The 55,650-nt window shown below is 51.3% G+C and carries 63 protein-coding genes and 1 pseudogene (2 of these 64 running past the window's edge); 32 read left to right on the top strand and 32 right to left on the bottom strand.

Going from position 1 to position 55,650, the window contains the following annotated elements; genetic code table 11:
* The 4 genes from R6H26_RS20930 to R6H26_RS20945 form a co-directional block, all read right to left on the bottom strand.
* A protein-coding gene (locus R6H26_RS20930) for a carbohydrate ABC transporter permease (protein WP_404785235.1) crosses the window boundary here: on the bottom strand, window positions 1-644 show its 5' portion. The gene continues 241 nt to the left of window position 1, outside the view; the window shows 644 of its 885 coding nt (coding positions 1-644); it begins with the start codon at window positions 642-644; the stop codon falls past the left edge of the window.
* An 11-nt stretch (window positions 645-655) separates the two neighbouring features.
* Window positions 656-1,567, bottom strand: a complete 912-nt coding sequence (locus R6H26_RS20935; RefSeq protein WP_404785237.1) for a carbohydrate ABC transporter permease — start codon at window positions 1,565-1,567, stop codon at window positions 656-658.
* Window positions 1,568-1,628: 61 nt separating this feature from the next.
* Window positions 1,629-2,933: an ABC transporter substrate-binding protein gene (locus R6H26_RS20940; RefSeq protein ID WP_404785239.1), complete on the bottom strand. Its 1,305-nt coding sequence runs from the start codon at window positions 2,931-2,933 to the stop codon at window positions 1,629-1,631.
* Between the two features lie 382 nt (window positions 2,934-3,315).
* A complete protein-coding gene (locus R6H26_RS20945; protein ID WP_404785240.1) occupies window positions 3,316-3,864 on the bottom strand; it encodes a TetR/AcrR family transcriptional regulator in 549 nt (182 codons plus the stop codon).
* A 105-nt stretch (window positions 3,865-3,969) separates the two neighbouring features.
* Between R6H26_RS20945 and R6H26_RS20950 the strand changes: the two genes are divergently transcribed.
* The 6 genes from R6H26_RS20950 to R6H26_RS20975 all read left to right on the top strand — a co-directional run bounded on the left by R6H26_RS20950 (window position 3,970) and on the right by R6H26_RS20975 (window position 10,744).
* Window positions 3,970-4,569 carry a glutathione S-transferase family protein gene (locus tag R6H26_RS20950; RefSeq protein ID WP_404785241.1) on the top strand — a complete coding sequence of 200 codons (600 nt, stop codon included), beginning with the start codon at window positions 3,970-3,972 and terminating at the stop codon, window positions 4,567-4,569.
* Window positions 4,570-4,612: 43 nt separating this feature from the next.
* Window positions 4,613-5,575 carry a pyridoxamine 5'-phosphate oxidase family protein gene (locus R6H26_RS20955; protein ID WP_404785243.1) on the top strand — a complete coding sequence of 321 codons (963 nt, stop codon included), beginning with the start codon at window positions 4,613-4,615 and terminating at the stop codon, window positions 5,573-5,575.
* 85 nt (window positions 5,576-5,660) lie between these two features.
* Window positions 5,661-6,095: a DUF1348 family protein gene (locus R6H26_RS20960; protein WP_404785245.1), complete on the top strand. Its 435-nt coding sequence runs from the start codon at window positions 5,661-5,663 to the stop codon at window positions 6,093-6,095.
* 218 nt (window positions 6,096-6,313) lie between these two features.
* Window positions 6,314-7,195 carry an RMD1 family protein gene (locus R6H26_RS20965; protein ID WP_404785246.1) on the top strand — a complete coding sequence of 294 codons (882 nt, stop codon included), beginning with the start codon at window positions 6,314-6,316 and terminating at the stop codon, window positions 7,193-7,195.
* A 508-nt stretch (window positions 7,196-7,703) separates the two neighbouring features.
* A complete protein-coding gene (locus R6H26_RS20970) occupies window positions 7,704-9,092 on the top strand; it encodes a tetratricopeptide repeat protein (RefSeq protein WP_404785248.1) in 1,389 nt (462 codons plus the stop codon).
* A gap of 194 nt (window positions 9,093-9,286) precedes the next feature.
* Complete coding sequence (locus tag R6H26_RS20975; RefSeq protein WP_404785250.1) at window positions 9,287-10,744, top strand: ammonium transporter; 1,458 nt, start codon at window positions 9,287-9,289, stop codon at window positions 10,742-10,744.
* A gap of 36 nt (window positions 10,745-10,780) precedes the next feature.
* Here the strand turns inward: R6H26_RS20975 and R6H26_RS20980 are convergent, their stop codons facing one another.
* On the bottom strand, window positions 10,781-12,025 hold the full coding sequence (locus tag R6H26_RS20980) for a roadblock/LC7 domain-containing protein (RefSeq protein WP_404785252.1): 1,245 nt from the start codon (window positions 12,023-12,025) through the stop codon (window positions 10,781-10,783).
* A 271-nt stretch (window positions 12,026-12,296) separates the two neighbouring features.
* Here R6H26_RS20980 and R6H26_RS20985 point away from each other — a divergent pair, with 271 nt between their 5' ends.
* Window positions 12,297-13,331 (top strand): WD40 repeat domain-containing protein, encoded by a 1,035-nt coding sequence (locus R6H26_RS20985; RefSeq protein WP_404785253.1) that lies wholly within the window; start codon window positions 12,297-12,299, stop codon window positions 13,329-13,331.
* A gap of 168 nt (window positions 13,332-13,499) precedes the next feature.
* On the opposite strand, the gene R6H26_RS20990 is transcribed toward R6H26_RS20985, so the two are convergent.
* From R6H26_RS20990 to R6H26_RS21005, 4 genes are all read right to left on the bottom strand, one after another.
* On the bottom strand, window positions 13,500-13,724 hold the full coding sequence (locus R6H26_RS20990) for a hypothetical protein (RefSeq protein ID WP_404785255.1): 225 nt from the start codon (window positions 13,722-13,724) through the stop codon (window positions 13,500-13,502).
* Window positions 13,717-14,043, bottom strand: coding sequence for a DUF4258 domain-containing protein (locus R6H26_RS20995; protein ID WP_404785256.1), 327 nt, complete (start codon window positions 14,041-14,043; stop codon window positions 13,717-13,719). The genes R6H26_RS20990 and R6H26_RS20995 overlap by 8 nt, the downstream gene beginning before the upstream one ends.
* A gap of 135 nt (window positions 14,044-14,178) precedes the next feature.
* Window positions 14,179-15,012, bottom strand: a complete 834-nt coding sequence (locus R6H26_RS21000) for a trypsin-like peptidase domain-containing protein (protein WP_404785258.1) — start codon at window positions 15,010-15,012, stop codon at window positions 14,179-14,181.
* A 19-nt stretch (window positions 15,013-15,031) separates the two neighbouring features.
* On the bottom strand, window positions 15,032-16,360 hold the full coding sequence (locus R6H26_RS21005) for a homoserine dehydrogenase (RefSeq protein ID WP_404785259.1): 1,329 nt from the start codon (window positions 16,358-16,360) through the stop codon (window positions 15,032-15,034).
* 220 nt (window positions 16,361-16,580) lie between these two features.
* Between R6H26_RS21005 and R6H26_RS21010 the strand changes: the two genes are divergently transcribed.
* The 8 genes and pseudogenes from R6H26_RS21010 to R6H26_RS21045 all read left to right on the top strand — a co-directional run bounded on the left by R6H26_RS21010 (window position 16,581) and on the right by R6H26_RS21045 (window position 18,840).
* Window positions 16,581-16,709: a hypothetical protein gene (locus R6H26_RS21010; protein ID WP_404785260.1), complete on the top strand. Its 129-nt coding sequence runs from the start codon at window positions 16,581-16,583 to the stop codon at window positions 16,707-16,709.
* Window positions 16,699-16,893 (top strand): hypothetical protein, encoded by a 195-nt coding sequence (locus R6H26_RS21015; protein WP_404785261.1) that lies wholly within the window; start codon window positions 16,699-16,701, stop codon window positions 16,891-16,893. The genes R6H26_RS21010 and R6H26_RS21015 overlap by 11 nt, the downstream gene beginning before the upstream one ends.
* Window positions 16,894-17,003: 110 nt before the next feature.
* The gene (locus R6H26_RS21020) at window positions 17,004-17,345 is read left to right on the top strand and encodes a hypothetical protein (protein ID WP_404785262.1); all 342 of its coding nucleotides are present in this window, start codon (window positions 17,004-17,006) and stop codon (window positions 17,343-17,345) included.
* Window positions 17,346-17,352: 7 nt separating this feature from the next.
* A complete protein-coding gene (locus R6H26_RS21025) occupies window positions 17,353-17,913 on the top strand; it encodes a PIN domain-containing protein (protein WP_404785264.1) in 561 nt (186 codons plus the stop codon).
* A 24-nt stretch (window positions 17,914-17,937) separates the two neighbouring features.
* Window positions 17,938-18,129 (top strand): annotated as a pseudogene (locus R6H26_RS21030) (type II toxin-antitoxin system RelE/ParE family toxin); the annotation flags it as partial.
* Window positions 18,116-18,442 carry an addiction module antidote protein gene (locus R6H26_RS21035; protein WP_404785266.1) on the top strand — a complete coding sequence of 109 codons (327 nt, stop codon included), beginning with the start codon at window positions 18,116-18,118 and terminating at the stop codon, window positions 18,440-18,442. The pseudogene R6H26_RS21030 and the gene R6H26_RS21035, both read left to right, overlap by 14 nt.
* A gap of 125 nt (window positions 18,443-18,567) precedes the next feature.
* A complete protein-coding gene (locus R6H26_RS21040) occupies window positions 18,568-18,708 on the top strand; it encodes a hypothetical protein (protein WP_404785267.1) in 141 nt (46 codons plus the stop codon).
* Window positions 18,709-18,753: 45 nt separating this feature from the next.
* The gene (locus R6H26_RS21045) at window positions 18,754-18,840 is read left to right on the top strand and encodes a BrnA antitoxin family protein (protein ID WP_404791395.1); all 87 of its coding nucleotides are present in this window, start codon (window positions 18,754-18,756) and stop codon (window positions 18,838-18,840) included.
* A 170-nt stretch (window positions 18,841-19,010) separates the two neighbouring features.
* Here the strand turns inward: R6H26_RS21045 and R6H26_RS21050 are convergent, their stop codons facing one another.
* From R6H26_RS21050 to R6H26_RS21060, 3 genes are all read right to left on the bottom strand, one after another.
* Window positions 19,011-19,724, bottom strand: a complete 714-nt coding sequence (locus tag R6H26_RS21050) for a hypothetical protein (protein WP_404785269.1) — start codon at window positions 19,722-19,724, stop codon at window positions 19,011-19,013.
* Window positions 19,725-19,727: 3 nt separating this feature from the next.
* Window positions 19,728-20,234, bottom strand: coding sequence for a hypothetical protein (locus R6H26_RS21055; RefSeq protein ID WP_404785270.1), 507 nt, complete (start codon window positions 20,232-20,234; stop codon window positions 19,728-19,730).
* A gap of 269 nt (window positions 20,235-20,503) precedes the next feature.
* Window positions 20,504-20,689: a hypothetical protein gene (locus tag R6H26_RS21060; protein WP_404785272.1), complete on the bottom strand. Its 186-nt coding sequence runs from the start codon at window positions 20,687-20,689 to the stop codon at window positions 20,504-20,506.
* Window positions 20,690-20,848: 159 nt separating this feature from the next.
* Here R6H26_RS21060 and scpB point away from each other — a divergent pair, with 159 nt between their 5' ends.
* The 4 genes from scpB to R6H26_RS21080 all read left to right on the top strand — a co-directional run bounded on the left by scpB (window position 20,849) and on the right by R6H26_RS21080 (window position 23,764).
* Window positions 20,849-21,478, top strand: a complete 630-nt coding sequence (scpB, locus tag R6H26_RS21065; protein WP_404785274.1) for an SMC-Scp complex subunit ScpB — start codon at window positions 20,849-20,851, stop codon at window positions 21,476-21,478.
* 45 nt (window positions 21,479-21,523) lie between these two features.
* Window positions 21,524-23,029, top strand: a complete 1,506-nt coding sequence (locus tag R6H26_RS21070; protein ID WP_404785275.1) for a DUF697 domain-containing protein — start codon at window positions 21,524-21,526, stop codon at window positions 23,027-23,029.
* 154 nt (window positions 23,030-23,183) lie between these two features.
* Entirely contained in the window at window positions 23,184-23,429 is a 246-nt protein-coding gene (gene psaC / locus R6H26_RS21075; protein ID WP_006515950.1) for a photosystem I iron-sulfur center protein PsaC, read from the top strand.
* A gap of 113 nt (window positions 23,430-23,542) precedes the next feature.
* A complete protein-coding gene (locus tag R6H26_RS21080) occupies window positions 23,543-23,764 on the top strand; it encodes a glycogen debranching protein (protein ID WP_404785278.1) in 222 nt (73 codons plus the stop codon).
* 55 nt (window positions 23,765-23,819) lie between these two features.
* Here R6H26_RS21080 and R6H26_RS21085 read toward each other — a convergent pair whose 3' ends face one another.
* Complete coding sequence (locus R6H26_RS21085) at window positions 23,820-24,782, bottom strand: hypothetical protein (protein ID WP_404785279.1); 963 nt, start codon at window positions 24,780-24,782, stop codon at window positions 23,820-23,822.
* A 91-nt stretch (window positions 24,783-24,873) separates the two neighbouring features.
* Here R6H26_RS21085 and R6H26_RS21090 point away from each other — a divergent pair, with 91 nt between their 5' ends.
* Window positions 24,874-25,461, top strand: a complete 588-nt coding sequence (locus R6H26_RS21090; RefSeq protein ID WP_404785281.1) for a dual specificity protein phosphatase family protein — start codon at window positions 24,874-24,876, stop codon at window positions 25,459-25,461.
* 20 nt (window positions 25,462-25,481) lie between these two features.
* Here R6H26_RS21090 and R6H26_RS21095 read toward each other — a convergent pair whose 3' ends face one another.
* The gene (locus R6H26_RS21095) at window positions 25,482-26,822 is read right to left on the bottom strand and encodes a TldD/PmbA family protein (protein WP_404785283.1); all 1,341 of its coding nucleotides are present in this window, start codon (window positions 26,820-26,822) and stop codon (window positions 25,482-25,484) included.
* Between the two features lie 181 nt (window positions 26,823-27,003).
* Here R6H26_RS21095 and R6H26_RS21100 point away from each other — a divergent pair, with 181 nt between their 5' ends.
* The 3 genes from R6H26_RS21100 to R6H26_RS21110 all read left to right on the top strand — a co-directional run bounded on the left by R6H26_RS21100 (window position 27,004) and on the right by R6H26_RS21110 (window position 30,116).
* Entirely contained in the window at window positions 27,004-27,450 is a 447-nt protein-coding gene (locus R6H26_RS21100) for a hypothetical protein (protein WP_404785284.1), read from the top strand.
* Window positions 27,451-27,628: 178 nt separating this feature from the next.
* Complete coding sequence (locus R6H26_RS21105) at window positions 27,629-28,684, top strand: peptidoglycan recognition family protein (RefSeq protein ID WP_404785285.1); 1,056 nt, start codon at window positions 27,629-27,631, stop codon at window positions 28,682-28,684.
* A 130-nt stretch (window positions 28,685-28,814) separates the two neighbouring features.
* Window positions 28,815-30,116, top strand: a complete 1,302-nt coding sequence (locus R6H26_RS21110; RefSeq protein WP_404785287.1) for a hypothetical protein — start codon at window positions 28,815-28,817, stop codon at window positions 30,114-30,116.
* A gap of 59 nt (window positions 30,117-30,175) precedes the next feature.
* Here the strand turns inward: R6H26_RS21110 and R6H26_RS21115 are convergent, their stop codons facing one another.
* Genes R6H26_RS21115 through R6H26_RS21125 form a run of 3 tightly spaced genes read right to left on the bottom strand, consistent with a single transcriptional unit; the run spans window position 30,176 to window position 32,691 of the window.
* Window positions 30,176-31,471 carry a HEAT repeat domain-containing protein gene (locus R6H26_RS21115; RefSeq protein WP_404785289.1) on the bottom strand — a complete coding sequence of 432 codons (1,296 nt, stop codon included), beginning with the start codon at window positions 31,469-31,471 and terminating at the stop codon, window positions 30,176-30,178.
* A gap of 38 nt (window positions 31,472-31,509) precedes the next feature.
* Entirely contained in the window at window positions 31,510-32,403 is an 894-nt protein-coding gene (locus R6H26_RS21120; RefSeq protein WP_404785290.1) for a HEAT repeat domain-containing protein, read from the bottom strand.
* A gap of 30 nt (window positions 32,404-32,433) precedes the next feature.
* Window positions 32,434-32,691, bottom strand: coding sequence for a hypothetical protein (locus R6H26_RS21125; RefSeq protein ID WP_404785292.1), 258 nt, complete (start codon window positions 32,689-32,691; stop codon window positions 32,434-32,436).
* Between the two features lie 113 nt (window positions 32,692-32,804).
* Here R6H26_RS21125 and R6H26_RS21130 point away from each other — a divergent pair, with 113 nt between their 5' ends.
* Window positions 32,805-33,674 carry a phycoerythrobilin:ferredoxin oxidoreductase gene (locus tag R6H26_RS21130; protein ID WP_404785294.1) on the top strand — a complete coding sequence of 290 codons (870 nt, stop codon included), beginning with the start codon at window positions 32,805-32,807 and terminating at the stop codon, window positions 33,672-33,674.
* An 85-nt stretch (window positions 33,675-33,759) separates the two neighbouring features.
* On the opposite strand, the gene R6H26_RS21135 is transcribed toward R6H26_RS21130, so the two are convergent.
* Window positions 33,760-34,182: a photosystem I reaction center subunit II PsaD gene (locus R6H26_RS21135; RefSeq protein ID WP_404785296.1), complete on the bottom strand. Its 423-nt coding sequence runs from the start codon at window positions 34,180-34,182 to the stop codon at window positions 33,760-33,762.
* Between the two features lie 285 nt (window positions 34,183-34,467).
* Entirely contained in the window at window positions 34,468-36,435 is a 1,968-nt protein-coding gene (locus tag R6H26_RS21140; RefSeq protein WP_404785298.1) for a DICT sensory domain-containing protein, read from the bottom strand.
* A 149-nt stretch (window positions 36,436-36,584) separates the two neighbouring features.
* On the opposite strand from R6H26_RS21140, the gene R6H26_RS21145 reads away from it, so the two are divergent.
* The 3 genes from R6H26_RS21145 (at window position 36,585) to R6H26_RS21155 (ending at window position 37,752) form a co-directional block, all read left to right on the top strand.
* On the top strand, window positions 36,585-37,055 hold the full coding sequence (locus R6H26_RS21145; protein ID WP_404785299.1) for an MEKHLA domain-containing protein: 471 nt from the start codon (window positions 36,585-36,587) through the stop codon (window positions 37,053-37,055).
* A 125-nt stretch (window positions 37,056-37,180) separates the two neighbouring features.
* On the top strand, window positions 37,181-37,405 hold the full coding sequence (locus R6H26_RS21150) for a DNA-binding protein (RefSeq protein ID WP_404785301.1): 225 nt from the start codon (window positions 37,181-37,183) through the stop codon (window positions 37,403-37,405).
* 11 nt (window positions 37,406-37,416) lie between these two features.
* Window positions 37,417-37,752, top strand: coding sequence for a hypothetical protein (locus tag R6H26_RS21155; protein ID WP_404785303.1), 336 nt, complete (start codon window positions 37,417-37,419; stop codon window positions 37,750-37,752).
* Between the two features lie 46 nt (window positions 37,753-37,798).
* On the opposite strand, the gene R6H26_RS21160 is transcribed toward R6H26_RS21155, so the two are convergent.
* Entirely contained in the window at window positions 37,799-38,929 is a 1,131-nt protein-coding gene (locus tag R6H26_RS21160; protein WP_404785305.1) for a glycosyltransferase, read from the bottom strand.
* A complete protein-coding gene (locus tag R6H26_RS21165) occupies window positions 38,910-39,578 on the bottom strand; it encodes an MBL fold metallo-hydrolase (protein WP_404785306.1) in 669 nt (222 codons plus the stop codon). The genes R6H26_RS21160 and R6H26_RS21165 overlap by 20 nt, the downstream gene beginning before the upstream one ends.
* A 93-nt stretch (window positions 39,579-39,671) precedes the next feature.
* On the opposite strand from R6H26_RS21165, the gene R6H26_RS21170 reads away from it, so the two are divergent.
* Window positions 39,672-41,147 carry a site-2 protease family protein gene (locus R6H26_RS21170; RefSeq protein WP_404785308.1) on the top strand — a complete coding sequence of 492 codons (1,476 nt, stop codon included), beginning with the start codon at window positions 39,672-39,674 and terminating at the stop codon, window positions 41,145-41,147.
* Here R6H26_RS21170 and R6H26_RS21175 read toward each other — a convergent pair.
* The 5 genes from R6H26_RS21175 to R6H26_RS21195 form a co-directional block, all read right to left on the bottom strand.
* On the bottom strand, window positions 41,109-41,642 hold the full coding sequence (locus R6H26_RS21175; protein WP_404785310.1) for a hypothetical protein: 534 nt from the start codon (window positions 41,640-41,642) through the stop codon (window positions 41,109-41,111). The two genes, R6H26_RS21170 and R6H26_RS21175, sit on opposite strands and share 39 nt — an antisense overlap.
* Window positions 41,639-42,640, bottom strand: coding sequence for a protein translocase subunit SecF (gene secF / locus R6H26_RS21180; RefSeq protein ID WP_404785311.1), 1,002 nt, complete (start codon window positions 42,638-42,640; stop codon window positions 41,639-41,641). The genes R6H26_RS21175 and secF overlap by 4 nt, the downstream gene beginning before the upstream one ends.
* Complete coding sequence (secD, locus tag R6H26_RS21185) at window positions 42,637-44,040, bottom strand: protein translocase subunit SecD (protein WP_404791397.1); 1,404 nt, start codon at window positions 44,038-44,040, stop codon at window positions 42,637-42,639. Before secD ends, secF begins: the two co-directional genes overlap by 4 nt.
* 122 nt (window positions 44,041-44,162) lie before the next feature.
* Entirely contained in the window at window positions 44,163-45,146 is a 984-nt protein-coding gene (locus tag R6H26_RS21190) for an alpha-ketoacid dehydrogenase subunit beta (protein WP_404785313.1), read from the bottom strand.
* 79 nt (window positions 45,147-45,225) lie between these two features.
* A complete protein-coding gene (locus tag R6H26_RS21195) occupies window positions 45,226-46,170 on the bottom strand; it encodes a peptidoglycan DD-metalloendopeptidase family protein (RefSeq protein ID WP_404785315.1) in 945 nt (314 codons plus the stop codon).
* 692 nt (window positions 46,171-46,862) lie between these two features.
* On the opposite strand from R6H26_RS21195, the gene R6H26_RS21200 reads away from it, so the two are divergent.
* Window positions 46,863-47,300, top strand: coding sequence for a hypothetical protein (locus R6H26_RS21200; RefSeq protein ID WP_404785317.1), 438 nt, complete (start codon window positions 46,863-46,865; stop codon window positions 47,298-47,300).
* Between the two features lie 128 nt (window positions 47,301-47,428).
* On the opposite strand, the gene R6H26_RS21205 is transcribed toward R6H26_RS21200, so the two are convergent.
* The gene (locus R6H26_RS21205) at window positions 47,429-48,112 is read right to left on the bottom strand and encodes a PEP-CTERM sorting domain-containing protein (protein WP_404785319.1); all 684 of its coding nucleotides are present in this window, start codon (window positions 48,110-48,112) and stop codon (window positions 47,429-47,431) included.
* Between the two features lie 106 nt (window positions 48,113-48,218).
* Window positions 48,219-48,959: a hypothetical protein gene (locus R6H26_RS21210; protein WP_404785320.1), complete on the bottom strand. Its 741-nt coding sequence runs from the start codon at window positions 48,957-48,959 to the stop codon at window positions 48,219-48,221.
* A 533-nt stretch (window positions 48,960-49,492) separates the two neighbouring features.
* Between R6H26_RS21210 and R6H26_RS21215 the strand changes: the two genes are divergently transcribed.
* The 3 genes from R6H26_RS21215 (at window position 49,493) to R6H26_RS21225 (ending at window position 53,648) form a co-directional block, all read left to right on the top strand.
* The gene (locus tag R6H26_RS21215) at window positions 49,493-51,775 is read left to right on the top strand and encodes a GumC family protein (RefSeq protein ID WP_404785322.1); all 2,283 of its coding nucleotides are present in this window, start codon (window positions 49,493-49,495) and stop codon (window positions 51,773-51,775) included.
* Between the two features lie 64 nt (window positions 51,776-51,839).
* Window positions 51,840-53,063, top strand: coding sequence for a glycosyltransferase family 2 protein (locus R6H26_RS21220; RefSeq protein ID WP_404785323.1), 1,224 nt, complete (start codon window positions 51,840-51,842; stop codon window positions 53,061-53,063).
* Window positions 53,064-53,084: 21 nt separating this feature from the next.
* Complete coding sequence (locus tag R6H26_RS21225; protein WP_404785325.1) at window positions 53,085-53,648, top strand: GNAT family N-acetyltransferase; 564 nt, start codon at window positions 53,085-53,087, stop codon at window positions 53,646-53,648.
* Here the strand turns inward: R6H26_RS21225 and R6H26_RS21230 are convergent.
* The 4 genes from R6H26_RS21230 to R6H26_RS21245 all read right to left on the bottom strand — a co-directional run.
* Entirely contained in the window at window positions 53,548-54,063 is a 516-nt protein-coding gene (locus R6H26_RS21230) for a glutathione S-transferase C-terminal domain-containing protein (RefSeq protein ID WP_404791399.1), read from the bottom strand. The two genes, R6H26_RS21225 and R6H26_RS21230, sit on opposite strands and share 101 nt — an antisense overlap.
* Window positions 54,064-54,088: 25 nt before the next feature.
* A complete protein-coding gene (locus R6H26_RS21235) occupies window positions 54,089-54,688 on the bottom strand; it encodes a hypothetical protein (protein WP_404785327.1) in 600 nt (199 codons plus the stop codon).
* Between the two features lie 65 nt (window positions 54,689-54,753).
* A complete protein-coding gene (locus tag R6H26_RS21240) occupies window positions 54,754-55,230 on the bottom strand; it encodes a hypothetical protein (protein WP_404785329.1) in 477 nt (158 codons plus the stop codon).
* 63 nt (window positions 55,231-55,293) lie between these two features.
* Window positions 55,294-55,650 carry the 3' portion of a hypothetical protein gene (locus R6H26_RS21245; protein WP_404785330.1) on the bottom strand. It continues 126 nt past the right edge of the window, so the window shows 357 of its 483 coding nt (coding positions 127-483); its start codon lies off the right edge, out of view — the gene reads right to left on this strand; its stop codon occupies window positions 55,294-55,296.

The following is a 55,650-nucleotide window of genomic DNA, read 5'->3' on the forward strand; positions in this document are numbered from 1 at the left end:
CTGGCAAAGACTGGTAGCGAGACCGGAACGATGATTTCAAAGAAGGTACGAATCGTGCCAGCGCCATCCACGCGCGCCGCTTCTTCGAGTTCTTTGGGCAGACCGATGAAGAAGGTATAAAACAGATAAATGGAAAAGGCATTGGCAATAAAGGGCAGAATCTGTGCCGCGTAAGTATTGCGCCAGCCGAACAGCGTGACTTGGAAAAACAGAGGAACGGCGATCGCCTCTAGGGGAATAATCATCAGGGCCAGCACTAGGGCAAAGAGTAGCCTACGTCCCCGCCAGCGCAAGCGCGCAAAAGCATAGGCTGCCAGTGAATTGACCGGCAACCCCGCAAGGACGATCGCGCCCGTGATGAAGAGAGAGTTAAAGAAGAAGCGAGCAAAATCGACCCGTTCGAAAACATCCCAATAGTTTTGGAAGGAGGCTCGATCGGGTAAAAATGCTTTGAATGTCCCTGCTTCTAACAGCACGAGATCGTCGGGCTTGAGACTGCCAACGATCGTAAAAGCAATCGGCGCAACAAAAAGTAGGGCCAGAACCGCGAGCAACAAGTAGCTACCAAGGCTGCTCGACAACTTCCGAATTTGCTGCTGCGCTCCTCGCGCTCCTTTGATATTGTTTTGAGTTGTGTCTTCCATCGATTGACGTCCTATTCATCAATGACTTGCTCTTCCCTAACCAAGATCCTTTGCGCGATCGTAATCGCCAGCACAATGATGAAGAATATCACCGTCATTGCAGCCCCCTTTGCCATCTTTTGCTGTTCGAAGGCTGCTTTGACCGTCTCATACATCACTGTGGTGGTGGCATCGTTGGGACCGCCTTGGGTCATGATTTGCACCTGATCGAAGAGACGAAAGGACAAAATAGTGGTGACTAACATGACAAAGATGAGGGTGTTGCGCAGTTGGGGTAAGGTGACAAATCGGAATTGATTCCACGCATTGCCCCCATCAATGGCGGCTGCTTCATACAAGGAAGATGGAATCGCCTGTAATCCTGCCAACACGATTACCATCTGGAATCCCACTCCCTGCCACAGGGACAACAGCATGATAGACGGTAACGCGAAGACTGGATCGCGCAAGAAGTCTCGGGGCACCCAAACGCCAAAAGTAACAAAGTCCAAAAATGCATTCATCATGCCGTTGGCGCCTGGCGCGTAAATCACAGTCCAGATGACGGCAACCAGGGACATCGGAAAGACGACGGGCATGAAGAAGAGGGTGCGAAACAGGGCCATCCCTTTGAGGGGGCGGTTCAGCAGCAACGCCAGGCCGAGCGCTAATGTCGTTTGGACGGGGACGACGACTAAGGCAAAAAGGCCATTGTTGAGTAGGGCTTGGCGAAAACTGGGGTCGAGCCAAATTCTGCGATACTGCTCCAGTCCCAGAAATTGAAGGGGCAAGGGAGATCCTAGGCGCAGGTTTGTGAAGGATAGGGCGATCGCCAGCAGGAAGGGTAGGGCGATGAAGAGAAATAATCCTCCCAGTGCGGGGGCAGCCATGATGAGGGCCGCACGCGTATCGTCTTTGACCGTTGGAATTTTAGGATGGGTCATGCGTTGAAGTCCCAAATGACGGCAGGGGGTAAGGATTCCCGAGGGGGAATCTACGTAACGCTCAAGGGTTTCGGGCGACGGGGCTAACGTCTGGATAGCCTTGGTTGTCTTGAATGTCCAGATCGATGGTCGTTGCTGCTTTATCTAACGCTGTTTTGACTTCAAGGCCGTTGCGAATATCCGCAAAGGCTTCTTGAAAGGCCGATGTGATGACGGGATAGGCGGGGGTTTGGGGACGCGGGACGGTCTGGCCTGCTAGGAGTTGAGCGGCAAAGAGATGGAGCGGCCCGCTGGGGGAATAGAGGCTGGACTGCGCGATCGCCGTTTTCGTTCCCGGTACGGCACCGTTCGCGCTTGCGATCGCGAGGACTTCCTGGGGTTGCAATAAAAATTCGAGAAAGCGCATGGCGGCTTTTGGGTTTTGACAATTTGCCGTAATGCCCCAGTTCCAGGAACCCTGGCCCGTTCTGGACCCGTTGCCAAAATTAGGGAGCGGCAAAACCACGAGATCGGCTCCGACCGCTTTGGCATAGTCTCGATAAACCCAATGTCCCGCCCAAGAAAGGGCAACTCTCCCGTTTGTGAAGGCTGCATCGTCGATGTTGGGGTCTACATAACCGCGCTGAATCCACACCTGCACTTGCCTCATGGCTGAAACTGAGGCTGGATTGTTCAGGCTCCCACTTGCAGATAAGCCATTACTGCGCCGAATGAGATCGCCGCCAGCGGACTGAAGAATGGGCGAAAATCCATAGGTGAACCACTCGCCTCGATAGTTGAGCTTGAGGTCGAGGACTTGGCGATCGCTATCTTTTTGAGCCAGTGCAGCTAGAGCCCGATCGAATTCCGGGATAGTCCAGGCATCTTTGTTTCCTGCTGGAATTCGGATGCCTGCAGCATTTAATTGCTTGCGGCGAGCATACAAGCCGAGACCCGAATCAAAGGTGGCGACAGAATAGAGACGGCCTTTGTAAGTTCCCTGTTGAATAATGGAAGGCAGTAAATCCTGTCGAACGGCTTTAGAAATGAGATTGTCGATAGGGATGAGGTTTTGCTGCCAGACGTAGTTGTAGACGAACGGCCCGTCAAATTCCAAGATATCTGGCAAGTCTTTGGATAGCGATGCAGCTTGAACTTGAGCGTTGTAGGCGCCTTCGGGGATGAAGGTTACTTGGATAACAGGTGCTTTTTGGGATGCGTTGAACCGTTTGACCTGTTGAGCGATGACCTGACGTTCCGATGCTTGGCCAGCGTGAACCCAGAGTTGTAATGTCCCTTCTTTGGCAGCGGGTTTGCTGCAACTGCTCAGGGTTAGCAGGAAAGGGACCAGTAAACTGAGAGACGGTTTGAAAAATTTCACAGGCATTACACTCGCTCAATATTCGCCCGCGTAATGGGGTTGCACCCACAAAAACTCGCGGCGTTTGTTTTGAGGTCAAGTTTTGGAACTCCCTCGCGTCGCGCCTCTTCAATACACCGCTCTGCTTCCCGATACGCTTTATCTCGTGCCATATTCAGCGCTCTCGCTTACCGCTCTACAGCTTTAGCCACAGTATAACCATCGGCTGTTTTCGTTCGGGGATTTGGCAGAAAAGGTAATCCCGTCTAGACTCCTTCCCCAACACCGCTCACCCCCAGCCGAGTTAAAGTAACAAATATTTTCAATTCGCCAAACAATCATGGTTACTCTGGATCGATTGCAACGAGCGTCATCCACCTCCTTTGACATTCGCAAATGCCCTCCCCTCCTATATCCCTCGGCACAACTGAGTCGGTAACTGCTGCACCGATCGCAGAAAGGGAGATGGATCTTCCAACGCCTGGGACAAAACGAGCGCGCCTTGAACGGCGATCGCCGCATCTTCACCCCGCTGTCGAGCGAGCTCTCGATCCATCCCAGCTTCGACCAATACGGCGGCGATCGCATCGATCCACCCGCGAAACAGCGCCTTCACCTTTGCGTGAAACACATCGCGGGCCGAACCCAACAACAAAATTGCGAACACGCAGGGCTGCGTTCCCCCCTCATAGAGTTCGGTGAGGCGATCGCACATGCACCGGAACCGAGCGATAGCATCTCCAGGGCTGGCGAGGGGTTGCAGAATGTTGCGACTCAACCAGTCCTCTAGATGCTCCAAGACCGCCTCCACCATTTCATCCTTCCCCCCTGGAAAGTGGTGGTAAAGACTGGCCTTTCCCAAACCAGTGGCTTCAGAAATCCTTGCAAGGGTCGCGCCATCGTAACCGTACTGCCGGAATAGCTGCAATAGACACGGAACATACGTTGCTTTAGGCATGTTGGAAATTTAGAACGGTACTGATTGACAGTATACCGAACGAACGGTACAGTTAATCTATACCGAACGAACGGTACAGTTTGAAGAATTAGAAGAGGATTAAACATGATTGCGCTCTACGGTCACGAAATGTCTGGGAATAGCTACAAAGCGAGACTCCTGCTGGAACTCTTAAACATCGAGTACGAGTGGGTCAAAGTGGACTTGATGCAGGGCGAACACAAGTCGCCGGACTATTTGGCACTCAACCCTTTCGGACAAGTTCCTTTGCTGGTGGATGGGGAAATAAACATCGCAGATGCCCAGGCCATTTTGGTCTATCTGGCACGGCAGTACGGCGGGGAACAGTGGCTCCCGCTGGAAGCGCTTCCCCTCGCTCGAGTTGCGCGCTGGCTGTCGACCGCAGCAGGAGAGGTGCGTCAAGGGCCGGAAAACGCTCGACTTTACTACGTGTTTGGGACCACCAATATCAATATCGAACGGGCGCATCAGAAGGCAGCGTACATCCTCACCCAACTGAACCAGCATTTGAGTACCCGCACTTGGTTAGAGTTCGAGCGTCCCACCATCGCCGATGTTGCGATCTTTCCCTATGTCGCGCTGGCGAGAGATGGCAAAATCGACCTGGATGGTTATCCCCACGTACTGGCATGGATCGATCGGGTCAAACAACTCCCTGGATATATCCCCATGGCAGGACTGTAGGCGGCTTCTCCCAATTTCCCAACCAGAACGGAGCAAACACACCATGGCAATTCCAGGCTGGACGCACTCAGAATCCCCCTTTCACGCTGGAGAGCTAGCCATCCAATCTCGTCTGGGGGTGCGAGAGCGGATGGATAATCAAGGCCGACGCGTAATTCGAGACTATCTGCCCGAGCAGTTTCGGCAGTTTTTCGCCCAACTCCCCTACGTCATTGTCGGTACGGTGGATCGAGTCGGTAATCCTTGGGCTTCTATCCTGGTCGGGGAACCCGGCTTTCTCGCCTCCCCGGACGATCGGACGTTAAGCATTGCGGCCAAACCTCTGTTTGGCGATCCCTTGAGCGACAGTCTTGCAGATGGTATAGACATCGGTATTCTGGGCATCGAACTACACAGCCGCCGCCGCAATCGCCTGAACGGGACAGTCACCGCCACCCATGCCGATGGCTTTGAAGTGCGGGTGGGGCAAAGCTTTGGCAACTGTCCTCAATACATTCAGGCGCGGATGTTTGAACTCGGCCCCAGCGATTCGACCGCCCCCAAGCCCGTCCGTCCGCTCGAAACATTGGGCGAAGCGGAACGAGCCGCGATCGCGGCGGCTGACACCTTTTTCATTGCGACGGCCTATCAAGACGAATCTGCGGGTTCTGCAAGGGGCGTAGATGCATCCCATCGGGGTGGCAAACCCGGCTTTGCGCGCGTTGACGACGATCGAACGTTGACCGTGCCCGATTTCTCCGGCAATTATCATTTCAATACATTCGGCAACCTAGCGCTGAATCCCCGAGCGGGGTTGCTGTTTGTGGATTTTGACCGAGGCGATCTCCTCTATCTCACGGGCACTGCCGAGGTCATTTGGGAAGGCGCCGAAATTAGCATCTATGAAGGTGCTGAGCGATTGTTACGCTTCCATCTCGAGCGGGGATATTGGGTGGAAGGGGGCCTTCCCTTGCGTTGGTCTGCTCCAGAATTTTCACCTTTCCTCGATCGCACGGGTTCGTGGTAAATACGGCTATTGGCCTTGCCAACCTGCGTATTGTCGGTCAATCTCGATCTCAAACATCCTAATTCTCAAAATATTACTCTGACCTATGGAAACCAAGCCGCCTCTTCCTCCGTTTACCCTAGAAACTGCCAAAGCCAAAGTACAGGCGGCAGAAGATGCCTGGAATACCCGCGATCCAGAGCGGGTAGCCTTGGCCTATACCGAAGATTCCGAATGGCGCAATCGGGCAGAATTTTTCAGCGGGCGAGCTGCCATCAAGGCATTTCTCCAACGCAAATGGGCAAAAGAATTAGATTATCGCTTGCGCAAAGAACTCTGGTGTTTTGCGGACAACCAGATTGCAGTGCGATTTGAGTACGAGTGGCACGATGATTCTGGCTCTTGGTATCGCGCCTACGGCAACGAAAACTGGGAATTTGCCGAAAATGGCTTGATGAGGCGCCGATTTGCCAGCATCAACGACCTGCCCATTCAAGAGTCCGATCGCAAATTCCGCTGGGAGCGTACCCTACCGCTTTAGTGCGACAGGACTGAAAGGGACGAACAGGCGATCGATCCGGCGGTGCTAGCACCTTTTGCAGCAAGTCGCCCGTCAGGTCAGTACAATAAAGGCAAACGAGTGGAGGCAAAAGCGATCGACCTAGGTTCAACCGATCGACAAGACTACCCCATGATTTAACTCGTCAGCTCCTTTGCGAGGGCGTTCGGTTTCTCCCTTTAGAGATTTTAACGGTATCTATGCTCTCTCCTATTGAGTCCTCTCTAAATCCTGAAAGTCATTTAAGTTTAAATTCACTCAGTCAAGAACTATCCACCCCCCTGTTTTCAGGGGTAGCCAATGGAACCCCAATTTCAATCCGCTCCCGATTCGTAGGAGAACGCCTGAACCTCAAAACGTTAGAAACGACTGCTCCGCTCTCCTCCAACCCCTTGCTCATTCGTGCGGGAAGCGACGGTTGCGCGGTACTGTTTCGCTATGGGGTAGTGGTTTTATTTAACCTTAGCGCCATAGAAGAAGTTAGCTTTTTAGAGAATCTGAAGCCATTGATCTCAGAACCCGCCCAAACAGTGGTTTCCGAGCAAATTGAAGCGATCTTCGACGCAGAGGCGAAAGAACGGATCGGCAGCACCGCGATTTGGCTGCAAGACCGCAGCGTCGAACGCCTTCAGGTGGTTGCAGATATCTTTGCAAAAAGCGTCATCCTTGAATATTACGAAAATCAAATTGCTCGGCTATTCGAGCGCATTCGACCCTTTGCAGATGCCATTCAAAACCAAGGCGTGCGGCGCCCCAAAGACCGAGAGCTCCTGCGCCAAATTGGCGGTACTCTCCTCATTCAGCACAAGATGGTGGGCATCGTTGAAGTCGGCGAAAAGCCAGACCCGCTATGGGAGCGACCCGATTTAGAGCGCCTCTATTTGCGACTCGAGGACGAGTACGAACTGAGAGAGCGATTGCTGGCACTAGAGCGCAAGCTAGCGCTGGTTTCGCGCACAGCCGAAACGGCTCTAGAGTTGATGCAGCACGACAGCAGCCATCGAGTGGAGTGGTATATCGTCGCGCTCATTGTGGTGGAAATTTTACTTTCAGTTTACGAGTTATGGCTTAAGAAGGCTTAGGGAGCGTATCTCTCAGCATAGCGCTCGCACATCCAAAACATCTCAGCTAAACGTTCGTTAGGGCTTTTCCCGCTAACACCAGGGTTGGCGATCGCGCTTGGATGTCCCTCGCTCAGCGGGGGCTGCTTTTTCCGTCGAGCTAAACATCAGCACTTCTGTCACAAGCGTTTCCCCATCCTGTCGTTCCCGCCTTGATGCATTGCAGTCCTCATCAAGCCCCTGTTTCTCGCCAAAAGACGTCTGTTTTTGTCTTCTAGCCTGAGTTTCCCCTGCGATCGTGTTTTTCCCTCAAGGAATTTTATTCTTTACACCTTTGAAGCGCCAGAGAATTGACGCCTGCGCGCTCCATATCCTATTTATTAACTAAAGACCGATTTACTCGTCAATCTAACTCGTCAAAACGTTACGATTAATTACAGCATTAATCCATCCCATCATTTTCACGTTTTCACAATTTCTACGATCGAGCACTTAAGCTTATCTAAATTAATAGTTCTGGGGTAAAAACATGTCGACGACATTTACAATTATTAGCTTGGGAGCTAGGGGCGTAGGTAAAACAATGTTTCTAGCATATAATTGTGCAGAAATTTTACGTTCTAGCCCAAAAAAAGGAAGTACAGAAAATCTATGGTTTGAATGTGCAGACAAAGAAGCCCAAGAAAAGATTGAAAAATTAGTTGAATATATTATTAGAACTGGCAACTATCCGCCGCCAACCTTTAAAATTGAAGATTTTGTTTTCAGCTTAAAGGGGAAAGGACTGAAAGCCGATAAAACGCTGTGTCAGTTTCGCTGGTCAGATTTGCCGGGGGAGTGGTGCAATAGTCAAAACCCAGAGTTTCAATCTGTTTTATTAAAGTCCCACGGATGCTGCGTCTTTGTGGATGTTCATGCAATCCTAAATGATGAATCTTACCAGAAGACCGTTGAAACCATGATGAATCAGGTTGAGGCGATCGCCTCTCTCGCCAACAAAAATAATCTCAAGTATCCTTTTTCACTCATCTGTACGAAGTGCGATTTGGTGGACTTAAGTCCGGTCGGTCTAATTCAGATAGAAGAAAAGCTATTACCTATCCTTAGCCGACTAGAAGCAGTCAAAGCAAATTTTAGGCGGTTTTATTCTCCCATTCACACCCTTGATTCGCCTAAAAATGGAATTCTAGATTTCAAGAATGCAAAAGTTCCCTTATTGTGGTTAATTACCGAACTGCAAAAACTACACGGCTCAGATGTTCAACTCGATCTAGGCAACAGCCTAAATCGAGCAATATCGAGTTCGTTGAATGATTCAACAAATGATTCAACAAAAATCCCAAGCGGTAATAATCTCCCTGTCTATTCGTCAAAATCCTTTCTCAACTGGAAAACCCTGAGATCTCAAAAGACTGTATTAGCAATATTGTTAGGTTGCGGAGTCTTGAGCGCGATCTTAGCTCTATTCTTAAATTTAGATATCTTTCGCCCTAAGACGGCAGAGGCCACTGCAAAACAAAAGATTCAGCAATATGAAGATGTACTTCAAATAGATGCATCTAACCGGGATGCCATTACTCAAATCGTAGATGCATACTTAGAGCTAGGACAACCCGATCGAGCGATTACTCGCCTAGAAAAATTAATTGAAACCTCTCCCAAAGATATTAATACTTTATTTGAGCTTGCAGGTCTATACACTTTGACCGGACAAGATGACAAAGAAGAAAATACCTACGATAAAATTTTAAGTCAGGATGGCAACAACGTCATGGCGTTAGTAGGAAAAGCGAGCATTCGAAAGAAAAAAAATGACCTCAAAACAGCCAAGGCATTGTTTGAAAAAGCCGAAAAAATTGCCCCAACAAAAAAATCAAAAGAAACAATAAATTCAATTTCAAACTTAGGAAATAAATAGTTACTAGGTCAACTCTTCGATCGCTCAATAATATCAGCCAAAATCTGATAATGTAATAATTCAATCAAAATTCCTTTAAAAACCTCAAAGCTATCTATGGCAAGGAGTTTGGTTCTGTGGTTTCATTGCGCCGCAATCGTCCCCGTTCTCGATTTTTGTACCTCAGGCAAGCTTCCCCGATCTTTATAGCTTTAATGTTGTTCGGAACCGCGTGCGCGGCGATCGCGACTCCTACTGAAACAGATCTCTTAGCGGCAACCCAGAAAATGCAGCAAGATCTCAAGGTTATGGTAGACACCCTTTGGGTTGTCTTTGCCAGCAGTCTTGTATTCTTTATGAATGCAGGGTTTGCAATGCTGGAGGCCGGATTTTGCAGATCCAAAAATGCTGCGAACCTGCTGACCAAAAATTTAATTGTATTTGCGCTGACCACCGTCGCATTTTGGAGCATTGGATTTGGATTGATGTTTGGATTTGGTGGGGACTGGAGTAATCCCGCTGCCTCAGATAATGGCGTTCTCGGACTTCATGGTTTTTTCTTAAATGGAGCGGATAATAGCCCGCTCGCAGGTCAAGACTATCGAGGTGTGTATCGGGCGATCGGTTGGGCAGGAATCCCGCTTCAAGCCAAGTTTTTTTTCCAGCTCGTGTTCGCAGGAACCGCTGCAACCATCGTTTCTGGAGCAGTTGCCGAACGCATCAAATTTCTTGCTTTTGTCCTGTTTAGCATTTTCTTGACGGGCATTGCGTACCCGATTGTAGGCCATTGGATTTGGGGTGGCGGATGGCTCTTTAAACAAGGCTTTTGGGACTTTGCCGGATCTACCGTCGTCCATTCCGTCGGCGGATGGTCTGCCCTTATTGGTGCCATCTTATTAGGCCCTCGGATCGGTAAATATAAAGATGGAGAATCTCTAGCACTCCCCGGTCATAACCTTTCTCTGTCCACCCTCGGTTGCTTTATTCTCTGGTTGGGTTGGTTTGGATTCAATGCTGGTTCAACGTTGAGTCTAGAGCCGAGTACCATTACTCACATTCTTGTGGTGACGAATTTTGCCGCAGCGATGGGCGGCATTACATCAATGGCAACGGCTTGGCTGTATTTCGGCAAGCCCGATCTTTCCGTCATGATTAACGGAATCCTAGGCGGATTGGTGAGCGTTACTGCAGCCTGTCGATTTGTGAATATTGGTTCTGCTGCCTTTATCGGCTCGATCGCAGGCATTTTAATCATTATTGCGGTCGATATGCTAGACCGTTGGAATATTGACGACCCGGTTGGCGCTGTTTCAGTTCATCTAGTTTGCGGAATTTGGGGTACAGCTGCCGTGGGGTTATTTGCCGTGGGCGCTCGCAAAGAAAGTTCGTTTCATTTTGTGCCCTACTTGGAGGGACCCCGTCAAGGATTGTTTGTCGGCGGCGGACTCGAAGGGATCAATCAACTGCTCGTTCAGCTTCTGGGGATTGCGACTGTAGGACTGTTTACCGTATTAACCAGTTGGGCCATCTGGTCTTTGCTCAAGACCCTTGTGGGGTTGAGGGTGACGAAAGAATCGGAACTGAGAGGATTGGACCTGAGCGAACACGGGTTGCAAGCCTACAGTGGTTTTATGCTCAAAAGCGACATTACTGCAGAACCCTATGAGGAATAACCCGATGTGGATTAAAGCGACGGGCGTCAGATATCCTCATTCTGAGCTAACGCGTCTTCCTCTATAGGTCACCGCTGGGTTCAACGGCAATGACGAAGACGAAGGTGATTCTGGCGTATTGTTTGGACTAGGTTCCAGTCGTAACGGTTCAGCCTGCAAATCTGCGAGGACTAACTCATCGTCAACATTAGAGATGACTTCTATTTCTGTCCGCAGTTTTTTGACTGCACGGCTGACCTCGCCCTCTAACAATCCCATGGGCACTTTTTCCGACTTGATGAGGAGATATAGATCGGTACCGCAACTTCTAAGAATGATGTATCCTTCCTGACTGCAAACAGAGACGGCTTCAATGTCCTGCCAAAGCAATTCGTCCTGGGTATTTCTGAGTAGGTTCAGCATATTACCCGATAGAATGCCAGCCGTATTTTCATCAATTCCAATAGGAGAAACGATCGACTGCCCCTCGCCAGAAACTAGAGCTGTTCCTTGAATTCCAGGTTTAGTAAAAAGCTGCGTGAGAATAGTTGTCAGGTTATCGAGATTCATAGTCGTTTCTCCAAAGAACTGTCTAGGGCTGACAAGCGATTTGGACGGAAGCGGACGATCGAGGCTAGGATGCATCTCTTCAAGGGATGGTGAATACTCTATCGATGTTGTTTCTGGTATTGCGATAGAACGCGACTCTGGAAGCGAAGGGGATTGCTCGATCGATTCTGGTTCTGCATAAAACCAGTTTTGTAGGGTCTGCGACTCAAGCGCGCGATAATTTTCTACGCGCTGGCTCGGGGGCAATTCAACGCCCTGACGGGCGGCGCTGTAGTCTTGGATATTGTCCACGCTAATGGATAAAAGCCTGTCGGGAGGCTTCTCGAGTCGCTCGATCCATTCTACCGGACCTTTTTGCAGGCAGGTCAAGATTTGGCTTAGCTGTTTTGCTTCCAGCGGGGTTGGCAAATAATAAGCCATGAAGTAAGGCACATCGGCACGCTTCAATTCATCTTTTCCATCATGATAAAGCCAGCCAAATAATGCTCCTAATCCTGTAGAAAACAGATTGCAGAGATAAACGGCTCGGTAGCCCGGTTTTGGAGGAAAATAAGTATCCCAAGAGGCTTGCACGACCTGACTGACGAAAACGCGTTCGACGGTTTCTGGAACATCTGTACTTTTGAGTAAGACAAAACCGCTTTGATAAAAGCTCGTGTAGATTAGCTGCCCCATCTGTAACCCTTGATGAGCGATCGCCGATTCAACCGTCCTTGCATCCCACTTAGCCACGGAAAACCTCTGACTCCAAAATGCTCGAAATAGCTTTTTCCGATTGCGGATTTAATATAAAACCTACTTGGATGATAGCTGCTTTTATCAAACGATTCATCAGACCCTCAAGGATCCGGCAGTGCCTCAAGCCGAGAAGAAGAAAGGAATTGAACTGAAGGTGCAAGCAATCTTGCATCAGCAAATAGAGGATCCCCGCATCTTTGCGACAGGATTCGATTCCGCTATTGTTATAGATCGGAATCTATGTTGCACGAGAGGCTCTAAACAATTGCCTGCTAAATTACGGTGGATTATCGGAATATTGATTTTGATTTCAGGGCTATCAGCCGCTGGCAGTTGGCTCTTCAGTCAAATCTTCATTCGCGAAAATGCTGCTTCCGAACAGACCCATCAGCAACTTTTTTCAACTTCATCCATTAAGACGCTTACCAGCCAGAAAGGTGCCATCTATTCGCTCGCAATTAGCCCTGACGGCAATACGTTTGTCAGCGGTAGCGGCGATAATACCGTCGCACAGTGGGACCTTAAGACAGGGATGCTATTACGGACTTTTTTGCTGCACAGCCAGCCAGTCGTCGCCGTTGCGATCGCTCCTGACGGACGGACGTTAGTGAGCGGGAGCCGCGATCGAACGATTGGAGTATGGGATCTAAAAACGGGTCAGCGCTTGACAACCCTTCCAGGCGGGAAGGGATGGGTCAAGGCCGTCGCTTTTGGTCAAAATAGCGATCGCATTGCAGCGGGAAATGATGATGGAAGCATTGCATTTTGGGCGTTAAATCCAGAGAAATTTTTGCGGAACCTTCCGGCAAATCAGGACGGCATTGAAGCCATCGCTTTTTCGCCGGACAGTTCGCTCTTGGCAAGCAGCGGAGAAGACAATACGATCAAGCTTTGGGATCCAGCAGGACAACTGGTTCGCACGCTGACGGGTCATAAAACCCACCCAGAGGCGATCGTCTTTACGCCCGATGGCGAAAGTTTGATCGGCGGCGATACCAAAGATCTGCGGCAGTGGAATGTCCGCACTGGGACTGTAAAGCAGTTCTTTAAATCTGGGTCGCTGTCCGGCTTGGTTCGCAGTTTGGCCGTCAGCCCAGATGGGAAGTGGTTAGCGAGCGGCCATACGGACAATACGATAAGGCTGTGGGCAATTCAAACCGGAGAACTGTTAAGTACTTTCGCCGAGCATAAGGATTGGGTTTTGTCTGTGGCGCTCAGTCCCGATGGGAAGACATTGATTAGTGGCGGTCGCGACAAAACCATTAAACTCTGGAAGTTAAAACCAGAAGAGACTCAATAGCTGCTTGAGGAAGGGGAAAATAAGCTTAAAAAAATATATTGTTCTGTTCTGCTGCATAGGGTATTTGTTAAATGATTTCTAGAAAAGAGGATGGCGAATTATAGGAGTGTAAGGCTTTGCACCCTCTAGGTTAGGGCGGGTAGTTTTTGTTTCTGGAATGGCCTGACTCTATGAAGCAAAATTATAAACTGGTGTTTCAATAACACGAACTGGCTTCTTTTTGCTTAGAATGATTTGCTGCAAACTCTCAACAGTTGATGGAGAGAAAAACTGCTCACCCGTTTCTACATTGACGCGTGCAGGCACATTTTCAATTAGAAATAGTTTGCCATCCATCTCCAGTGAGTAAGTCACAGTCTGTTCCACGAGCGTTTCATCCCAGTCACTAGTCATTGTTGTCTCTCCTTTGGGTAAAATCATCGTTCCATTGTGTCAAATCAGGCTCGTATAGAGTAATTATTTTAATAACTGTACGAGAGGGATAGCTACATTGGACATGGATATTTCGGTTGGCCTGAGTTAGCCCAGAAATTAAACAGCTAGCTCCATATTTATCATCAGGATAATCTTCGATGACTTGTCCATTAGCAATTGCTTCTATGACCTCTTTTACTCGAATGCCTCGCAAAATTGACCGATCAACTGCATGTTTGGAAAACTCAAATTGACCGCAAACGATTTTTTGACGAATTTCTTCAATAAGCTTTGACATGCCACCATTATATCTGCTCGTAATATTTTAAATTCAGGTTTTGAGATCTAACGACTAAAGCCTCACTGAACGAACTTGCACTTTGCGAGATAACTGTAACAGATCGATATATTACGCAGTACAAGAGCTTGCGAACTATTTTTGGATAAGTTCAAAAGATGAAATTCCAACTCTTTGAGATAATATTATATCTTGAATTGCTTTTTCTTTCCATACAATGCCGAGTTGAGCAAGGAATGGATCATTTCCTACTCGACCTGAATAAATTCCAAGAAAACGATAGCCTTTTCCAAAAAATGTATGTTTTAGATCGAGCAATTCTATACCTTCTGGCACCCAAAAACCAGATTCTTTTGCATACACAGGGGAACCAGACATCCCTTCTCTAGTTGCAGTATCTATATACATTTTTGGCAAATCGTCAATATTAACATCTGGCTCTGAAGCAATACTTCCACGTTTCCAAATGGGAAAAAGACCACCTCCATTTATTCCTCGTGGAAATCCTAAAATAAAAACATCCATTCCAGGAAGCAACTTAAGCTTTTCCAAATTGAGTAAGTTAGAATTTGCTGTTATAGTAGCCGTTGGACTTGGCTCTTTAAGCTCAATTGCAATGATATCTACGGCAGAAGAATGATGGGGATGCTCCCACCATACTGGGTTTAATCGCTCATCATCTTCATACAGCTTCAAAACTCTTGGAATCCATTGAATTATCGATCTATCTTCGAATATTTCGTGATAAGGGAAATGGATAATAAGATTGTCTGGTATTGCAGCCTGTTTTGATATTAGAGAATAATCCCAAGGATGACGTCCTGTTACATTATGCCAATTTGTTATGAGATAATCTTTATTTTCATAGTTATAGAAGAATGAGGTGCCAATGCCTAAGTCTACCTCTTCGTATCTCGAAGTAAGGTGAATTGGAACGTAAGATAGTTGTGATTGGATCTTAGGACGCATTTAGCTAACTTATCACTGCCTATAAAACCCGTAGGAGACTTGCAATGCTATCCACGGCATCTAGGGTGCGAATCTCATCTAGGGCCGTATGAAAATCTCCCTCGCGCACGGCGTGGGTGACAACGACAATTTCCGCAAGCGAATCCCGCACGCCAGTCTGCACGAGAGACTCTAAACTGACCTGATGATTCCCAAAACAGGTACCCAGCTTGCCAATGACGCCGGGGTGGTCCTTCGTGAGAAACCGAACGTAGAATCGGGTAACAAGCTCAGAAATAGGCTCAACCTGACTGTAGGAATGATGAGAACAGGCCAGCAGCGGATGGACGGAGGGCGTATTGGGATTGGTTGCGGCCAAGCCAGCCTTGAGCAGCGCCGCAACGTTGATAATATCCGAGACCACCGCGCTAGCGGTCGGCCCCGCACCCGCGCCGGGGCCGAAGAACATCACCTGTCCCAGGGGTTCGCCCTCGATCAGGATGGCGTTGTAAACATCATTCACGCTGGCGAGGGGATGGGCTTTGGGCACGAGGGTTGCGTGAACGCGCACTTGAAGGCGATCGGGGATGCCCGCATCTGAAGGAGCGGTGTCGGGCCGTTTGGCGATCGCCAGTAACTTAATCGCAAACCCCAGCTTATCCGCATAGGCAATATCCGAAGCGCTCACAGCCCGGATCCCCTCGCGATGAACGTCGTCTAGCTTGATGCGCCCCCCAAACGCCAGGGAAGCCAAAATTGCAATCTTATCCCCCGCATCTAACCCATCCACATCGGCAGTCGGGTCGGCTTCGGCATAGCCGAGGCGCTGGGCGTCGGCCAAGATATCGTCAAAGCTTCGGCCCGACTGCTGCATCTGGGTCAGGATGTAATTGGTCGTCCCATTCAGGATCCCCATTACAGAAGCAATCCGATTGGCCCCCAGGGACTGCTTCATGGGTTGAATGACTGGGATGCCGCCTGCCACGGCTGCTTCGATCGTGACATAAACGCCCGCTTTGTTGGCTGCCGTAAAAATCTCGTCTCCGTGGCGAGAAATGACGGCTTTATTAGCCGTTACGACGTGTTTGCCGCGATCGATCGCCTTTAAAATCAAGCTCCGCGCGGGTTCGATGCCACCGATGACCTCAACGACAATATCAATCTCGGGATCCGTCACAATGGACTCTAGATCGGTGGTGATGCACTCGGCAGGGAGATCGACGGAGCGAGGCTTGGAGGGCGATCGCAGTCCCACGCGATGCAGCTCTAGCATTTGGAGGAGAGGATGCCGCCCATCGGGATTTTGCAAAATCGCCGCTACCCCAGTTCCCACTGTACCCAATCCCAGCAAACCGACTTTGAAACCCACAGCGTTTCCCCGCCTAATCTGTCTTTCCCATTGTGACATTTCCCGCGCTCTAGTAAGGAGTAGGAACTGGAGGATTTTCGTTACCATCCACAATACGATGCAACACATGCAATCGATGCGACACTGAAATCTATCAGCATCGTTGCAATCGGCTGTTATGCGAGTTCTGTTTGTCCATCAAAACTTCCCCGGGCAGTTCGTATATCTTGCGGCAACATTGGTGGCAAGGAATCACGAGGTTGTCGCGTTGGAGATCGAGCGGCGATCGCCTCTCCCAGGCATCAAAACGGTCTACTACAAGCCGCAGCGCAGTAGTAGTGTAAATCCATCCGTTTGCGGTGGACTTTGAAACAAAGCTGATTCGCGCGGAGGCTTGTGCGGCGGCGGCAGCTCAATTGAAGCAGGATGGCTTTGATCCCGATCGGATGCTGGAGATTCGGCGGCAAGCGCGGCGAACAATTGTAGAACAGTTTGATTTGCAAACGATTAGCTTGCAGGGGCAGGTAAAGTTGATTGAGGAATTGGGGTGTTGACAGTTACTAAGTACCCAGCGACAGCCTCAGACCGGAGCTGAAGCAGGTTTCAGGTTGTTTTCAAATTCTATAGAAACTATAATTCCTATAGAATCTATCGTAGGAATATTATGACTGGTAAAACCATCTCTGCCTACACCGATATAAAAACAGCCCATCGCATTGAATTGATTGCCCAGCAAGAGCATCGTAAAAAAGCGCAGATTGCTGGAACCGCTGTGAAGTTTTTTGTAGGCTTACCCGAAGAAGCACGCGCGGCTTGGCGGCAGATTGAAGCCCTTGGTACACCCGACGAGATCGAGCAGATCTCTCAAGAGATTGCCAAAACCTTACTTCACGCTCAATATGCGATCGCACACAAACAGGTTGTGCAAGAACTCCAAACTCAACAGCTTGGCGCGCTTGAAACAGAAGATGAGCTTTTAGACGCTGCGGTTTCTCTGACCCGCTAGACACACTATGTCTAATATCCTGCGGGTTTGCCTAGACCTTAATATTTGGTGTGCGGCTCTGTTGGCAGATGGTAAAGATAGAGAAAATACCGCATCCCAGAGTCTTGTAGCTATGATTCGCCAAGGCACTTGTTTATCTCGACCTGTCCAGCTTGTGATTTCCTGGGGAATGCTCAATCGTCTTCGCAAGGTGTTGACTCAAGATCTCAAGGTTTCGGAGCAAACGGCTGACTTTTACCTCAGTACGATCGCAGCCTATGCTCATCTGGGCGCTTTAGGAACCAGTCCTCAATTGACCTTAGGTGGTATGGGTGTGATTCCGCTGCGAGATACGGAGGATGCCCATGTGCTAGAAACGGCGATCGCCGGACGGGCAGATTTCCTCGTTACTGCTAATTTCAAAGATTTCATTATGGAAAAGACGGCGATCGTCAATCCAAATCGATATGCTCTGCATCAGGATCCAGAGGGTACCATTCATATTGTCCATCCCTACCTCATGATGGAATGGGCCCGCACTGGCAATATGCCTGACCCAATAAGGCGTCTTCAAAATCATCATGAATAATGCAGGTAGCATGGCAATTATGGAGATTGTAAGTCAGTCGGTGAAGGGGTGAGCGAGTTGCGGATGTTCTTCGGTTCTGGTTACAGGGTTTATTTCGGAGAATGCGGCAACGATCTAGTTGTTTTGCTCTGTGGCGGGGATAAAGGCAGTCAGGACACCGATATTCAACAGGCAAAAGTTTACTGGCAGAGGTATCTAAACGATGACCCACTATAGAACGCTTAGCGAGGTGACAGAAGATTATCTTCGCAAACGCCCTGATGAAATTGATGATTACATTACGGTGCTGTTTGATGAATATGCCGAAAGCGGTGATGCTGCTGCGCTACTGTCATCGCTTCGGATTGTTAGTCGCGTGAAGGGGGTTAGCCAGATAGCTGAAGTTGCTGGGCTGAGCCGCAAGGGACTACAAAAGGCTCTTTCAGAAAATGGCAACCCACAATTTAGCAGTGTGAATGCGATTCTGCACGCGATGGGCTACCACTTAACTCCACAAAAATTAGCCTCAACCAGCGCTGGATTGGAATAGCCTCGCGATCGCCTCCTTCCTCCCAGTTCCCCTTGACGGGGATTGCCCTTTATTGTGTCGTAACTGCCTGTAGTCGCAAAATAAAAATGACTTCTTGACGAAAAATGCATAGAGGGCAGAAATCCATGAACGACGTGCCTACTGGCGAAGCATTGACCCATGAATCTGCAACGGATTGGGAGCGTTTACGTAATAAGAGCGAGGAAGATATTCATGCCTCTATAGCGTCTGATCTAGACATCATCACTACTAATGAGGGTTTTTGAAAAACTGCTCAAGTGGTTTTACCGGAATGAACGCCTACAATCACAATCCGGCTTGATGCCAATGTGTTAACGTGGCAGAAGGATCAAGCCAAAGGCTACCAGATCCGCATTAATGCGATCTTACATGCTTAATAAATGCCCAGAACAACGAAGCAAGGTTATTGGGCTGCTAAAGTACAAGCAATTATTAATTAATAAAGATTTGAGACATGACATTGTACCGCACTTGATTGATGACCGCTATATCGAACAATCCAAAGACTTAATGAAGAGGCTCATCCAAAAACATGATTTTGAAATTTTTATGCACAATCATCAATTGCAGATATAGAATAATTTTTCTCTTTCGCATAAAGTTTTAAACTTCCCTTGTTAATAGGATATCCTTTTTTAGACAACCATCCATGATAATCATTATGTATTGTTCCTTTAATTACAATTAAGTTTTTTTCATCATTTACAAGAGACGGATCTTCAGATTTCCCTTCAATATGATGAACATGTTTTTCATCATTAGTAAAATCTTTTTGAGACAACTGACAAATCGCATGCTTTTTTTTGAGTCTGGAAAAGATTGAATCATTTTTTATTTTTTGACTCTTTCCTTCTTTCTGTGCAGAAAGTGCTAGTTGAGGGTGATTTGCAATTATAGTTGATAATAGTGCAAGGCTCGCTCTGTACTCAGTAGCTCTCGCAGGATTTTCTTTCGCAAGCTCTTCAAGCAAATTATATAAACCTACAGGATTTATTGCAGAAGAAACTTTATGTTTCGCAAATAAAATTGGTTCTCTAACTAAATATGCTTTTACTACGTCTGCATGATTATTAACGATTGTTTGGGCTTTTGCCTTGCTACTTGTAAGTAACACGCCATGAAGCTGATCAATCGGGACGTAAGCAGTCCCCTTTTCAATAATTAGATTGTCTACCAAGCCATTAAACTTAGAAACTTGTCCCGGAGTGAGAGAAGTTTCTAGTAAAAATTTTCCATCACCAAGGATTTCAATTCCTTTCATTCTTTATTTTCCTAGTCCATCATTCATTTCAACAAGTGTCATCATTTGATCGTAAAGATGCTTCAGGTTAGACATTTGCATATCTGTACCACCTTGGTCAGGATGATATTTTTGGGCTAGTGATTTATAAAACGACTTAGCAAAAGACTCAATTCTAGTTGCCTGCTCTGGGACATTAAAATCTGTGAATTTTGAACGTTCAAAATTTCCATCAATTAGCCAGAATCCAACTTCATCAAATTCTGTATTTTTAGATACAGATTTTTTTAGGGAATCATTCTCTCTGCGGAGAATTTCATTTTCTTTTTTTATTTCCGTTAATTGATCTTTTATTTGTTCGTAGGTAGGCAAATTAAGCTTTTCAATTAGAGTCTTCCAGCTATTTGCCTTTATTTTTAGATCTTCTTTTGCTATTTTTAAGGTTTTATATTTAGATTTGATTTCGTCAATATTATATTTTTTTTCGTTCATTTGATGTGCTCTTTTTGGCTTAGGATCTTTGTGGGTCAAGAATTACAATAAAAAATTAAATTTAACTAGGGATCTTAAAATCAAAATGTTTTTAACTATCCATAAAAGATTATAGACTTCCCCTATTACATAGTATTCCCAAATATTTCAAGTTATAGATCAGGCTGCAAGCTGATTTTTTTGATTTATACAAGGCAGGCTTTGTTCTTGCGGACGGGATTGCACTCACCGACTTTTATGTATAAAACCAAAAACAAAGGAGCGTCAATGTATTTGACGCTCCTTTATGATTTCAGATAATGAGACTGCTACTCTGCTGCGCCAGTCCCAATATCCTGCTTCTCTTGATCTTGGTCATCACCGCCTTCAGCGCGGTTGTCATTATTATAGAACCGACGACCATAGCGTCCGCCCGTCGAACGCTTGCGGAACTTCCGGGCATAGGCTTGATTTCGGAGTGCTTTTTCTTTCTTCAGGTTGCGGCGCTTCGCCATGTTGACCTCAACGTTTACTACAGCTCATACTGCCCAGGGCAGTATCGAATTTTTTTTCAAAGTGACCCGAACCTGATAGAGCTAGATCTACAGGCCCAAAGAAACATAGTAACATGGCTAGCATCCTGTTCCGGTAAAATTATTGCGGTGCCCATTGCCATGAGTTCTGCTTTAGAAATGGATGCTCTTACCCCTCGACTAGCGGCCAAGCTAGAGGCCATTTTGTACGTTAAAGCGCAGCCGCTATCGCTGAATGTGCTGGCGGAAGCGGCAGGGTGCGATCGCGAGGATGCCGAAGAAGCCCTCATCGAGCTGATGCAAGACTACGTCCAACGCGACAGCGCCCTAGAAATTGCCGAAACCGATGCGGGCTATAGCCTCCAGCTCAAGGAATCCTTTCAGCCATTAGTGGCCGCTCTGATTCCGACCGACCTCGGCGTCGGGATCCTGAGGACATTAGCTGCGATCGCCCTGAAAGGTCCCATTGCCCAGCCGGATTTGATCGAGCTGCGGGGTTCCGGCGTTTACCAGCACGTCCCGGAACTCGTCGAGCGCGGCTTCATTCAAAAGCGACGGTCCTCCAATGGGCGCACCTATACCCTCCAAGTCACCGAACAGTTTTATCAATACTTTGAGGTCGATCGGCTTCCTCAGGTTATAAAACGCGAGCCAGAACTCGATGCGCCAGAGCTTGGCGAGCCAGAACTCGATGTCCCAGAACTCGACGAACCAGAACTCGATGCGCCAGAACTCGATGCACCAGAACTTGGCGTGCCAGAACTCGAATAGAACCGCTACGCTAGTCAGTAAGCCAAGCACGAGGATCCGCTGCCCATGACGGCTGATGGACGCCAAGCACGAGACATCGACGAGTGGGAAGAATGGGATAACTGGGTTGAAGGCATCTCGCCCGTCGCCGATCCGGATGCATTCGAAACCGAACTAGACCAAACCATTCAAGGGTTTGACAGCATTCAGTCGGAGTTAAGCTATCGAAACGCCCAAGCTGCCCTAGATCGATTGGTTCGGCAAATCGACCTCACCGAACGAGAGCGATCGGGCTTAGAAAGCGAAATCCATCAGCTCCAGGGGATGCTGGAAAAGCTAGAGCATCAGGTCGTGCATATTGCAGTGTTCGGGATGGTCAGTCGCGGCAAGTCGTCGTTACTGAACGCCCTCTTGGGTCAATCCGCCTTTGAAACCGGACCCGTCCACGGCGTCACGCGCAGCAAACAGCAGGCAAGTTGGAGGATCGAACCCACCTCTGCCGATCTGACCGACGTCGTGCGAATTTCCTTAGCCGGAGCGGGCCAGTCGCGAATCGAACTCATCGACACCCCCGGCATTGACGAAGTGGAAGGGCAGGCGCGGGAGGCGATCGCCCGCGAAGTGGCGAAGCAGGCCGACCTGATTTTGTTTGTCGTGGCAGGCGACATCACCCGCGTCGAGTACGATGCGCTGACCGAGCTGCGTCAAGCCAGCAAGCCGATGCTGCTGGTGTTCAACAAAATCGACCAGTATCCCGAAGCAGATCGGCTAGAGATCTATCAAAAAATTCGAGACGAGCGGGTGCGGGAACTGCTTTCACCTGACGAAATTGTGATGGCTGCCGCCGCACCGCTGGTAGCTCAGCCCGTCCAGCGCCAAGATGGGACTTGGGGAGCTGAATTGGTAACAGGCCCGCCGCAAATTGATGACCTGAAACTCAAAATTCTAGAAATCCTAGACCGCGAAGGCAAAGCGCTGGTAGCCCTCAATACGATGCTCTACGCCGGTGACATCAACGAACAGCTCCTCGCCCGCAAGCTCGAAATCCGCGATCGCCAAGCCAACCGCATCATTTGGCAGAGCGTGACGGCGAAATCCCTCGCAATCGCCCTCAATCCCATCGCCGTTCTAGATGCGATCGGCAGCGCTGCCATCGATATTGCCATGATTCTTTCCCTCTCCAAACTGTACGGCATCCCCATGAATCGACGGGACGCCTTCGGGCTGCTGCGAAACATCGCGATCGCCATGGGCGGTGTCAGCATCACGGAACTCTTGACCAATCTAGGGCTGGGCTCCCTCAAAAGCATCATGGGCTTCGCGGCTCCCCTCACCGGTGGAGCCACCCTGTTGCCTTACCTGTCCGTCGCCGCGTCGCAAGCGGCAGTCGCGGGGATTTCTTCCTACGCGATCGGCCAGATTGCCAAACATTACGTCGCCCATGGCGCGTCCTGGGGACCCAATAGCCCCAAAACCATCGTGCAAGAGATCTTAGCTTCGATGGATCGGACCTACATTTTGAATCGGATTAAAACAGAGTTAAGTGCAAAATTGGGACCCACAGCCCTATAAAGTTACGTTGTTTGAAGTTTCATCGCAATTTTGTCAAAGCGGTAAAACCGCTGCTGTAAACTAAAACTCGTTATAGCATTCTTGACCACTGGGGTCACCTTTGAAAAGCATCCAACGGTGAGCCGTTAGATTATATAACTGGAGCTTTTATTCGATGTCACACTCTGTCAAAATCTATGACACCTGCATTGGTTGCACGCAGTGCGTGCGAGCCTGCCCGACGGACGTTCTTGAAATGGTCCCTTGGGATGGCTGCAAGGCAGGTCAAATTGCTTCCTCTCCCCGAACGGAAGATTGCGTTGGATGCAAACGTTGCGAAACGGCTTGCCCGACCGACTTCCTCAGCATTCGAGTTTATCTGGGCGCTGAAACGACGCGAAGCATGGGTCTAGCTTACTAGAAACGACTTCGACGCATTTTGGCACCGATTAATCCTATGTGTTGGGATCCTCAGAGGAAGCGCAAGCTTCCTCTTTTTACGTTGTATCGTCCGTTAATTTTAGGGAGGTTACGATGAATGGAATGAGCAAGATTTGGGTGAACGAGCAGATCGATCCGTCTGGTTTGCTCTACGCCTGTATTGCCTGTAAAAGCGAGCAACACGCGATCGCCTGTCACGACTCGTTTGAGAGCAATTTAACCGCGACCCAAAGGCAAGATGGATGGGTTGCGCGCCTGCGTACGGTCGAGTCCTGGGATGACGTGCCTGCAAGCGCGCTGAAGCTGAGCTACTAGCTCGCGCTGGAAGGACCGCCGAGTGCGACTTGGAATGCGCCTAGGATCTGGGAAGTCAGCCATCGTGAAAAACTTCGGGAGAAAACATGTCCCGAAGCATGTACAGGTAGGGAGAAAAGAGGTCTAACTGCTCCTTACCCAATCGAGTTTGAACTTCCTGCCCGATATACAGCAGCATTTGTCGAACCAGCTCCCAATGAACGTTTAATTTGGGATACAGCATGATACACAGCGGAAATAACTCATCTTGAATGATGGAAGGATTTCTTTCCAACAGACAAACGATGAGATATATCTGAAACATTGCCACGTCCCGCTGGCTGGAATTTCTGACAATGGGATCGCCGAGCAAGCCAGAATAGGTTTTGTGACCGGGGTAAAAGTCAATCACTTTCTGAACGACAACTTCAGACACTTCGGTACTGAAATCCAAGACCTGTCGCGCTGTGACCAATTGGGGGTCGTCCATTTTATACTTCCCCGCCGCGCTGTAGGCTCGATGCAAGGGCATGTAAAGGTGATCGTCGATCACCTTAAAGCAGTTTTCTAGCAGGGTTTTCTCTAAAGGGGACAGATGTCCCTGCAACATAGAACCCGTGTAATGAAACTGCAGGCTGACAAAGGCAATGACCCGTGGATCTGTTGCGGTATATTTTTTGCGAATGCGGGCAATGTCAGGCCCAATTAGGGCGGGTAGGCGGGTGTAGGTTGAGTTTTGAGTGTGAAACTCTAGGGCTTTTTCATAAATCTGAAAGGTATCTTGCGAGATTTCCCAAGGGTTGACGAGGCGTCGGTCGATTCCGTGGCGATGAAACTCATCTGCTAGCATCCCTTCGGTTTGAGACCAGGCTCGAAGGCTCACTTGCCGGAGCAAGTTTAACAATCGATCGGCTGCGCCCGCTCTCAGCCCTCGCTTGCTCGCCGCGGACTGAAGCGATTTATGGGTGACCGACGATAAATTTTCGACGTATTTCCGCGCCCACTGCTGTGCTAGGGGAGAAGGTTCTTGTAAAGACATGATTGGCACAGCCCCGTTCTTTGTCTGTTCTGTCAATAATAGCTTTAGACGGGAGAAGAGGGAAAAATCTAAAAAGTTCCCCTGACGGAAGATGTTAAGACGTTTCGATCGAGGCAACACGGACAAATTCGCTGCGGCTTCGGAGCGCGAATCGATCGTGTTTGGCGCGGCTAGACCGGGATACGGCGACGAACGGGTGGGCCAGTGGATCGAGCGGATGAAGCAGCACAATATTCAGCGCGTCTGCTGTTTGCTGACATCGGCTCAGCTCGATCGCTATTTGGATTTGCTGGGCGCTTATCGCCGAAGTTTCGGCACGGATCGAGTTTGCTGGGCACCAATTCAGGATTTTCAATGGGTCGAACGAGAATCCTTAACTCATTGTATCTTACCGTTTCTTACAAGTGCCGCTCGGCTTCAAGAGAAGGTCGTGGTTCATTGCTCTGGGGGAGTGGGAAGGACAGGACAGGTCTTAACGGCTTGGTTGGTTTACGGGAGAGGATTTTCTAACCAAACGGCGATCGCCGCCGTCAAACGCTCTGGCAGAAACCCCTACGAAGCCGCGATCGCCGCTGCGTTAAAAGGCCAAAACCCTTGGAAAAGTATTGCGAAATTCAACGCGCTGCTTGAAGATGCCCGTCAAGCGGGAGAAAGCTGTCAAACGCAATCGAGCATCTAAAAGCGCGTCAAACCACAGCATCACTCACCCGTCACCGAAAGCCCCTCCACCCAAATATAAGGACATACGCCCGACGGGGTGAGATGCACCTCTGGTTCCACATAAAGGATGGATTTCAACACTTCGCGAAAATCACCCGCAACAGTTGCGGATTCGACGCTGATGCGATCGCCCCCGTTTACCACCCAGCCATCGAAGGGCAGCGAAAACGAACCTTGCAAAGACTTTACGCCTGCATGGAGCGCCTGGAGATCGTCGACGAGCACTACATTTTCGGCCTCGGCAAGGCTGTAGGACTGCTGTCCGGGTTCTCCTTGAGAGACATGGTAAAAGTGGGGGCCAACCGTAATCTTAGAACCCATATTGGCGTGACCCGTAGGCTGCGCGTTCATCCGCTTTGCCGTTCCCGCGCTGTGCAGGAAATTTTTGAGAATGCCGTTCTCAATGAGAGAAACGCGACGGGTGGGGGTTCCTTCTCCGTCAAATAACGACTGGCCGACATTGGCAGGATGCAGCATGTCATCCGCCACCGAAAGCAAGGGGGATGCAATCTGGGTGCCCAGGGAGTCAGGAGTGGACAGGCTCTGCTTGTCTAAAATACTTTGGGCGTTGAATAGATTGGAAAACGCGCCCAGCAAACTCAAGAATGCCTCCGGCGAAAATACCACCGTATATTTGCCCGTAGGAATTTTTTGGTAATCGAGGTGGCTGATGGTTTTGTCGATCGTTTCTTGGAGGCACCCTTCTACGTCCAGCGTCTCGAGTTGGCGGCTCATCCGAAACGCACCCGCACTGCGAGGTTTCTTGCCCTCCTGTTCGGTTTTGCTATAGAGATAAATGGTGCTGATGGACTGGGCTTCGTGACGCAAGGCCCCTTCGCTGTGGACGTAGAACCGCTCCACATCCCGCTGGGACAGACTGTTGTAGGGAACGCCCACGATGGCTGGATGGGCTTCTAAAACCCTATGCTCTGCCTGGCAAAGACGCTCTAAGAGGTCGGAAATTGGCGCTTGGGGGACGATTTCGTTGGGGCTATCCGGCAGCGCTACTTTTGCTTCGGGGCTGAAATCTGGAGCGTGTTCCGTAATGCCAAAGGCACTGGCTTCCTGAGCCGTTTTGAGCGCCACTTCCAAACCTAGGGCGTCTACATCCGTGGTGCTGGCAATGCCCACCTGGTGCGCTTCATTCCAGACTCGGACGGTTACGCTAGAGCGGTTGGAAGCTTTGACCTGCTTGGGCGCGCCCTGGTCCACCTGCACGCTAGCGTCATCTACGGTGGAGCCGGAGAGGTCAAATTTATGGATGCCGAGTTGCTGGGCTTTGTCTTGGGCGATCGCCGCCAGTTCGCTGATGTTCAGCACGCGTAAAACTCCCTGAAACTGGATGTAGGTCTGTCTCTACTGTACCGATTCTGCGGGGAATGCTGCACGCTTTGGAGGGAGATAGCGCGGGTGCGGGTTGGCAAAGATTGGGTCGAGGGGGAAGGTTAGGGCGTGAGGATGGCGGTAAAATGCGGAGGTGACATTCCCCGCGTGGTGCCCTATGAAATTCAAAGCAGCTGATGTGCGAACTGGATGGGTTGTTTTAGCGCTGTGCTGCTTGATGCTAACCAGTTGGCTGTTTAGCCCCTCTGCGCTGGCAGCAGTAGACGTGCGCCTCTTCGATCTGTCCTACAAAGACTGCCCGCCGGAACTGGCTGCGGGAGCCGTAACGAGCGGCGGCGTTACCGCAGCGGCAAACTGCTTTTTGATTACGGGTAAGGCCGAGAATAAATCTGGCAAAGCCTTGCTGGATGCTGACGTGTTTGGCCGCATTTACGACGCCAACGGGAATTCCATTATGGAAAACAGAACGCGGCTCGGGTCCATTGAGACAGTACCTCCCGGCATCAGCGATTTTGAAATGCGGATGTCAATCCCAAAGGAGCTTCCGCCGCCCTTGACCCTCGAGCAGTTTAAGGCTAGCGGATTTAGTACCAAGGTTCGCTGACCCCTTGCTCAGCGGCTCAACGGGAATGCGGGCTACCGCACGCGCGGTCAAAGCCAACATTCGCGAGCTGCTCCACAATCCTCCAGGGAAGCAGTCTTGGTGTTGCAAACAATTCCCCCGTCGCAAAGGCTGAGTTTGGGGTTGCCTATGCTAGAGTCAGTAGCAGTTTAGGGACGTTTTGACGATCGCAATTGCGGGTGCTGGATGTCCGGCGATCGCTTTTCAGGTCGGAAGGGAAGCCATGAAACGCAAAATCTCGATTGTCTTAGGGACACTTGCCCTTGTTGCGGCGCTTCTGATGGGGAGCATCAAAGCAAGCTGGGCAGTACGGTCTGTGGCTGACTATGCAATTAGCAGTCCGCCAGGGGTTCTTTTAGCGCAGATGGTTAACAGAAATAGGATGCAGTCCTACGCGCGAGCTGGCGTGCCAGTCGTGGGATGTCAGCTCAGACCTAAGCTGTATCCGCCCCAGCCCAATATCGAAACGGCCTTTGTTCCGGGGTTCCTCACTGTCGATCGGTTTCGCGCGAGCACCCCTCAGGCATCCCTGACAACGCTCCCTTCCAGCCCGCAACGGTATCCTGTCGATCCTCAAAGGGATTCCGTCCGCCCCTTCATGCCGATCCAGCCGAGAGAAGAAGTTGCCCTAGCTCACCCGACCAACTTCGGCGAACGATATCTTCAAGATATTAACGGTCAGCCCGTCTCGAACAGTCCCATTATCGTGCTCCACGAAACGGTCAGTGCGGGCTGGCAAACCGTTAGGTTTTTTCAGACTCCCCATCCCCGCGATGAAGACCAGGTGAGCTACCATACGCTGATCAAGCGAGACGGTACGGTTTTCTATTTGGTCCCGCCCGACAAGCGAGCTTTTGGGGCAGGGAATTCTATCTTTGCAGGAGAGTCGGTTAAAACCAATCGGCTCTACTCCTCGTCGGTCAATAATTTTGCCTATCACATCTCTTTTGAAACCCCACCCGACGGGCGACATAATGGAAATACCCACAGCGGTTATACGGACGCTCAGTACAGGGCGGCTGCGTGGTTGGTTTCTAAGACGGGCGTTCCTGCCGATCGCATCACCACCCATAAAGCCGTGGATCGATCGGGAACCCGTCGCGACCCTAGAAGTTTCGAACCCGAAAAGTTTGCCCAACTGCTCGCCAGTCTTCCGAAGAGCCAAGAGATTAACATAGGCTGCCCTGTCGCCCAATCCGTCACAAATCCGTTCTAATGGGATGCCGCACTTTGGCCTAGCGAATCGGGCAAGAAAGGATCTATCCTGCAACCCAGGCCAACGGACGACGTTCTGGTCGCACCTTTTATAATGGGGAGTAGAGCGGTTCGTCTTTTCGCAAAAAATTATGTCTCTAAACCCTAAGGTTATTGCGGCTATCGAGCAGCTCAATTATCGGGTAACTGTAGGTGATGTTGCGGTTAAGTCGGGGCTAGAGCTACAGGTGGCTCGGGAAGGGCTCATGACTTTAGCTGCCGAAGCGAACGGGCATCTCCAAGTGACGGAAACGGGAGAGGTTGCCTATCTATTTGCCGAGAATTTCCGGTCTGCGCTTCAAGCTAAATTCTTGAAGCTCCGTTTGCTCGCTTGGTGGCAGCAAATTTGGAAGGTACTGTTTTACCTCATTCGCATTTCCTTCGGCATTCTACTGGTTGTCTCCATTTGCATCATTGCGATCGCCATTGTTGCGATCGCGTTCGCGTTGAGCAGTAAAGATTCGGAAAATGGCGATTCGGGACATGACGGAGGCTTTGGAGGGTTTCCCATCGGCTGGATCTTTACGGACTGGTACTACTTTTTTACCCCCAATCCCTACGGCAGTTCCCAAGGCACCCTCGCACCGACAGCAAAGAAAGAGTCGATGAACTTTCTAGAAGCGATATTTTCGTTTCTATTTGGAGATGGCAACCCCAACGCCAATCTAGAAGAGCGGCGCTGGCAGGAAATTGGCAAAGTCTTGAGGCAGCGCGGCGGAGCGGTTGCGGCAGAACAGGTCATTCCTTATCTGGAGCCGCCCGCCGCAGGACAATCCATCGACGATGCCATGCTGCCTGTGTTACTGCGCTTTAACGGACAGCCTGAAGTCAGCCCAGAGGGTGAAATCGTCTATCATTTTCCAGACTTGCAAACCTCCGTAGAATCCGATCGCAGCGCACCTGCGGCTCCTTTTCTCCAGGAATCCCCCTGGAAATTCAGCCGCGCTTCCTCGGGGCAAATTTTAGGAGCGCTCGGGCTGGGAAGCGTTAATTTTATCGGCGCGCTCGTCCTGGGCAAACTCCTCGGCGAGATCGGTCCCGCAGCCGGATTCTTAGGCTTGGTTCAGGCCATTTATGGAGCTTTACTCGCCTATGGCATTGGCTTTTTAGCCATTCCACTGGGGCGCTATTTTTGGATTCAGTCGCAAAATCAGCGCATCGCCGCCCGCAATCAAGCCCGCGCGCGCCAAGCCGAGTTACTCTACGAACCCTCTCAGGGCCTGACGCAAAAGCTAGCCTTTGCCCGTCAGTTTGCCCGCTCGACTTTGGTGGACGATCTCGATTTAGCCTACACCACCGAACAAGACTTGCTGGAGCAAGAGTTTGAAAATCAAGCCAAGATCGATGCCGATTGGGAAAAGCGATTGGGTCAGTCTGCTCGCAAGAATCCATAAACTCGGTGTAAAGACGATCTGAGGTGGGTCTCTACCGACCCTCCACCGCTGCATGGGGTTTAGGCCGTATTGGCTGAATCTTTGAGGGGAGCGCGCGATCGCCCCTTTGCCTGAAGCAGGCTATCCTCGTCATGGGCGAGAAGCTCGCGAGCGCTGTAATGGCCTAGTTTTTCTAAAGCAAGTAGGGCTGCGTATTTCAAATCCCAGATTTGAGTCCCCAAACAGGCAATCAACTCGGGAATAGCGTTTGGGTTGCCCAGCTCGCCTAAGGCGATCGCGGCGGCTGCCCTCGATTTTTGAAACTGCGGTTGGCGGTCGTGCAAGACCTCGACCAGCAAGTCATAGGCTGGAGAATGTTGGAGCCACCCAAATAACTTCACGACGTGAAAGTGGGCGCCGTAATCGCTCCGGGCTTCTTCTGCATAGGTTGAAAACAATGCAGCGGGTGCTTCTTCTGCATAGCGCTCCAAAATGGTTTGGGTTGCGAGGTAGCATCGGCCAAAATCCGTTTCGTAAAGCTGCCGAATTAAGGCGGGCAGCTCGGGAAGCTGCGCGTAAGCGTGAACCAGGCTTAAATCTTTGGGATGGTCGCGGAGCGTTTGCTCCAGATAGGGCTGTACTTCAGCAAAAGCGATAGAGCCGTCGGCCATGCCTGCCTCTGCCAATGCCCGAATCCCGCGCAGTCGAAAGACGAGAGAGACGGGACAGCGAGCAATATCGGGGATAGCACTGTAATACTTGGCATCCATTAAGTCTTGAATTGAAAGTCGTCGTGCGAGTACGTTGGGATGCTGCATCATTGCCACGACCTTGTCGATGGAGGAGTAATCTCGGGTCAGGCGGCAGACTGCTGTCATTGCGGCACTGGCTGTAGGCAAATCGGCGCTGTCTGCAAACCCTCGAATGCGCGCTAGGGCGGGTTGGTAATCCAAGTTTGCTAGGGTGCGGACGATCGTTCGATAGGCTTGTCCGGGTTTGCCGAGCAATTGCGCGACGGTTTCTAAAATTTCGGGATCTCGAGTGCCAATTTCGCCGATCGCCCAAGCTGCGTTTTCGACGGCGTAGCAGTCTTCGTCCTGCAGGCAGCGATGGAGCGCAGGGAGCGCTTGCGTTGCCCGCAGCCGCCCCAGTGTTTCAATGGCTTTGCGGCGCACGATGCGGTTGTCTAAAGCCGGATCGGTTTGCTGTACGGCTGCGATCAAGGCTTGGATGGATCGCTCCGTGGGAAAGTTGACCAAATGAGAAACGGCAATGTAGCGCGAATCTTCCTCGCCAATGCGATCTTGGGGCGTGTTGAGGAGAGCGATCGCCTGGTCTTCCGTTAGGTTGTAAAAGTTGAAAAATCGTGTGTCCATGACATTCGTACGGGGCTTTGCGCGACGGGCGATCGCAGTTATGGCCTTTCTTCAGCTCGGTTTTGGATTTGGGCGATCGCCAATTTTGCCAGGACTTGCACGACGGTTTCTGGATCCTGGAGTGCCGCCCGCAGGGGTTCTATGTCCGACGGATTGCCGAGCTTGCCTAAGGAACTGACCGCAGCTTTGCGAACTTCAATCTCTGGATCTTGAATGGCTGAAATGAGGTGTGGAATAGCAGGCGGATAGTTGACTTGCCCGAAAGTAGAGGCAGCCTCCGCGCGGATCGTCGGTTCTGGATCGCTCAGGGCGCAGACCAGCGCGCTACACGATCGATCGTCAGAGCGTTCCTGGGCAATGCGGGCGATCGCCCCAATCGCGGCACGCCGCACGTCAAGGCAATCTGAATCCAACGCTTTGTAAAGTTGTGCGGCGGCTTCCGGGCCGATAAATGCCAAAGCCCAAGCCGCATGGCCTTTAATATCCTCGGGCTGTTCCGGGTCGGACAAAATATCGAGCAAAGCCGGAACGGCTACTTCTCCAGTTTTAGCCAACGCGCCTGCAGCGGAACTGCGGACGACCGTATCCTCATCGTTGAGAAAAGAATGCAGGAGCGTTGGCACTGCACTAGCATCCCCAATAATCGTTAACGTCTTTGCCGCAGCCCGGCGCACGACTGCGTTGGGGTGGTTTGCCAAGGCTTCTCTCAACAGCGGCGTTGCAGGCGCGCCAATTTGACCCAGCGTTTCGGCAAACCGAAGCCGAATCAGACCGCGAGGGTCGCCCAACCCTTCTACAAGCTGTTGCAGCGTTTGCCGATCGGATCCGTCAAAGGTATCCAGCGCAACTTGCGCTCCAATGCGTTCTAATAGCGCGTCGTTCGCGGCTATCTGCAACGCTGAATCTTCTGCGACGCGGTGCGAGTCACCCATGAAGCGTTTCCTAACGATCGGGAATGAATGCTAACTCAGGTGCGATTGCGGGTCCGGCACTGCTTGCTGCTGCCGAAGTGCCTCGAGCTGGGCGTCAATTTGCGCCAGGTTTGGTTCTAAATTGGCAAGCGCTTGAGATTTCACGATCTTCGCCCGCTGTGCCATTGTCAGCGTGTCGCGCACCAAACGCTCTCGATATTGCTCGAGCTCGGCAATGATTTCCGCCAGCGCTTCGGGTGTTGCCGGTTCGATCGGGTTTTCTTGGATGATGTCTGTTGAGTCTGACATTTTAGTCCCCCGTTTCAATGTAGACCGTCGAGATTTGACTTCAATTTTCCCAGATCGAGCGTCTCATCGGAAACTCTTTCGACAAAGTTCTTCGATTTTGAGGGTCGAAACGCGTGCAAAAGCTGCCCTCTTTGGGTCGGTATTATTTGAGGGTAGGACGGGGCAGCGTTAGACTGGCTTTTACGCGGCTGTTTCGTGCCAGTTGTGGGCGCGTGCCTTTTACCCTACCTTTGCTGATGACGCTTTACCAACCTTTTCTAGATTACGCGATCGCCCTCTTGCAGGATCGTTTGGCGCTACAGCCCTACCCCATTCCGGTCGGGTTTGAATCGAAATCGACGATCGTCGGCAAGGGCAAGCATCGGGATGAAGTCCTGACGACGAGCTACGGCTATCAGGCTCCCAAGCTCCGCCAAATTCGAGCGGCCCACGTCCAGGGAGGCGACGCGCTCCAGGTGCTCAACTTCGTAATATTCCCGCACCTGAACTACGATCTTCCTTTTTTTGGCGCAGATCTGGTGACGCTACCGGGGGGACATTTGATTGCCCTCGATCTGCAACCGCTCTTTCACGATCCGGCATACCGCGCAAAATACAGCGACCCCATCCTGCCGATTTTTGAATCCTATCGGCAGCGATTGCCCTGGGGGGGAGACTTTCCAGAGGAAGCCAGCGCATTCTTTTCGCCTGCATTCCTGTGGACTAGACCTCAACAAACCGAGGCAGTCGAGACGGATGTCTTGGCCGCGTTCAAAGACTATCTCAATGCCTACCTCAGTTTTGTGGATCGGGCCGAACCCGCGACCGATGCTCGGGATTTAGCGGATATCGAGGCCGCCCAACTCCGCTATCTCCGCTACCGCGCCCAGAAGGATCCGGCTCGGGGAATGTTTGCCCGGTTTTACGGCCCGGAGTGGACGGAAGAATACATCCATGGTTTTCTGTTCGATCTCGAACGCCAGCGATCGCTCGAGGTCAATTAAGCGACAAAAACCTCACCGCTCGATAGAAAAAGGCTCGAGCCGAAACTCAAGCCTTTTTCTGTATTGAGGTTGGACCTCGACCGAATTAGGGATCGGTTGTCTTTTTACCAGAGAACTTAACGTTAATGGGGTTAGGATTTTCCCCAATCGAACGAGGCACGCTGTTGACGATGGCGCGACCTTCATTCACCTTTTCAGGGAAGACGCCATCACTGGGATGCAGCATTGAAGTTTCGCCGTTCGGCAAAACTCGATAAATTTTATAATCGTTAATTTTTTTGGCGCGGAGCTGGCGGAGGCCTAGCGCGAGACACTGCTCTTTACGAGCTAAGTACAGCAAATTCTCGCCAGAGCGCATCACCGCAGCACCGCCAGTCGGCATTTCAAAAACCTGCTCCTTTGGGCTAGTCCAGGTAATTGCATATTTCTCTTCAACATCGGCCTTGCTCAATAAGCCGCCAGTGCTGCCGCCAAAGAGCGGAGTTTGTCCAGTCAGTTGTTCTGCCATTCATTCTTCTCCCAAAACGGCACAGGTTTAATAGGCACTCTTTGAGGAGTAAGGCCAACAAGGCTGACTTTACCCGTACCAGAAGAGCGCTTTTGTTTGACGTAGCGATCTGTCTTTATAAAATTGCATTTAGCCAAACCTACAGGGCGCGAGGTCCCAAAGGCAGTTAAATGCAGGATCTTAACTATGGTCGAATCCTATCATCGCGTTTGACCGCATCAAACAAGTTTGTGAGGAACTGTAACAGTTCTTTAGCAGATGCGGCTGGAATTGCGGTCGCAAACGCTAGGACACCTCTTGCCGTCGGTTGCGCTGCCGCATGGCCCGGACTTGAGCGATGGCGCTCGGCAGGGTGAAGTGGAAGGTGCTGCCCCGATCTTTGCCTGGGGATTCGGCCCAAATCTTGCCCCCGAGGTGATGGACGATCTGACGGCAAATGGCAAGTCCCAGCCCGGTCCCCCCCGTCGTGCGGCGCAGAGCGCCCTCTTCTTGATAAAACCGCTCGAATACAATTTCAAGGCGATCTGGCTCAATGCCGCGTCCCGTATCGGCCAGCGTTACCTCGATCGTCTGAGCGTCCGTTTCACGACCCCGAATCCGAATTTCGCCGGGGGGAGTTGTAAACTTGCAGGCGTTGTCTAAGAGCTTTGATAGCACTTCTACCAGCCATTCGCCATCGGCCTGGACTAAGGATAGATCCTCGGGGATCTCGACTGCGATCTCGGGCAGCGCGCCGGGCTGACTTCGGGTTTTAATACTGCTGAGGGCTAGGTCTACGCACTCCTGAAGCGATAGCGCTTCGGTGTGCCATTCCACGCGACCGCTCTCCAAGCGAGACAGCGTTAGAAAATCCTGCACTAGCTTTCGCAGCCGTTCGGAGTCGGTCAAGGCGGTGCTCAGCATGACCTGCTGGACTTCTGGCGGCATGTCCGGTTCGTTGGCAAGGCTTTCTAGGCACACCTGGATGGTAGATAGCGGGGTGCGCAGCTCGTGGCCTGTAATGGCAATCAAATTACTGCGCGTGCGCTCTAGGGCTTCGAGTTGTTGGTTGAGATCTTCGAGTTCGGCGTAAGCTTGAGCTTGAATGAGGGCGATCCCGACTTGAGTGGCGATCGCCTCCACTAACGCAATATCCGAGTCGCTCCAGCGGTATGGCTCCAAGGGGTCGGTATGGTGCAGTTCCACAATACCCAACAAGCGCCCCTGGTAAAACATGGGCACCATCAGCAGCGAGTGCAGACCGATTTCGGCCACCCGATTTCCAAACGCTTTGAGTCGCTTCAGGCGGGGGTCGGCGGTGGCTGCTTCGATGTAAACCCACTCCTCCTGCTTGACGGCCTGGATAAACCAGGGATTGCGCTCTAAGGGCCACGCTTGGCCTTTGAGCGAATGCTGTCCGGGCTGGACGAACTCGTACTGAATGACGGCAGTTTTGTCGGCGGCCTGGCATTGGTAGAGCATGCAGCGATCGCACTCTAGCGCCTGTCCCAATTCCTGCACCGCCACGCTGAGCACCTGATCTGCATTGAGCGATCGCCGAATGGCCGAGGTCATGGAGTTAATCAGGCGTTCCTTCAGTTCCTGGGCCGCGATTTGGCGGTAGGCCTTAAGCTGACGATATTGACTGGCTTGGAGGTACGTGACCAGGCGATCGGCAAAGGGGGAGGGGTGGACGAGGGGAGATCCAGAAAACGCGGGACGAACGACGGTCTCTAGGAGATGTTGGTTTCGATCCTGCAGTTCGGGTCGGTACTGGCTGATGCGGTAGAGCAATAACTCCGCTGCGGTACAGCTCACCTGGCGGTCGAAGGTCCAAATCCCCTCAAACCGTCGCGACTGATCCATGTGGGGCAACTGCCCTTTGCCAGCAATTTGGAGATGTTCTCGACAAATCAAGCAAACGGCATACTCTTGCCCGATAACCACCAGATGCCACTCCTGACTGAGCCCATCTTCAGGGCTAAATGCAATGGTTTCGTGGACGCCCGAGGCATTTTTGAAATCCGTTTCTGGCGCTGCAAGGACGTAGACGTGGGGCGTTATATCAGCAATTCGTAAATAGCGATGGGCCTCCTGGCGGTAAAATCGTTCTCGCTGAAAACACGCGATCACCAACGGGCGATCGGTTCCGGCTAAGACTTGGTCTTCCATCGCATGGGACAGCGCGGTCAGGGAGGACTTAAAGTACATTTGAGACCGTAGCTGCGGCTGGGCTTCTAGAAGTTCCTGCAATACAGAAGTTGGAATCATCATCGACAATCGTGTCAGACCAGCGTTTAGCAATGCTGCCGAAGGGCTAGGATGCGAGATACAGACGTTTTTACAGCGTACTCGATTCCTACGGCACAAAGGCGGTGGTGGCGGGAATCTTTAATAAATTCGAACGATGGCGCGAGATTTTTATGTTGTACCCTTGGCAAACTGCGGCTGCGATTTCACACGCTCAATACCTGCTGACCAGCTTCCACCATTGGCTGGGTCGAGATTTACTCCCCGATTGCAGCGCCGATCCGGCGATCGCGGCCCATCAGCTGTTCGGTGCGCCCTTTGCCGTGCTCTCCCACGGCACCGAACCCGATCCGATCCTCAACTACGGCAACCAGACTGCTCTGGACCTGTGGGAAACAGACTGGTTGGATTTCACGCAGATGCCCTCCCGCCTCACGGCTGAACCGGATTTGCGAGAAGGGCGATCGCAGCTCTTGGCGACCGCCGCCCAACAGGGCTACCTTACGGGCTATGAAGGCGTTCGGATTTCTAAAACCGGACAGCGATTTCTAATCGAACAAGCGATCGTATGGAGAGTTTTGGATGATAAGGGCAATGGTTGCGGTCAAGCAGCCACCTTCGATCGATGGAAACCACTGGCCTGATCGAGAGGTCTGCGTATCGCTCATTTGCGAAGTAGATGGGGTCGTGTCTCTAGCATTCTAGATTGTATTTTCATACAATAAATTATGCGTACTTAATGCGCATTTAATGCGTAAGAGGTGGAGAGATGGCGACCGGAAGAGACAAAATCAAACTGAGTCTTGAGGTTTCAACCGAACTCAATGATGTTCTAGAGCAAATGGTTGAAAAGCACGTTGGCACCAATAAAAGCGAGGTGTTGCGCAAGGCGATCGCGCTGATGCAGGTTGCTGTAACGGCCAGAGAGGAGGGCAAAAAAATTGGAATTGCAGAAAAGGATCAGCGCTTAGCGACTGAATTTGTTGGCATCTAGGTTTGTGGAGTATGGCAACTGAAGACAGCCAAAATCCAGTTGACAACCATCAATTGGATTTAAATCAGATTGCCGATCGGCCAGAGTGGAAGATCGAGTTAAAGAACGAAGATCCGCTCGAGCTAAGGCATCGGCTTAGCATCGAAAGATGGGATGCCTGGTTTCGTCGTGGCGAAAGGGCTGTGGGCGTGATTACAGTACTCGCTGGCGTTAGCCTAATCGTTTGGCTCTGCTATGGCGTTGCCAGCAATCCTAAGGCATCGGCAGACGATAAACGCTGGTCTACATCAATCTTGGCCTCTATTGTTTCTCTGGGTGCCGGATACTTGGCTCCTAAACCGAAGTAAGAGGCCTCGTCCATTACTTCCGACAATAGCGTGCGAATGTTTTGAGTTAGCCAAACGGTTGGAGAACCGCTGCAACCTTGGCCGAAAACACCTCTAAGTTAAGCTCTTGCTCCGCTAGCTGGCGCGCGCGCTGGCCCATCATAGCGGCTTCGGCGGGATGGTCCAGTAAGTAGCCCAACGCCGCTTGCCAGCCCTTTACATCCCCTGCATCCACCCACAGACCGATCCCTGCCGCTTCAATATCCATCACGTATCGGCTTAAATTGTTGCGCGTCATCACGACGGGCTTTCCAAGGGCGATCGCCTCCAGCAAAACGGTCAGTCCAACGGCATTATTGGGTTTTTGAGGGTAATTCCCCAGCGGAATGGCCACGGCATAGGCTTTGCGGTATTCCTGCAACACCGCACGCCAAGGCAAAATCCCTTCGTAAAAATGGGCATTGGCGGGCAGCGAAAGTCCGGTCTTGACGCTTTCAATATCGAAACAGCAAATTTTGAGCTGGCAATTCAAGGATTCGATCCCTTTGAGGAGGGTTGCGTAATCTCGGTAGGTTTTGCCAGTGGACAAAATCAACGGCGGTGCCGAGGCGTCTGTTGCCACAGCAGACGCTTGGTGCGTCGCGATCGCTTCATAAAAGGGCAGATCGACGCCCCACTCAGCCACGGAAAGCTTCGCTTCAGAGAGGTGAAACTCATGGATTAGATCGGCTTTGAGCTGCGGGTTCAGACAAATGATGCGATCGTTGCCATCCACGCAAAGGGCTGTAAAGAGACGGCTGACCCATCCCGGTACAAAGGACTGGTAAGCGATCGCCACGAGCGGCGTTTTGAGAAGCTTCAGTTTTCTCAGCAAGGCGAGGAGCGGCGTCGTAAGGTGATGGGCTGAGTAGATCGCATCGTACTTTGACGCCGAGAGCAGTACCCTCAACTGCTGGTCGAGATCGCCGAGCACGTTGACTTTGCTCATAAGTTTTAGAAGCCCAAACTTTTGATAGGGCAGGATGTCAACCTCAATTCCATATTTGCCAAGGGTTGTGGCTCCCCACAGGTGTTCGGCCCGTGCCTGCTCGCCTTCGGCTTTCCACTTTGCATAAATGTCTGAAAGCTCTTGATTGCTGAGGATGAGTACTTTCATAGAAGGTGGCAAACCGCGATCGTCAAATCCAAACAGCCGCATGTCGAAGCGCCAACAAATCGAGCTGCTGAAGCTTGGCGTAAGCGCGATCGATCGATCGCGCCTGCCTTAGAAAACCCGTGTTGGCACCCGGACAGAGATACCGCAAAGAATCATCGTCAAAACGCTCTAAAATTTGCCGGACGCGATCGAGCTGGCGCGGCCAATGGAAGGTTTTGGCCGTCCGCAGCGGTTGAGGGCTGCCGGAGGCATCGGGCAGTAAATGACGACCGCTGAATAGAATTCCTTCGGGCCGATAGTAGACGCATGCCGAACCGGGCGAATAGCCGGGAGTCCAGAAAACTTGAGTGCTGGGCGTAATGGCTAAGCGCTCGGAAAACGTCGAAATCTTAACATCGGGGAGCAAATACGCCTCTTGTTCCTGCACCAATACCTGGCAGCCAAATCGCTCCTGGATGCTGGCAGCAGCCGAACTCATGCCTTGCCGATGGGTCAGCACGAGCCACCGAACGCCGCCATTCTGTTCTAAGAAAGCTCGAGTCCGATCGTCCCAACTGGGGCAATCGATCAGAATATTTTGGGGGATGTTTTGGGGATTCTCTACAATAAGATAGGCAGTACCACCCAAAGTGTCCCGATTAGGGGGAAACGCCCAAACTGAGTTTAAGACGGGCCTAGGCTCTTTGCTCATAAAGGCTCACTCCTGTGCGAGAGAGGCGGGGTTTGCTAGATGAACGACGATGACCGATCGTTGACCCACAACCGCGTATTTGTTCATTAACTCATGGTTTGGTTATTTGTTTTTCTACTTGGTTTGACGCTGTACTTTATCGTTCAGCGTAGCGTTGTTCGCGTGACTCGCACGCCGTGGTGGCAGCTTTGGCTGGCGTTAATGATTCCAGCTTTTACGATCGTGGGCTGGGCGCTCGCCCGTCAGTCTGTAGAAGCCATGCCCATGCCGTTACTGATCGGGTCTTTTGGCGTCAGCGTCATCCTCTACATCTTTCTCATTACCAGAAATCCGCGACTGCCCGCAGAATCAGAAGATGCGGCAGCGGCAATTTCGGGAGCGCGCGAAGCACCCCTCGATCCTAGCGCACCAACCCCCTTGAGTAAGGACGAACAGGAGCAGCTCCAAAGCTGTTTTCCGTGGTCCGTCTACTACCTGAAGAATGTGGATTTGCGGCCTCAAGCCGTCATTTGTCGGGGACAGCTCAGGGGAGAAGCAGAGGTGGCCTACCAAACCATTCGAGCTAACATTCAAGCTGCCTTTGGCGATCGCTTTTTAGTTTTATTTCAGACCAGCGCTGCCGAACAGCCGTTCTTTGCCCTCGTCAACAACCCTTATGCCAAGACCCAGCGATCGCTTTATCGACCGGGATTGGCCCTAGGTTTGCTCGTTTTGACCCTTGCGACCACAACCTTAGCAGGATTGGGACTGAGCGACCCGACCTTAGACCCCGAAACTCTTTCGAGCAATCCGCGAATCCTCGCGAACGGTCTGCCCTACGCGATCGCCCTTTTGGGCATCCTAGGCATCCGAGAACTGAGCTACTACTTTACTGCTCGGTCTTACAATATCGAGATTACCCTGCCCTACTTCATTCCAATCCCCTTTGCCTTTGGCACTGTGGGAGCGTATCTGTACAAGCGCAGCCCCATCCCACATCGTAAAGCGCTGTTCGACATTGGATTGGCTGGCCCTCTGACGGGTTTGATAATCGCCCTGCCGATCTTCATCTGGGGTCTCGCCCATTCCGAACTCGCGGCACTGCCCGACAAACCCGGCATATTGTCCGCGGATGCCTTTAATCCGAGATTTTCAATCGCCTTTGCCGTTCTCTGTCGCATCGTTTTCGGTCAAAACCTAACCTCGACCCTGGGCGTCGATTTTCATCCCATTGCCGTCGCGGGCGGATTTGGTCTTATCTTTACCGCCATCAAACTGATTCCCTTCGGGCAATTCGATGGAGGGCGCATCATCCACGCCATGTACGGGCAGCGGATGGGCCTGATCGTCAGCCAAATTTCTCGCATCCTCATCCTGCTGTTGTCCTTCGTGCAGCCCATTTTGCTGTACTTGGGTATTTTCTTGATGGTCGTTCCCGCTGCGGACGAACCCGCCCTCAACGATGTCTCAGAACTGGATAACGCTAGAGATGTTTTAGGATTGCTAGCCCTCGGGTTGATGCTGTTGCTCGTCCTGCCCGTTCCGGCAGCGCTAGAGCCGTTTTTGTTCGCCACAAACCCAACGCCATAGGGGATGCGTCGGACCTTGCTGCTGAATTCGCAAAAGCTGCTGCTGCAACCGCAGTTGTTCGTGTTTGGGCAGGCCAAACATCAGGTTGCGGCTGTGCCAGGTCATCACTGCGGCAGTCGCACCCAAACAGAGCGCTAAGCCCAAGGCCGCGCCTTGGTGATAGGCCAATCCATATCTCACCGCAACCCAGGTAAAATAATCCATCAAAAGCTGAATTCTAAAGCGCAATTGCCACAGGCTCAACGCCCCGACCGTCAGCCATAGCGCCAACACGACCAGCCAGCGTCCGTAAACGGTGAGTCGATGCAGCCGTTGGATTTCAACCTGGTGCGACGGCTTGAAGGATGAGTGCGGCAAGGGCATTCGCTGAGAATCCTGGATTTTTTGCATGGTCTTGCGGGTTCGGAGTCTGGGTAAATCGACCAAAGTGTTGACACGTCCGTAGGTGTCAAGCGCTGTTTGACAACCGCTTAACTGAGCGGGACTGACCGTCAAGAATTGGAGGAGGGATCGGGCGGGGCGGGGCGATCGCCGAGATCGATCGAAGCCGTATCTAATGCTGCCGCCTCAGGGCTGACCTTGGCTTGGGTGGACTCGCGCCACCACACCAATAGGGTACTGGCAATAAAAATGCTAGAGTAAGCCCCTGCCAAAAATCCAATAATGAGGGCGAGGGCAAAATACTTCAGCGTTGCACCCCCGAATACAAAAATTGCAACCAGCGGCAGCAATACCGTCAAGGTCGTATTGATGGAACGTCCGAGGGTTTGGTTGACCGCAATATCGACCGTTTCAGAAATCGATTCTCCAGGTTTGATGTTTTCGCGCACTCGATCGTAGATGACGACGGTGTCGTTAATCGAAAAGCCCGTGATGGTCAGCAACGCCACAATGAACAAGCTGTCTGCTTCGATGCCGAGCAGCAGCCCCAGAATGGAAAAAATCCCGACCGTAATCAAGATATCGTGAAAGAGCGCGACGATTCCCCAAAAAGCATAGTCAAGCTGATATCTGATGCTCAAGTACAGCGCGATACCGCTAAAAGAAACGAGCAGGGCGAGCAGTCCAGAGGTTAACAGCTGACGACCGAGGGTAGGTCCGACGGTATCGATCTGGCTCTTCTTAATATCGAAAGGACCGATTTTTTGGTTTAAAGCCGCTTCCACCTTGCCGCGTTGCTCGAAGCCGAGGGTTTTCGTGCGGACTGAAATGGCCTGTTGCTTTTCGCCCAAAACTTGGATGCTGCTATCCCCTAGCCCCTGTTCGGCCAAGACCTCGCGGACGGCAGCCGTATCGATCGGCGTGCGGCAGGCATTGGCATCTTGACAGTTGCGCTCAAATTGAAGCCGCGTCCCCCCTACAAAATCCAGACTCGGTCGCAAAGGCGCGCCGAATTGAATATAAGAGATAATCATCGACGCGATGCCCGCCAGGATGACTGCCACTGAAACAGTCCACCACAAGGACCGCTGCTTGCTTAAGACCAGCTTCATTGAGCAACCTCCGGTTTTTGGGGAATATAAAGCTGCGGTTTTCGCAGTTGAGGCGCGCTGATGGCCATAAACAGCAGCGTTCTGCTACAGGTAATGGCAGTAAACATGCTAATGACAACCCCTAGGGCGAGGGTCAAGGCAAATCCCTTTACCAACCCAGAACCCAGCCAAAACAGAGCGCCACAGGCAATTAACGTCGTGACGTTGCTGTCTAAAATGCTCGAGAACGCCCGGTTAAAGCCCGACTCAATGGAGCGGTACAGGGTTTTACCCGCCCGCAATTCTTCGCGGGTGCGCTCGAAAATCAAGACGTTGGCGTCCACCGCCATCCCAATGCTGAGAATAAACCCCGCGATTCCAGGTAAGGTCAACGTAACGCCCATCAGCACAAAGGCCGCATAGGTTAAGAGCGCATAGACGCCCAAGGCGATGTCCGCAATTACCCCTGGCAGGCGGTAGTAAACCGCCATAAAGACGAACACCAGAATCAGCCCTGAAATAGCCGCTACGATACTGCTGCGGATGCTGTCTTTCCCGAGCGTTGCTCCGACGGTGCGGTTCTCGATAATTTCGACCGGCACAGGTAAAGCGCCTCCCCGCAACTGGACGGCCAGGGTATTGGCTGACTTGGCGTCGAAGCTTCCAGAGATTTCGGCATTGCCCCCTGTAATCCCAGTCGCGGCATACTGGGCCGAGACGCCGGGATAGCTCAAGAGCTTGTCGTCCAAGAAGATCCCGAGGGTCTGCTTGGTGCCCGCAATGGCTTTGGTCAGGTCGGCAAATAGCTCGCCTCCCTTACCGTCAAAGCGCACGGCAATTGCCCAGCTATCGGAATTTGCGTTGGTGGGTTGGGCGAAGGCATCGGAGAGATTCGCCCCCGTGAGGGTAGAAGGTTCGAAAAGATCCCGAATGGCTTTTTGATTTGCCTTGATTTGCGGTTGAAGGGCGGCGATCGCCTTTTCATCTCTGGGGTTTGCTTTTTCTAGGTCGGCAAGCTGGGTATCTAGGAAATTTCGCTTTTGCAGCGCTTCGATCAGCAGTCCGTCGGTTCCCGGCTTCTGCTTGCGAAACTCAAGTTGAGCCGTTCCGCCCAAGACCTGCTCTGCCTGTTTTGGATCGTTGACTCCGGGCAGTTGCACTAACAGCTGGTCTTTGCCGGAAGTCTGCACCAGTGCTTCTGAAACCCCTAGCCCGTTAATGCGGCCCTCAACAACCTTTTGAACCCCTTCTAGAACTTGAGGGGTGATTTCCTTGACCTTATCTGTTGTCTTAACTTGAAGCGTTAATTGCGACCCGCCCCTGAGGTCCAATCCCAAGCGGGCTGGAATCTGGTTGATGGCAATAATGGCTCCCACCATCAACAGCAAAATAAAAGCGAGAAAAAACCGTTGTTTACCAATCACGAGACCATTACCCAAGAATGAACGAGCCTGTCCGTACCCCTACTCAAGACGGCATTTCGTCTCTACTGAGCGGCAAGTTTTGAGATCGCTGCCGATCTATAGCCATCCCATCTCGATCGCTATACTTGCAAGGCTACAACTTTTTGAACCGCCTCTACAATCTGAGCGGGCTGCACGATGGTCAAGTTCTCAAGGGTGCCATTGTAGGGGGTGGGAATATCTTGGGACGACATCCGCAGCACGGGACCGTCCAGTTCGTCAAAAAAGCGATCGCTAATAGAAGCAACCAGCTCCGCTCCAATCCCTCCAGTTCGCATGCATTCTTCCACGATAATGACCCGATGGGTTTTGCGGATAGAAGCGCCAATGGTGTCAAAATCTAGGGGTTTTAAGGACAGCAGATCGATGACCTCTGGATCGTAGCCTTGAGGGACGAGGGTTTTGATGGCCTGCATGACGTGATGGCGCATCCTAGAATAGGTCAAAATCGTAACGTCTTTGCCGGGACGCACGATTTCTGCCTTGTCGAGCGGCAGCACGTACTCTCCATCCGGGATGTCTTCTTTAAGGTTGTACAGCAGCACGTGCTCGAAAAACAGCACGGGGTTAGGATCGCGAATGGCCGCTTTTAGCAACCCTTTTGCATTGTAGGGCGTAGAGCAGGCCACAATTTTTAAGCCAGGGACAGCCTGAAAGTAAGCCTCTAGACGCTGGGAGTGCTCTGCTCCAAGCTGGCGACCCACGCCGCCCGGCCCGCGAATCACAATGGGGATTTTGAAATTGCCGCCAGAGGTGTAGCGTAGCATTCCGGCGTTATTCGAAATTTGGTTGAAGGCCAATAGCAAAAAGCCCATGTTCATCCCTTCAATGATGGGCTTTAGGCCCGTCATTGCGGCACCGACGGCCATTCCAGTAAAGCTGTTCTCGGCAATGGGGGTATCTAAGACTCGAAACTCGCCATATTTTTGATAAAGTCCTTTCGTGACTTTATAGGATCCTCCATATTGGCCAACGTCTTCTCCCATAACCATCACAGTGGGGTCATGGGCCATTTCTTCGTCAATTGCAGCCCGGAGCGCGTTAAAGAGGAGAACTTCAGCCATATCACTTTAGGGATGTACTAATGGATACGTTAGCAGAATTAGGACGCTCTCCTCTGGTTTCGGCAATCGCGATGGTGCTTCACTGCGATTGGGTTGAGGCTCGGGCGACCGATCCAGGCCCGCAGGCCCCGGCGATCGCAAAGGGTACAGTCCGCCCAAAGCTATAAGCATCCCCAGGCTCTTGCAGTTCGATGTGAAGGTGAGGCCCGGAACTCCAGCCAGAGTTACCGCTGTAGCCAATGAGCTGACCGATCTCGACCGTGTCTCCAGCCTTGATCTGCACTTGAGCGCGGAACCCTTGTTGGAGGTGCAGATAGGCGGAGCGATAGCCACCGTCGTGCTCGATGAGGACGTAGTTGAATTTAGAGATGTTCTCTGGCCCGCCACCCGTATCGGGATAGCGATCCTGCACCCCAATGACTCGCCCTGCCCGCATGGCATATACGGGCGTGCCGATGCTAGCCGCAAGGTCGTAGGCATACTCCATTCTGCCGCGATGGGTGGTTCCTCGAATGCCCTGAGAGAGGTATCCCAGCCCATTCAAAGGATGGCAGAATCCCGTTAAGGGCGAAGCGACTGTAGGCTCGGGGTTTGCTGACAGGGGTGTATGGAATCCTTTCTCGTCGGGCATTTTGAATGCCTGTAGGTTAGATGGCGCGTCTGTCTTCCATCGCAACCGATCGGCACCTCCAACCGCGCTATCGGTAGAACTAGCGCGAACGGCGGATGGATTGATGACAGCGGCACCGCCTGAAGCGATTAATCTTGGAGCAATGGGAATGAGGGTGCTCAGGGCAAATAAAGTCGCTGCAGTCCAATTGCGTCGCTGTTGCTCTGTGAGCGCGGATTTGAGCTGTTGGCGAGTCACAGCGCCTTGCCGGACTAAAACTTCACCGAGTTTTAGCTGCGTATTGCGCTGCGTTAGTAACGCCTGAGTCAGGTCATCTTTAGTAATGATGCCTTTTTGAACTAAGACTTCGCCGACGCGAACTTTATCAGGTACTCGCAAACGCCGATGGAACACAAGAAACTCCTGGCTATTCATCACAACAAAGGGACTTACAGGTAAAGCAAGCTGCTTGCAACTGCTTTTCACCGTTGAAAAAGATTGCGCTTCAGACTCGAGTCTGTATTGCCAAGTCAATACAGCCCTTTGAAGGTGCGATCGAACGGCTCTGTGAAATCAAAGCCCAGCTTCTATTCAGATGTTGATTGCTCTGATGCCTTGATGATTCCTTCAGATCGCAGCTCGATTCAAAATCGGCACGCCTCCTTTCATGGAGAACTTGATAAGCCAGAGTCAAGCGGTGTTGCCAACTCTTTTATAGAGTGCCCTTAAGTTATTGAATTACGATCGGCTCTCAATGAGATTTATATAATTTTTTAACTTTTTAGCGTCAAAAAAATCGGTTTATATCTGTACTAATTAAAATGCAGAAGAACGAATAACCAAATCGATTGATATTGATTTCTCGCTTGGGGGTGGGACTTTGAGCGAGAGATAGGGTGTATTTACATTGCCTGTATGGCTGCAATGAGTGGCCTAAAGCAAAACTTTTCGCTACTCTAGTTGAGGCACCTCGATGCGATTTACTCGATGCGATTTAAATGAAGCGAATATTGACCTCTGCTGCTTCCCCTTTGTGGGTGCGGTTGGCTGCTGCTGGCTTGGGTATAACCGTTTTGAGTCTGCCGACGATCGCTGCTGAAGGTTGCATGACTCAACTTAGCATGGCTAAATTCAGGGGAAGATCCTACGTCAATTTACCGAAAAACCTTTGCCCCGGCTACACCGACCTATTGCTGGGCCGTACCGATAAACAGAAAGAGTATGGCGGCGTTATTTGCGATCGCCCCGAAGCATCCTATATCCTGTTGCAGCGCTTGCTCCGGCATACCGATCGCGGTCAGGCTGTTTGGCAGATCGTGCAGGTTCAGTCTGTACTCAAACCCAACCCTCAAAGTTTGGTATTGGGCGTCGGTTGCCAACAACATCTCCGCAGGACTGCTTCGAGCGAACCTATTTTTGCCCTCGTCCAGCCGACCGCCAAAAAAACTTACAAAACCCTTGCGGCCTGGAAAGTAAGCCTGGCCCGAGAAACCTTTATAGCATTGGAACCGCAAAAGGTGGTTTGCGAAGACATCCTTCTCTGAAGCGAAGCGCTAGAGCGAACCGCCGATATAACCTACAACATTCAAATATCGACCCCTGAGGCCGGGCTGCCTACAGGGGTCAATTGGGTTTAATTTTAAGGGACGGTCAACCGAAAGACGTTTTCAGCTTACGAAAACGTTTTGCGGGTGCTGCGAAGACGTCGGCCATACCAAAGACCGATCAGTCCGAACCCAGCGGCGAGCGCCCCAGTTGAAGAGGGCTCGGGCACTGGCGTAGGCGTAGGCGGCGTGCCATTGTCGTCACCGTTACCACCGCCCAAGAAAGCCGGCACTAAAGCGGCGGGAAGGCCCAAAAGTGCCAAAAGGGGACTTGGCCCTCCGCCAAGCACCCCACCCCCAGTGGGAGGCGCTCCGCCAATTTCACAGGTTGTCGTCCCACCAATTTCGCAACAGTCGTCGGGCAACGCTTGAGCGACTAAGTTGCTAGAGAGATTCTCACCTCCTAAAGAAGGCGTCGTACTGTCGAGGGCAGGCGCATTGGCAACAACCGTAGCAGGCGCAACAGAACCCATCGCAGAACTTGCGACAACATCAGAAGCAGCACTGGAAGCCCCTCTCGTCGCATCGGGCGGAACGAGACTGCTTCCAGCGGGTGACGGCCCGCAACCCACAGCCACCCCTGAAGGAGAAGCTTGGATGTCGGGCACGACTGGCTTTAGGAGTTGACTGTCAGCGCCAGCCGCACTCTTCAAAGAAGCACCGTAGGCCATAGATCCTTGAACGATGGGGTAAGAAAACACCATGAGGCCCAAGGCAAGAGGCGAAAATTTTTGGATAACTTTATTTTTCATCTTTACGTTTACTCGCTAATCACCCGCCGCTGTACTGTCAAGCCTCAAACTAAACAACCAAGGTTAAAGTATCTATGCCCAAGGCGCACTTTCAAGGACTCAAACTTTACCACATCCCTCGAACGGGGGTTGGTGCGACAGGCGTACCGCCACCTTGAGGCACGGGCGTTGGCTCGGGAACGACGGGAATGTTGTTGACCGGAGCGGGTGTCTCAGTGCAGCAGATTTTGGTCGCCCAAGTCCCTTTGTAGGTCGATACTGTAAGCTCTTTGCCTGGTGTCAAGCCCATTCGAGCGATCGTGGCCGTCTCGACAGGAGTCGTCATCGTTTCGCCGCTGGGCGATTGCAAGGTAACTTGATCCCCATTGATTGCAGAGACCGTCCCTTTGAACTCCCGTTCGACTTCAGCAGGCTCGAGTCTGGTCACATTACCAGAGGCATCGGTATCGTAACCCACCAAGGAACCTCTCTGGAGACCGCTCGTCGATGCGCTCAATTCAGGTGGAATCGTCAATTGTTTGGAGGTCCCATCTAAGGTCCGTACTTCTAAAACCCCATTTCCCGTCGAGCGAACCATCCCATAATTTGCTGGCAATTTCTTTGCGGCAGCAGAACCGCCACCGCTAGCAGGCGTGATGGAGCTATCAGGTGTAGTAGAACCCGCAGGAGTAATAGAAGAATCAGGGGGAGTGGAAGAACCAGGCTGCTCTTGAGCCAAGATAGACTGAGGTGTTTGGCGGGAAAACTTTGACTGAACCTCTTTCGCGCTGCTAGACTGTGCGGCGCCAATCAATACGACTGCTGCAACAAGGGAGGGGATGCCCACAACTGTCAAGATTCTTTTCATCGGATCACCAAAATGCAACTAAGGTATAGGTCAAGTTTTTGTCCCCCGCTTATCGACCAATATTCTAGTCTAGCCTTTCTACGATTGTCTCTAGTTTTTAAAATTTAATTAAAACTGTCGATTGCAAAATCAAGGGGGAGAGCTGACGTTTGTCTAGAAATTGCCTATAAATAAGTGGGTAGACTTTAATTTAACATTGACGAGTACGAGTTTTAAGAAGCTTTACCGTAACATGGCCCTAGTATCAGCTCATTTAACTCGTTATGTCAATATTTCACAAGTCAGCCGTTTTACAGATGGTTTTCGGCACAACCTCACGCTCGACCTGATGAATATCAGCTTCACCCTAATAAAGGCTGAAAGCGGTTTAAGTCGTTTGGGCCAGCGGTTAGGTGCCACTTCAAAGGGTTAGATTCAGTTAGCAAGGCGCTAAATAAACCGCAATAATTTTTTAAGGTTTAGCATTTAGGTTCTGAAGTTCTCCGCAACTCCCACTAAGTTTTTTATTAAACTGCAAGTATCCCAAAAAGGTCATGATGCATCCTGAACAAGAGTCGGTCGATCTAGAGTTGGCGAAAAGTCATGAGGCCGCCGAGTATCTGGGCATGAAAAACTGGAGCGCTGGCGATGCAAATCAAAAGCGGGGGATTAACCTCAATCCGATAAAAAGGCTAATTCAGCGAAATGGGTTGCTGATTGGGATTCCTACCCTATTGGCGGCGGGCGCGACAACGGCGTTGGTCTTGCTCAGCCCTCAAACCTACTCAGGTAATTTTCAGGTGCTGGTAGAGCCCATGAGTACTGACGGCAAAGTCACCCAGCCTGCAGTTCTCTCCCCCGGTTCAGGCAGTACGACAGCAGAGCTTGACTACTTAACGCTGGTGCGGGTGCTAACGAGCCCTAGCGTTTTATCGGGGATTATTCAAAAAATCAAAGTTCAATATCCCGACGTAAATTATGCCAATCTAACCAAGCGCCTGACCGTGGAGCGGATTGAAAAAAATCCAGGCGAGAAAACGAAAATCCTCAACGTAGCCTATGAAAGTTCGGAGCCTCAAGAAATCCTGTATACCTTAAATGAATTAGCGGCAGGATATCTAAAGTTTGGCTTAGAGGATCGCAAAGCTCAAATTGGTGGAGGCGTTGCGTTTATCGAGCAGCAGTTGCCAGGACTCAAGCGTCGAGTTGAGACGTTAGAAGGTCAACTGCAAACATTGCAGCAGCAGTACAATATCAGCGACTTGGAGAGCGAAGGAGAGGCGCTGGCTCAGCAGTCGCGACAGGTACAGACGCAGCAGCTTGAGGCTCAGCGAGATTTGGCCGCTCAAAGGAGGCTGGCTGCCAACCTGCAGCAGCAGCTCGGCGGTATCACCCCCAAAGACGTGCTCAAGGCCTCTTCGTTAAGCGAAAACCCTCGCTATCAGGCGTTACTGGGTCAATTGAAGCAGCTTGAGTCTCAAATTGCCCTTCAGTCCGCTCAATTTCAGCCTGATTTTCCAGGATTGCAGACGCTTCAGGAGCAACGTAAGAGTCTCATGGTTTTACTCCAGCAGGAGTCGCAAAAACTGGTGGGGAGCACGACCGTTCCTCAATTTCAGGCTTCGATTCAGAAAAATCTGAGCCAGCAGCTGGTGGACTCGCTCAATCAAGTCCAGGTTTTAGACGTACGAAATCAAGCCTTGGGTCAGGCCAGCGCGGCGATCGAGCAAAAAACACAGCAGTTTCCTGAAATTAAAAGACGATCGAACGATCTGCAGGCTCAGCTCGAGATCGCCCAAAATACGCTCAAGCAACTCCAGCTCAAGCGGGAAAGTTTGCGGGTTGAGGCGGCCCAAAAAGAGGTGCCTTGGCGTTTGTTGTCTAAACCGGATTTACTGAAGGATCCTCAGGGCCAGTTAATTTCATCTTCTCGTAAGGGGTTGCAGAGAGTCTTGTTGGGAACCCTCGGCGGGTTCTTACTCGGGCTCGGCCTTGCAATTCTGCGCGAAAGGCGCCGAGATATTTTCTTTTCTCTAGACGATTTACAAGAGGATTCGCGATTGCCCGTGCTCGGCGTTTTTCCAGTGGAGACAAAAACGCTTCCGGCTGCGTCCGGCGTTCCGTTGCACGGCGAACATCGATTGGAAGAGTCTCCGCTCGCAAAGGCTGCTGAAGCGCTCTACACGAACTTGAGGTTCTTGCCGCTCGAACCTGGAGTCAAATCCCTGGTGGTTGCGTCTGCCAGCCCTAGAGACGGCAAGACGACAATCGTTACCTATCTAGCGAAAGCAGCGGCCAGTATGGGACAGCGGGTTTTGGTGGTGGATGCCAACATGACTATGCCGCAGATTCACTCTTGGTTGGACGTGCCGAATTTTGAAGGGCTTAACGAGGTTCTGACCAAGAATACGGATCCGAATCAGCTGATCCAGCGATCGCCGCAACAAACCAATTTATTCGTGCTGCCTTCAGGACAGGTATCGGCATCCTCTCGCAAGCTCGTCGCTTCTCAGCAAATGCAGCATTTGATGAGTCAGCTCCATACCATGTTCGATTTAGTGCTGTACGACACGCTCCCGCTCCAAAATCATGCAGATGCTAATTTCCTCTCGCGCAATACAGACGGGATGCTGTTGGTGGTGAGCGTGGGTCAGACCCGACGGTCCCTCGTGCTCAAGCTGATGAAGAAGCTTCAGGCTGTTAGAATTCCAATGCTGGGCGTGGTTGCCAATCAGGTTAAGGCGTTACCGTCAGCTCGAGATGCCGACTCGCCAGATTCCCTCGATCATTTTGAAGATGAGTTTGAAATGTTTCGGATTGCACCATCGCGAGAATAATTCAGTCTGGGGGAATACTAAGGACTCAATAGCCTACGATATCCATTTCGATCGCTCTCTATTTATGAATTTTAGCCCCACTACCCTCATAGCAGTTCTGAGCGGCATCCTGGCCGTTGCTTTAGGAGGACTGGGCTTGGTTCTGTTGGGCGAGGTTTGGGCGGCTAAAGCGGTTCGAGAAGACACACGGATTTTGAAGGCGCCCGCGCTGCTGCCTCGGATTGCGGTTTTGATTCCCGCCTACAACGAAGAGCTGAATATTAGCGCGACGGTTCGATCGTTGCTGCCGGAGCTACGCCCCTGCGATCGCCTGATTGCAATCGCGGACAATTGCTGCGATCGCACGGCTGAGGTCGCGCGGCAGGCAGGTGCGTTCGTCCTAGAGCGAACGGATGCGGCGCGCAAGGGCAAGGGTTACGCGCTGGATTACGGCCTCGAGTTTTTAGCCAATAATCCACCAGAGATAGTGGTGTTTATGGATGCAGACTGTACTGTAAGCCCCGGCAGTATTGAAATTTTAGCCAAAACGGCGCGCAAATTTCGGCGTCCGGTTCAAAGTACCTACTTGATGGAGCAGCCTGCAGAGCCTACGCTTCGCGATCGGATTTCGGTATTCGCGCTAACCCTCAAAAACCTAGTGCGTCCCCTCGGAATGAAAGCATTGGGATGGCCGTGTCTGTTAACGGGTTCTGGGATGGCTGTCCCTTGGGCCTTGCTCGCACCCATTTCTTTGGCAGGCAATCGCAACGCCGACGACATGCAGCTTACGGTCGATCTGGCGCTCCAAGGCGCGTCGCCGATCTACGAACCGCGATCGCGAGTAATGGGGCGACTGATGCTAGCGGAGGATGCCTACAGCCAACGCACTCGTTGGGAACACGGCCATCTCCGCATGATTTTGACCCAGGTACCTCGACTGCTGAAAGCCGTGTTGGTCCAGCGACGGTTCGACCTGTTGATTTTGGCCTGCGATATGGCCATTCCACCGCTCTCTTTATTTATGTTGCTGTGGATCGGTCTCGTTTTTCTCAACTTAGGCGCGCTCGGTATTGGCTTAGTCAATCCCTTAAGCTTCATTCTCAGCCTTTTAGCGGGGCTACCCATCGTCTTAGGGGTTTGGACGGCTTGGCATCGATTTGGAAGAACCCTGTTGCCGAGTCAGAACTGGATGGAAATTCCCAGCTATCTATTCTGGAAAGCACCCATTTACATAAAGTTCGCGATCCGACCTCAAACCCGCTGGCTCAAAACCGAACGGGATGCGGTCGAGCCTTCCGATCCCCTTTGAGACGAGGTAGTCTGGCCTCCCATGACCAAACCGATAGAGCTTTACACGCAGCGGCTGCGGCTGCGGCAATGGCATCCCGACGATAAGGAAGCCTTTGCTGGCCTCAATGCCGACCCGCGCGTGATGGAATTTTTCCCCGGCTGTCTGGCTCGCGCTGCCAGCGATGCAATGGTAGAGCGGCTTCAATCGCTCATCTCCGAACGAGGTTGGGGCCTTTGGGCCGTTGAAATCATGGGTACAGCGAAGTTCGCCGGATTTGTGGGACTTCACATCCCAACTGCCGAACTTCCGTTTTCCCCTTGCGTAGAGGTGGGTTGGCGGCTTGCCTTCGAACATTGGGGAAAGGGCTACGCGCCAGAAGCAGCAAGGGCCGCGCTACAGTTTGGCTTTGAAGTCCTCCATTTATCTGAGATTGTCTCCTTTACGGCACTGTGCAACCGCAGATCTCGTTCTGTCATGGTTAAGCTCGGGATGCGCGAAGATCCTAAAACCTTCGAACATCCCAGCCTTCCAGTCGGCCACCCTCTGCGCGAACATTGTTTGTATCGGCTGTCGCAGAGAGACTGGCACGGTGCCATTGCCTAGCATCGCGATCGTGCCGTTCGTCAAAGTCGATAATCGGTCCTTTGGGCACGATCTGATTGGGATTGATATCGGTCATGCTCGTGTAATAGCCGCGCTTGATGCAATCGAGATCGCACGTCGCCTTGAACGCTGGCCGCTGATAAAGATCCTTAAGATAGTTCCACAGGTTTGGATAGTCGAGAATTCGTCGCAAATTGCACTTAAAGAGACCGTGATACACCGAGTCGAAGCGATACAGCGTTGCAAACATGCAAATATCGGCTTCAGTCAGTCGATCTCCGCATAGATAGCGCTGCTGGTTCAGGACGGCTTCCCATCGATCTAAATTCTCGAAGAGTTCTGTTATAGCCCTACGAGAGCATGTTAAGACGTTTGTAAATAGCCCGCTTTGAGCAGTAAGGATTTGATTAAGCAGTGCGTCCTAAGCAAAATCCGTAGTGCTATACTGCTTCTTCGTAGGCCGCTTGCGAAGTTGCGAAACCAGCGCGATAGACACCCGCATTGATGGGCAGATAAATTTTATCGATTGTTTCATCCACAATCTGCTGGAGGTCGTACGGGTATAAATCTACGTTCTGGGTTGCCAGTTCGGCAAACTCTACGTCCAGCATCCGCATGATTTCGCGAGATTCGTTGTTGACGATGGTTTGAGTTTGCTCGTCCCACAATACCGGAACGGTGACTCGCCCCGTACATTTGGGATCGGCCTTTAGATAAACCTCTGGCAAATATAGAACGCAAGTTGCCGAGCTATCCGGGGCTTCTGGCGGTATCGAAAATCTCCAGCCCTTATCGCCCAAAACCGCATCGGCAATGGACACGGAGATGACCTCATTCAATCCCTTGAGTTCGCGCGTAATTAAGGTGCGATGCGCCCAAGGACACCCCAAGGAAACGTAGAGGTGATAGCGTCCTGCTTCTGCTTTGAATCCGCTAGATCCGTCGGCAGTGACGCGATCGCGGAACGTCGTCGGCATTCGTTCGAACTTACCGCTGGAATTCGATTCATTCCAGTTCGCTATCCATTGGCCTTCAACCATTATTCCCGATGCCATCATTCCCTCCCAACTCTAATGAAGATCTTCCTATAGGTCATTGCGGCGAGCTAAGCTGCTACCGCCGCTTGTATTGCTTGTTGCAGCGATCGCGGTTCCATGAACGAAAGATATTGCGTGACGATTTCCGGCGGCAAGAATTCTAACAGCAGTTGGTTTTCTACCCAGAATTCAATGACATCAAAATAATCGCCGCGATGACAGTGAACCATCCGCCAACCTTCGCGCTCGGCGATCGCCTGAATCTGAGCTTTGCTCGCTGGGACGGAAAGAGCCGCGTGAACGGCGGTATGGTTCGATGAAACCTGATGGGGTTGGAGCTGAACCGCTTCATCGGCTGCACTCCCCGGAAACAAAGCCCGTCCGATCGGATTCACTTCGATCATCGTTCCTTGAGGATCGAGGGCGAGGGCGACGTAACTTTCGGGATGACCGGGGAAGGGGATAGATTGTCCTTGCAATATCTCTGCCAATACTTGGCTGACATGTTGCGGATTATAGGCAGCTATCGAAATATGATGGATCATAGTGATTTCCTTAACGTTTACTTGGTAGCAGTTATCTTTAAATACGAGCGACCGATCGAACCTTTATGCGATCTCGGCAACAGTTTCACCGAGCAATTGCTTCAAAACATTTGGATCTCGCGCCACCGCTAAAAATCGATCGGTCAGTTCTGGTGGCACGAGTTCTAGCATCAGTCTGTTTTCTACCCAAAACTCAATCTCATCAACTAACCCTGCTCGACGGCAGCGGACGACTCGCCAGCCTTCCCGCGCCCCAATTTTTTCAATTTCGGCTTGACCGATCGGGACGAAAATAGAAGCATGAAATGCAGTAAATTGGACGGGTTGGGGATTTTGCTCAAAAGTGCATCCACGCTGCCCAGATCCAGGAATAATTTGCGTTCCGAGCGGGTAGACTTGAACGCAGGCCAAGTCTTTATC

The organism is Altericista sp. CCNU0014, assembly GCF_044923475.1.
Lineage (GTDB): Bacteria > Cyanobacteriota > Cyanobacteriia > Thermosynechococcales > Thermosynechococcaceae > JAAURS01.

Coding starts and splice junctions, on each gene's coding strand:
- R6H26_RS21155 (WP_404785303.1), top strand. CDS start 37,417: ATGGCAACTGAAGACAGCCAAAATCCAGTTGACAACCATCAATTGGAT.
- R6H26_RS20935 (WP_404785237.1), bottom strand. CDS start 1,567: ATGACCCATCCTAAAATTCCAACGGTCAAAGACGATACGCGTGCGGCC.
- R6H26_RS21170 (WP_404785308.1), top strand. CDS start 39,672: ATGGTTTGGTTATTTGTTTTTCTACTTGGTTTGACGCTGTACTTTATC.
- R6H26_RS21200 (WP_404785317.1), top strand. CDS start 46,863: ATGACTCAACTTAGCATGGCTAAATTCAGGGGAAGATCCTACGTCAAT.
- R6H26_RS20995 (WP_404785256.1), bottom strand. CDS start 14,043: ATGTCAAAGCTTATTGAAGAAATTCGTCAAAAAATCGTTTGCGGTCAA.
- R6H26_RS21210 (WP_404785320.1), bottom strand. CDS start 48,959: ATGAAAAGAATCTTGACAGTTGTGGGCATCCCCTCCCTTGTTGCAGCA.
- R6H26_RS20975 (WP_404785250.1), top strand. CDS start 9,287: ATGTTGTTCGGAACCGCGTGCGCGGCGATCGCGACTCCTACTGAAACA.
- R6H26_RS21020 (WP_404785262.1), top strand. CDS start 17,004: ATGACTGGTAAAACCATCTCTGCCTACACCGATATAAAAACAGCCCAT.
- R6H26_RS20970 (WP_404785248.1), top strand. CDS start 7,704: ATGTCGACGACATTTACAATTATTAGCTTGGGAGCTAGGGGCGTAGGT.
- R6H26_RS21110 (WP_404785287.1), top strand. CDS start 28,815: ATGTCTCTAAACCCTAAGGTTATTGCGGCTATCGAGCAGCTCAATTAT.
- R6H26_RS21165 (WP_404785306.1), bottom strand. CDS start 39,578: ATGAGCAAAGAGCCTAGGCCCGTCTTAAACTCAGTTTGGGCGTTTCCC.
- R6H26_RS21215 (WP_404785322.1), top strand. CDS start 49,493: ATGATGCATCCTGAACAAGAGTCGGTCGATCTAGAGTTGGCGAAAAGT.
- R6H26_RS20940 (WP_404785239.1), bottom strand. CDS start 2,933: ATGCCTGTGAAATTTTTCAAACCGTCTCTCAGTTTACTGGTCCCTTTC.
- R6H26_RS21150 (WP_404785301.1), top strand. CDS start 37,181: ATGGCGACCGGAAGAGACAAAATCAAACTGAGTCTTGAGGTTTCAACC.
- R6H26_RS21225 (WP_404785325.1), top strand. CDS start 53,085: ATGACCAAACCGATAGAGCTTTACACGCAGCGGCTGCGGCTGCGGCAA.
- R6H26_RS21115 (WP_404785289.1), bottom strand. CDS start 31,471: ATGGACACACGATTTTTCAACTTTTACAACCTAACGGAAGACCAGGCG.
- R6H26_RS21080 (WP_404785278.1), top strand. CDS start 23,543: ATGAATGGAATGAGCAAGATTTGGGTGAACGAGCAGATCGATCCGTCT.
- scpB (WP_404785274.1), top strand. CDS start 20,849: ATGAGTTCTGCTTTAGAAATGGATGCTCTTACCCCTCGACTAGCGGCC.
- psaC (WP_006515950.1), top strand. CDS start 23,184: ATGTCACACTCTGTCAAAATCTATGACACCTGCATTGGTTGCACGCAG.
- R6H26_RS20965 (WP_404785246.1), top strand. CDS start 6,314: ATGCTCTCTCCTATTGAGTCCTCTCTAAATCCTGAAAGTCATTTAAGT.
- R6H26_RS21190 (WP_404785313.1), bottom strand. CDS start 45,146: ATGGCTGAAGTTCTCCTCTTTAACGCGCTCCGGGCTGCAATTGACGAA.
- R6H26_RS21085 (WP_404785279.1), bottom strand. CDS start 24,782: ATGTCTTTACAAGAACCTTCTCCCCTAGCACAGCAGTGGGCGCGGAAA.
- R6H26_RS21205 (WP_404785319.1), bottom strand. CDS start 48,112: ATGAAAAATAAAGTTATCCAAAAATTTTCGCCTCTTGCCTTGGGCCTC.
- R6H26_RS21025 (WP_404785264.1), top strand. CDS start 17,353: ATGTCTAATATCCTGCGGGTTTGCCTAGACCTTAATATTTGGTGTGCG.
- R6H26_RS21235 (WP_404785327.1), bottom strand. CDS start 54,688: ATGGTTGAAGGCCAATGGATAGCGAACTGGAATGAATCGAATTCCAGC.
- R6H26_RS21120 (WP_404785290.1), bottom strand. CDS start 32,403: ATGGGTGACTCGCACCGCGTCGCAGAAGATTCAGCGTTGCAGATAGCC.
- R6H26_RS20945 (WP_404785240.1), bottom strand. CDS start 3,864: ATGCCTAAAGCAACGTATGTTCCGTGTCTATTGCAGCTATTCCGGCAG.
- R6H26_RS21100 (WP_404785284.1), top strand. CDS start 27,004: ATGAAATTCAAAGCAGCTGATGTGCGAACTGGATGGGTTGTTTTAGCG.
- R6H26_RS21000 (WP_404785258.1), bottom strand. CDS start 15,012: ATGCGTCCTAAGATCCAATCACAACTATCTTACGTTCCAATTCACCTT.
- R6H26_RS21050 (WP_404785269.1), bottom strand. CDS start 19,724: ATGAAAGGAATTGAAATCCTTGGTGATGGAAAATTTTTACTAGAAACT.
- R6H26_RS20960 (WP_404785245.1), top strand. CDS start 5,661: ATGGAAACCAAGCCGCCTCTTCCTCCGTTTACCCTAGAAACTGCCAAA.
- R6H26_RS20955 (WP_404785243.1), top strand. CDS start 4,613: ATGGCAATTCCAGGCTGGACGCACTCAGAATCCCCCTTTCACGCTGGA.
- R6H26_RS20950 (WP_404785241.1), top strand. CDS start 3,970: ATGATTGCGCTCTACGGTCACGAAATGTCTGGGAATAGCTACAAAGCG.
- R6H26_RS21040 (WP_404785267.1), top strand. CDS start 18,568: ATGAACGACGTGCCTACTGGCGAAGCATTGACCCATGAATCTGCAACG.
- R6H26_RS21135 (WP_404785296.1), bottom strand. CDS start 34,182: ATGGCAGAACAACTGACTGGACAAACTCCGCTCTTTGGCGGCAGCACT.
- R6H26_RS21035 (WP_404785266.1), top strand. CDS start 18,116: ATGACCCACTATAGAACGCTTAGCGAGGTGACAGAAGATTATCTTCGC.
- secF (WP_404785311.1), bottom strand. CDS start 42,640: ATGAAGCTGGTCTTAAGCAAGCAGCGGTCCTTGTGGTGGACTGTTTCA.
- R6H26_RS21090 (WP_404785281.1), top strand. CDS start 24,874: ATGTTAAGACGTTTCGATCGAGGCAACACGGACAAATTCGCTGCGGCT.
- R6H26_RS21125 (WP_404785292.1), bottom strand. CDS start 32,691: ATGTCAGACTCAACAGACATCATCCAAGAAAACCCGATCGAACCGGCA.
- R6H26_RS21145 (WP_404785299.1), top strand. CDS start 36,585: ATGTTGTACCCTTGGCAAACTGCGGCTGCGATTTCACACGCTCAATAC.
- R6H26_RS21060 (WP_404785272.1), bottom strand. CDS start 20,689: ATGGCGAAGCGCCGCAACCTGAAGAAAGAAAAAGCACTCCGAAATCAA.
- R6H26_RS21140 (WP_404785298.1), bottom strand. CDS start 36,435: ATGATGATTCCAACTTCTGTATTGCAGGAACTTCTAGAAGCCCAGCCG.
- R6H26_RS21220 (WP_404785323.1), top strand. CDS start 51,840: ATGAATTTTAGCCCCACTACCCTCATAGCAGTTCTGAGCGGCATCCTG.
- R6H26_RS21160 (WP_404785305.1), bottom strand. CDS start 38,929: ATGCGGCTGTTTGGATTTGACGATCGCGGTTTGCCACCTTCTATGAAA.
- R6H26_RS21240 (WP_404785329.1), bottom strand. CDS start 55,230: ATGATCCATCATATTTCGATAGCTGCCTATAATCCGCAACATGTCAGC.
- R6H26_RS21070 (WP_404785275.1), top strand. CDS start 21,524: ATGACGGCTGATGGACGCCAAGCACGAGACATCGACGAGTGGGAAGAA.
- R6H26_RS20990 (WP_404785255.1), bottom strand. CDS start 13,724: ATGACTAGTGACTGGGATGAAACGCTCGTGGAACAGACTGTGACTTAC.